Genomic DNA, 55,741 nt, shown 5'->3' on the forward strand with positions numbered 1-55,741 from the left:
GATGTGTCCTTGTTGTAGATGGCGTCCCACCCGTCGCCTCGGCCAAAGAGATACGTGTCAGAACCGGCACCGCCTTCGAGGCGGTCATCGCCCGAGCCGCCGGTCAGGATATCGTTGCCGTCGCCGCCGTAAAGCTTGTCATCGCCTTCGCCACCGTCGACCCGGTCGTTGCCGCCGTTTCCGTAGAGCACATCCTTGCCCAGCCCGCCGTCGATCGCATCGTCGCTGGCATACCCATAGAGGGTGTCGTCGCTGTCGCTGGATGCCAGGACCATGGCCTTGATCTGTTCGTACGACCAGGAGGTGCCGTCGGCGAAGCGGATGTCGTTGAGGCGGTGCCCTTCGTTGTAGAAGTAGTAGTCGATGGTGAGGCCGTCCTTAGTGCCGCGGATGTACAGGTAAAGCTGATAGCTGCTGCCACGTCGGGCGTAGACATCGCCCGGTGCGATCCCGTCGCTGAATTGCAAGACGTCCCACCGGTCGGCGGAGGTGTCCTTGTTGTAAATGACGTCCCATCCATCGCCCCGGCCAAAAACGTAGGTGTCGGATCCAGCACCGCCTTCCAGCCGGTCATCGCCCGAACCACCTCTCAGCACGTCATTACCATTGCCTCCGTAGAGCGAGTCACTACCGTCCTGACCCCACAGAAAATCGTCGCCACCTTGCCCATAAAGCTTGTCGTTACCTCCGAGGCCTAGAACGAGATCGCTTCCATCGCCCGTGCTTACAGACGAAGAGGACGAGGTGTCGAAAACGACCCGGCCATCACCCAGGAGCTCGTCATCGAGTTGGGCTCGTTGATCTGCAGAGAGCGCTCCGAGCCACGATTCGAGCAGAATGGAGAGCTTCCCTGCGTCAAAGGACTTCAGCGAACGTAGCAAATCCAATCCGTCCAGGATGCCTCTCACGGGATCCCCAATCGCGGCCTCCGTCAGCCGCTGGAACACCCGTTCAAGGTCGGGAGCTACGATATCGCCGTTCAAGTTGATATCTACCACGTCCGCATACTGCTTCAATCTCGTTTGCAGGAGCAGGCCAGGCTGAACCGACCCAAGCAATTCCCGATACGACGCATCTAGCAGAGACAGCGCATCGTTCGAAATGGGTAGATCGGCCTCGGTAAGCATGACTATGCCGTCCCGAATGGCGACGGTTCGGGTGGTCGTGTTGGCGCCCATGCGGATATTGACCCGTGCGGAGGTCGAGGACATCGATTCGATCGTAAACTCAAGGAACGGCTGCCCGTTGAACGATTCGAGCACGTTCAACCGGGCAAGGCGATCGCGGAAACGGGCTTGCGCCTCCGTTGGCTCCTTGCCCGAAGTTTCCCATGAGAAAGCAAAGCGAAAATCCACGCCGTTAGAATCCAGGCCGTCGATGCGCTGCTCGAACGGCAGATAACCTTCACCCGTGGCCGCCCATGCAGCGATCAGTCGGTCGAGCAGATCACGCTGTTCGCGATGACTTCCCGACGCAGCGTAGGCCTCCAAAAGCCCACGGAGTTCGGGGCTCAGCATGGCTGCCTCGCGAAGTTCCCGCACCATTCCGGAACCTTGCAGGTTCGGTAGCTGCCGGGCCGCATCGTCGAGCTCGACCGGATCGGTATGCTCGCTGTAGAAAGGATTGCTTTCCAGGTCGACGTCCGCGGCGAGGCTTTGGTTACCGTTGACCTCTCCCAGGCTGCCGTCCTCGCGGATGAAGTTTCCCGTGGCGCTGATGAGGTTGCCGTTGGAGTCTTCGTTCGCCTCTTTCGACTTGAGCACGATGGCGCTGATCCCATGTTCGGACAGCGTTTTCATCTCGTTGGCCTGGGCGATGCCGTCCTTGTTGAGGTCCTGCCACACGCGAACATGCGAGAACATCTCGTCATTAGCATCGAACAGGCCATCCTCGTTGCTGTCCAGGTCGGCCAGCGCATCGAAGCCATTGTGCGCCTTCGTTCCGTCACGCTTGACGGTATCCACGCCGAACAGTTCCGCACCACTGTCGATCTGTCCGTTGCCGTTGCGATCCAAGACGAGAAAGCCATCGTCGCCCTTGATCCAACCGGTGCCGGTTTTCACACCGTCGCCGTCGAAGTCGAAGAGCACGCCGGCATCGGTGCCCAAAGTCTCAATGCCGTCGCCATCGAGGTCGAGGACGAGGGGGTCGATGCGGCGGATGAGGTTGAGGGCGGATAGGAAGGAGTTGTTAACCGAATTCGAAATATCGCCACTAGCGCCGTCCACGAATCGAAGGAAGGCTTGCCATATATCAGACATGCTTTCTCGCACTTCCGCGATCGCTTCCTTGAAGGGCGCAGCGAGTGTTTCCCACTGTTCATCCTTGACAAACAGTTCCATGGTAATCGTGCCGATCACCGTAATGGCGAGAGCGGCAGCCCCCACGGGTGTGGCAGACATGCCCGCGACGACGACTCCTCTCGCAAGTGTCGCAACCGTAAATCCAAATGCGATGCCAGTAACGGCCTTTGCGACGTCGCCGTCGGTTCCGTTGATAAGCGCAAGAGTGAGATCGGCAGTATCACCCACAGGCCCGCCATACTTTCGCAAGAACTTTAGCGCATCGCTGGTTCCAACGAGGTTGGACCATTCGCTATTACGGCTTGTTGCGTAGCGTTCCAGCGCTTCTCTGGCGCCTTCCGCGCTCGCGCTTAGCAGGCTAGCTTCTGTCCGCGCGTGTAACGCAGAATCCGCGAGAAGGCTCGAAAGCTTAGGGTTTCCTTGCTGAGCGGCCTGGGCCGCCCGCTCTAGAAATAGGCGTTCTTGCGCTTCATGCATCGAAGTAAGCGCCTGTACTTGTGCTTCATGACGATCTAAGCCGGCGGTTGTGGCTCGCAGATAGGCCTTCTCGTACTCGTCAAGGCTGCTCAGTATCGCGGTCTTCGAGATTGAAGATAGTGCGGCAATGTTGGCTAGCGTTTCGTCGTTTCCGCTTTCGTCCCTATTTGTGACAGTCATTTGTGTTCCTTCTATGCTTGCAAGTAAACATTTCAAATATAGGTAGTGCAGCTAAGTAAGCGAGGCCGACCATAAGCCATGCACTTAAGCTAAACAGCAAAGAGATCAATGCATCGCTATTAGCAATGATCTTAAGTAGTGGTGATTTGAAGAAGGACTGGTCTCCTTTGAGTGCGTATTGATAATGGAAGAGAGCTGCTATCGGAAGAAGGTATGCGGAAAAAAATAGGCTATGCCATATGGAGGGCTTAGGCCGCCTCGGGCGAGCATCGACTGCGAAGTAATGCCATCCTGCAAAAGATAAGGGTGCTAGCAGAGCAGAGAACAATGCATGAGCGTCCAGAACTGACCGATTCAGCCCTTTCCATTCCATCCATCGAATCAGGCCGACGTAGTCCTCGACAAACGTCAGATCATTTTTTGAGAAATACAACGTATGTAGGGTGGAGAGAAGGTACGCCAGGCAAAAGTGAGCGCCCGATAAGATCCAGCCCATCTGTAGCGGAGTAAATTTAGTCATGCGCGAAGATCGTCCTTATTTTCTTCGATCATCTATTTTTCTCACTGCATTGTTGTTGGAGAGTTGCATCTTGGCGGGATGAGTTTTGCTCATTCGACATCGAATCTTGTTGATGATGCCGATGATCATCAGTTGCGATCCAAGCGTCATACCGTACACACTTAGCGCTACGCTCAGCGAGTAAGCAACGTTTGATTTAATGACAAGAGAGTGGATAACTCGGAGCCGATTTGTACCGGCATCTGCTTCGGTCGCAATCGGCGTATAGGTAATCCACGCCAAGGTAGAGAAGATGAAGAGTCCAGCGGCTATCTCCTTCCAGGTGATGCTGCCAAATTTTGCAATCGCTTTTGATATTGATGTCCTATTGAGGTATCCATATGCGGCGGCCATGACGGTTTGGGTAGTCAGATGCGTTGCGAATTGAATTTTCCTTTCCGCTGTTACGTCATATGCGGCGATCGCCGCAAACGAGTGCAATCTATTCATCCATTCGGGTTGAATGCCGACGCGAATTAGTATTTCGGCCATCAGATAGCCGGCTAACCACGCAGCGAAGTAGTGCCATCCTTGGTTCGTGGTATTCATATCCGCTTTTTAAGAAGTCTAATTGCCTGGGTGATAGGGACCTGTACTCCAAGTCCGATGAGAGTCACGCAAAAGCCTGTAGTTAAGGAGTACGCCAGGTTCGAATGCGTCACCAATTCGTGAAGTGCGTTGAACCTATGGAACTCCGGGCTGACTTGAGACTTTGCCGGCGAGTACAGAAGTGCGCTGAACGTAATTGCTAGGAATGGTCCTCCTATAGCTGCTTTTATGCCCATTTTTCTTCCTGCGAAGATGGCATTTCTAATCGCTTTGTAATTTGCAAAGAGATAGGCCGGTAGCGCCGCTGTCTGAGCAGCAAGATGAATGACCAGTTCTCGCCCTCTGTCCAAGGGGACTCCGTAACTTGCGATGCCGCCAAACACAATGAATCTGTCGATTCCGTCTGGTTGTACGTTTGCGAGGATGAGCGCCTCTGCAAAACATAGGCGCTGAAGGCGACGATCGCGTATCTTCGACCAATGGCCGTATCCGTCTCGGGTGACTGCATCATTCTCAGGGCGCCGATAGAAATCGATTTATCTCTCTCTTCCTGCTTCACTCACGTGCTCCTTCAACGGACTCAACAAGTAATCGATCAACCGCCGCCGCCCGGTGCGAATTTCCGCCGTTACATTCATGCCAGGCGTCAGCGATACATCCGTCCCATCGATACGCAGCGTCGTACGATCGAGTCGAATACGCGAAGGGAAAACGAGGCCCAGCTTCTCGTCCTGCGCCGCATCGTGCGACACGCTCTGTACCGTGCCTTCAAGAAAGCCGTAACGCGTATATGGAAAGCTTTCGATCTTCACCGTCACACGCTGCCCCGCATGCACGAAGCCGATGTCCTGGTTGATGATGGTGGCTTCGACTTCAAGCGGATCGTCGTCGGGTACGACTGCTAGCAGCGCCTGGCCGGGCGTGACCACGCCGCCGACGGTGTGGACGGCGAGTTGCTGCACCGTGCCGTCCACGGGAGCATGCAGGCTGAGTTGTGCCTTGCGGCGCTCGGCGCTGGCGAGGTCCTGCTCGTACTGGGCGGCGCTTTCGCGTGCCTCGCGCAGGTGGTCGGCGGCCAGCTGTCGCGTTGTGGCGATGTGGGTGTCGAGTTCCCGCGCCGCGGCGTCGATGGCAGAGCGCAGTTCGGCCATGCGCGTGCGCTGGCCCGTGACCGTGCGCCGGGCTTCCGTGCGCTCCTGTTCGCGGACGAGGTGTTCATGCCGGGCCACGTGGCCCGCGCTTACCAACTTCTTTGTATCGTCGGCGCGCTGGCTCGCAATGTCCGAACTCGACTGTAGATCGGGCATCTGGGCTTCTACCGTGGCGAGTTCGCGGCGGCGTTGGGCGAGCGATGCTTCCAGCGCCCGCTTGTGGGCCACGAATTGGGCGAAGTCGAGCGATGCCAGCCTGTCTGCGTTCGGATCGCCGGTGGCGGGCTCCGTTGGCTGCCCATTTTTCAGCGCAGTGGATAGCCAGTCATAACGAAGGATCGCCGTCTGGGCGGCGGCCAAGGCTTCGCTGGCCTTCATGCGGTCGGCTTCCGCTACCGTGTCGTCGAGGGCGATCAACAGGTCCCCGGCGCGCACGCTGTCACCGTCACGAACGGCGATGCGCCCCACGGTGGCAATCTCCATGGGTTGCACGATCTTCGTGCGGGACGTGGCGACGGTGCGGCCCGGCGCGCTGGCGACGATGTCGAGATGGCCGAAGATGGCCCAGGCCAGCGCGACGCAGAAGACGGCCATGATGCAGCGTTGGGTGGTCCGTGCCGTGGGTGACACCGGCGACTCGATGAGTTCCAGGTGGGCGGGGAGGAAGGCGATCTCTTCCGTCGTGCGAAAGGGTGGAGCGTGCTGATGGCGCGCCCGCCATGCGTCACGCCATGCCTGTGCATGGGAGGCGATCCCGCCAAGGATGCGGCCGGCTTTCATGCGGCGGTACCCGCCTGCAAGGCGTGAAGCCGTGCATAGCTTCCACCTTCGCGGAGCAAAAGGTCGTCGTGCCGGCCTTCCTCCACTACCTTGCCGCGGTCGAGGACCACGATCCGGTCCGCATGGCGCACGGTGGATAGCCGGTGCGCGATGATGAGCACGGTGCGCCCTTTGCAAATGGCCCGCATGTTGCCCATGACGGCGTGCTCGGACTCGTAGTCGAGCGCACTCGTGGCTTCGTCGAGGATGAGGATGCGCGGGTCGGTCATGAGCGCGCGGGCGATGGCGATGCGCTGCCGCTGGCCCCCGGAAAGCGTTCCGCCCCGTTCTCCGACGACGGTGTCGTACCCTTCCGGAAGTTCGAGTATGAAATCGTGTGCGCCGGCGAGCCGGGCGGCGTGGGTCACTTCATCGAGGGAGGCGCCGGGGTCGCCCAGCGCGATGTTCTCGCGCACGCTGCGGTTGAACAGGAAGTTCTCCTGCAACACCACGCCCACCTGCCTGCGCAGCCAGACCGGGTCGACCATGGCGAGGTCGTTGCCGTCCACGAGTACACGGCCACGTTCGGGTACGTACAGGCGCTGCACCAGTTTCGTGAGGGTGCTCTTGCCCGAACCGGAACGGCCCACGATGCCGATGACGTCGCCAGCCGCGATGTGGAGGTCGATGCCCGAAAGCACTTCGGCGCCGTCCGGACGATAGCGAAAGGTCGTCCGTTCGAACGCGATGTCTCCACGCATCGCCGGCGGTGCCACGCGGCTGCCCGCGCGTTCCGTCGGGGTGTTGAGGATGTCGCCTAACCGGCGAACGGAAAGGCCCACCTGCTGGAAGTCCTGCCACAGCTGGGCAAGCCGTACGACGGGTGCCGCGACCTGTCCCGACAGCATGTTGAAGGCGATCAACTGGCCCACCGAAAGGTCGCCCTCGATCACCAACCGTGCGCCCAGGTACAGGAGGAGCACGGCCACGGCTTTCTGGATCAGCTGCACGCCTTGCTGGCCGATGTTGGCCAGGCGGGTAACACGCAAGGCGGCACCCACGTAGCCGGCGAGCTGACGGTCCCAGATGTGCGTCATCCGTGGATCGACGGCGGAGGCCTTGATGGTGCCGATGCCGCTCACGGCTTCTACAAGGAAGGCCTGGTTCTCGGCCCCGCGCGCGAACTTCTCGTCGAGACGGCGACGCAAGGCGGGGGTGACGAAGGCCGACCAGAAGGCGTAGACGGGCAGGGAGGCCAGCACGACGAGGGTGAGCGTGCCGCTGTACATCGTCATGACTGCGAGGAACACCACGGTGAAGCACAGGTCGAGCACGGACGTGAGCGCCTGTCCCGTGAGGAATCCCCGTATCGTTTCGAGTTCGCGCACGCGGGCCACGGTCTCGCCGGTGCGGCGCGCTTCGAAATAGGCCAGGGGCAAGGCGATAAGGTGGCGAAACAACCCGGCGCCGAGCTCCACATCGATCTTGCTGGTGGTATGTGCAAAGACGTGGGCGCGCAGGCCGGCAAGCAGCACCTCGAACAGACCGACGGCGGCGATGCCGATCGCCACGACGTTGAGGGTAGAGATCGTGCGGTGCACGAGCACCTTGTCCATTACCACCTGGAACAGCAGCGGCGTGACCAGGGCGAAAGCCTGGACGAAGACCGACACCAGCACCACTTCGGCGAAGAGCCGGCGGTACTTCACCACGGCAGGAATGAACCAGCGCAGGTCGAAGGCGCCGCCCCGCGTTTGCGACTTCTGCCTGGTTGTCACGAGCAACAGGCGTCCTGCGTACATGGCGGCGAACGCCTCACGATCGATTCGGCGGACGCGCCGCTCGACGAGGTCGTGTACGAGGAATGCGTCACCGTCTACGCGAGCAAGAACCGCATGTGCATCGCCGTCGATTTGCGCGATGGCGGGAAGCGGCGCAGATGCGAGTCGGTCAAGCGGCTGGTCGACGAAACGAGCTTTCAGTGCCAGGGACTTGGCGGCAAGCAAGGTGGCTACTTCGTCGAACGGGCGTCCGTTGCCGAACTCATGGGCCAGCTGTGCCGGATCGGCCGCCACGCCATGGAAGCGCGCCAAGAGGACCAATCCTGCCAGGAGCGTATCGACGGCGTCTTCGGAGGCGCGTGGCGTCGGCGCCAGGGCTGCTTCTTGCATGCGGTGCTCCTGCCTTTGTCATCTCTCGGCTTGGATTGGAGTAAGCCGAAAGGTGCGGAAGGTTAGGTGCGCGTTGGCGCATGCACCATACGACCAGTCTCAAATCTCATGGCAATGCGCCGAAGTGTGGACTGCGTTGCAAAAACGAAAGTTGTGCCCGATTCTCATGACGTGGCGGAAAAAATGAGGTATAGGGCTGCGCTGCGCCGAAGGCAGGCATCAAGACGAGCGACTGTCCGAAAGGTGACGCTGTCGCTTGTGGACTTCGCGCCGTGATCACACGGGACGTGTTTTTCAGATTTATTCCATGGGCCGCACCGGCGAAGTCCCGCATCATTACGGGGTCGCCGCGGGTTGGCGGGGTTCGCTCAAGGATTTGAGCGCCACCTCAACCGGTGAACGGCAACGGCCGGGGCGTGGGACGCGCCCCGGCCGTTTTCTTTGTCAGGGCTGCTTCTGCGGCGAGGTGCCCCAGTCGTCGGGGCCGAACGACAGGTGCAGCACCGCGCGCGTGTCGTCTTCCAGCGGCGGATTGTATTCGAGGGTGGTGCACCCATTCGCCTGTTGCCGCTTCGCGGCCAGCGCGGCCGTCTTCGCCATGTCCGTGGCGTGGGCGGCGGTGCCGGGACGGCCCGGCTTCAGCAGCAGCCGGTAGCCGTCGGGGCTCACGCCATCCTTCAGGCCCGCCGGCGGCGGCTGCCCGGGCGCCGACACCAGGATGTCGAGCTTCTTGCCGCAGGTGCCCGTGCTGACGATGTCGATGCCGCCGAGCAGGTTGGCGATGAACGCGTCCGCGTTCTCCGCGAGCGAGTCCACCGCTTCCACGGCCGTACTCAGGCGGATCTTCACGAAGTACAGCTTTCGGTAGAACAGATAGGCGCGCGAGGTCAGCATGTCCTGCTGGGCGTCGAACACGATGGGCAGGAAACGGCCCTCCACCTTCTGCCCGCCGGGCAGGGTGGCCGTATAAGGGCTTTCATCGCCCCACCACACGTTGCGGTAGATCTGCTGGCGCTCGGCGAACGCCACGGATTCGCGGAAGTCTTCCATCGCCCGCTTCAGCATCGTGGCGTTGTCGCCTTCGCCCGCGGGGTAGATGAAAACGTCCGCGATGATCCAGTCGGCGTTGTCGATGCGATAACGCAGGGACACCCCGGCGGCGATGTCCCCTTCGTCGGCATAGTTCTTCACCGCCGCCAGGGTCGCGTCGCCGAGCCGCTTGGGCGCGACGATCCAGGTGTCGTCCACCACGCCGCGATGTTCCACGGGGCCGGGCAGCGCAAGGGGCGGCTCGGCCGCTGCCAGCTGCGCATGCGTGCCCGTGCCGGCAAGCAGGCACAGCACGACGGGAATTGCCTTCCAGCGCGACATCTTCACCACGGCCCCAACATCATTCGAAACGCAATCCCCCGGGCGCGCACTATAGCCGTCCAATCGTCTTAGCGGGAGCGCTTCGTCGCACGAAGCCGCCGTCGTAGAAAAGTCAGGGTCGCTGTTTCCAATTTCCGGGGAAAGCGAAGGCAGGTTTGCGGCACCCAGCGATGCAGGTGCCCGTCGGTCCAGCCCGAGAAGACTTCCGGGTGAATGTACGACGCGCGGCACACGGCGGGAGTATTCCCCAGCACCGCGGCCACCTCTTTCACCGCGCCGGCAAGCACGGATTTCACGGCACGCTCGCCGCCCTCCTCGGGCAGGGTCAGTGCCGCCAGTGTCGCCACTGCGTGCACGGTGCCGCCCCAGGTGCGGAAATCCTTCGCCGTGAACTCGCCGCCGGTGATCTCGCGCAGGTAGTCGTTCACCATGCCCGAGTCCACCGGTTGCGGTTGCCCGTCGTCGTCGATGTACTGGAACAACCGCTGCCCGGGCAACTCCTGCACGCGGCGCACGGCCTTCACCAGGCGGCGGTCGTCCAGGTCCACATCGCGCCACAGGCCGCTCTTGCCGCGGAAGTGGAAACTGATGCGCCCCTTGCGCACGGCGACATGGCGGGAGCGCAACGTGGTGAGCCCGTAGGAGTTGTTCTGCCTGGCATACACGTCGTTGCCTACCCGGATCATCGTTTCCTCGAGCAGGCTCACCACGAGCGCCAGCACCTTGTCCCTGGGCAGTCCCGGGAGGGCGAGGTCCTTGCGAAGGCGGCGGCGAAGTCGCGGCAACGCCTCGCCGAACTCGACGATCCGTTCGAACTTTCCGCGATCGCGCACGTCGCGCCAACGCGGGTGGTAGCGGTACTGCTTGCGCGACCGGGCGTCGCGCCCCGTCGCCTGCAGGTGGCCGCGCTCGTTCGCGCAGATCCATACGCCGGTGTACGCGGGCGGGATGGCGAGCGAACGGATGCGCTGGAGCACGGCCTCATCGGTGATTCGCCGGCCATCGGCGTCGAAGTACTGGAACGATTTCCCCCGTTTGCACCGCGTGATGCCCGGGTCGGTGTCGCAGACGTACACGAGGCCCGCCGCTTTCGCGTGGGCCTGTTCCGCACTGACCAGCGCGAGCGCTTCGGGTGGGGGATTCCGGGACATGACCGGGACTATGTCCCGGCCTGCGATCAAGGCACGGTGAACGCCGCGTCAGGCGACCCGGCAGAACACCGCCTTGAGGTACCGGTTTTCGGGCACGTTGCTCGCGACCGGATGATCGGGGCCCGCGCCGGCGACGTCCAGTACCTGGATGTCCCGTCCGGCGTTCAGTGCCACGCGCCGGATCATTTCCAGGAAATCGTCTTCGCCGACCAGGCCCGTGCACGAGCAGGTAAGCAGGATGCCGCCTGGGGCGAGTACGTCGAGCGCGGTGCGGTTCATCGCGAAGTACTTCTTCAGCGCGTTCATCACCTGGTTGCGGTCGCGCGTGAGCTTCGGTGGATCGAGCACCACGGCGTCCCAGGTTTCCCCGCGGTCGATGGCCGCGCGCAGCCACTCGAAGACGTCGCCCTGTTCGAAACGCGCCTCGACCCCGTTCATGCGCGCGTTCTCGCGCGCCACCTCGAGGATCGCCGCGTCGGCGTCGACGCCCGTGGCCTCCAGCGCGCCCGCTTTCATGGCATGGACGGCGAAACCGCCGGCGTTGCAGCAGAGGTCGAGCACGCGGCGTCCGCGCGCGAGCGCGGCGAAGCGGCGGCGGTTCTCGCGCTGGTCGGCGAAGAAGCCGGTCTTGTGGCCAAGGCCCGGCGCAGCGTGGAAGGCGAGCCCGTGCTCGTGCACGTCCACCGCGGCCGGTGCGTCGTTGGAGCGGACGTCGAACGATTCCTGCCGCTGCACGTGCTGCTCGGCGAACCAGTACAGCGACGCGCCGGGGAAGTGCCGCAGCAGCTCGGCGTGGATGGTGTCCCGGAAGCGCCACATGCCGGCGGCGAAGTACTCCACCACCAGGTGGTTCGCGTAACGGTCGACCACCAGGCCGGAGAGACCATCGCCCTCGCTGTGCACGACGCGCCAGGCGTCGCTGACTTCGTCGAGGCGCAGCAGTTCGCGCCTGAGTTCCACGGCACGTGCGAGACGGTCGGCGATCCAGCTGTCGTCGATGCGTTCGTCGGGATGGGTGGTCAGCAGCCGCAGGGCCACGCGGGCATGGCCGTTCCAGAAGCCGCGGCCGACGAAGCGGCCCTTGGCGTCCTCCACGTCCACCACGCTGCCTGGTGGCAGGCGGTCGGCGGGTTTCACGACCTGTGCGGACCAGATCCAGGGGTGGCCCGGCATGCGGTCGGACTTCAGGCGGATGACGGGGAGTGCGGGTGCGTTCATCGGTGAATGATACCGGCCCTCAGCGACCGAAGCGCAGGACGAGCCAGGACACCAGTGCAAGGAGGTTGATGCCGATGTGCGCGGCCGAGGGTCCGCCCATGGCGAGCAGCCAGCCGTGTTCGGCGATGGCCCAGTCGAAGCCGAGACGCGGCGAGTGCTGCAAGGTCAGCGAGAGGTTCGCATACGCGCCGCTGGAGAGGGCGTAGCTGAAGAACGGCGTGGCGACCAGCGGCGCCTGCAGGAACTGCGCCCAGATCGACATGCTGGTACCGCGCCCGTCGTTGCTGGCCAGCAGCACGCCCGCCACGAGGATGAAGGCGAACAGCAGCACGCCCAGGACCGCGACGATCGCATCCACCCCGCCGAAGCGTCCGCCGAGCAACCGGTCGAACTGGCGGACGAGGCCGAACAGGCCGCCGGCGATCTCGAAGACGGCGATGACGCGGGTGAAGAAGGAATGCATGGGTTCTCCCGGAGTGGCAGGTCGCGATTATGGCTTGCGGACGCCGGTTACAGGTCGTCGGCGATCTCGTGCAGGTCGGCGATGTGCTGATCCCACCAGCGTGCCTCGGCCGCGAACGGAAAGGCGGCGGGGAAGGCCGGATCGTGCCAGCGCTCGGCGATCCAGCCCGCGTAATGCACTTGCCGCATCGCCCGCAGGGCGGGAACGAGGGCGAGTTCCACCGGATCGAAATCGCGGAACTGGCCATAGCCTTCGAGCAGGGCGTCCATCATGGCGTCGTCGCCCGCAAGCATCCAGAGATCCTGCACGGCAGGGCCCATGCGCGCGTCGTCGAGGTCGACGAAGTGCGGACCCGCGTCCGTCCAGAGCACGTTGCCCGGATGGCAGTCGCCGTGCAGCCGGATGTGGCGGAGCGGGCCGACGGCTTCGAACCGGTGGGCCACGGCCAAGTCGACGCGCCCTGCGGCATGCCGGTACGCATCGAACAGATGCGCCGGAAGCAGGTCGGAGCCCAACGCTGCGCGCATCGGCGCCTCGATCATCGTGGCGCGGTCGAGCGTACCGCGTGCGTGGAAACGTTCGCGCGAGCCCAGCGCGTGCATGCGGCCCAGCAGGCGCCCCAGCCACTCGAGCTGATCGGCCGATTCCAGCGACGGCGCCCGTCCACCGCGGCGCGGATACACCGCGTAACGGAAGCCCTCGTGGCGCAACAGGGTGTGCCCTTCCACCACCAATGGGGCCACCACCGGCAGTTCGGCCTCGGCCAGTTCCAGCGCGAAGGCGTGTTCTTCCTCGATGGCGGCATCGGACCAGCGGCCGGGGCGATAGAACTTCACCACCACGAATCCGCCTTCGTCGAGGCCGACCTGGAACACACGGTTCTCGTAGCTGTTGAGCGTGAGCAGGCGGCCGTCGCTCCAGCGGCCGGCCGCATCGACGGCGGCCAGCACGAGGTCCGGCGACAGCGCGGCGTACGGGGCGGCGCCGCTCACCCGCGCAGGTTCCCCGGCGCGCCGCCCGGCGACGGAATCACCGCCATGGTGAGGCGGGAAAGGCAGACGAGCCGGCCCTGTTCGTCCTCGATGCGGATCTCCCACACCTGCGTGGTGCGACCGAGGTGGGCCGCCTTGGCCGTGCCGGTGACGATGCCGCCGCGGACGCCGCGGATATGGTTGGCGTTGATATCCAGGCCCACCGCCACCTCTTTCTCCACGTCCAGCGTCAGTAGCGAGGCCGAGCTGCCGAGGGTCTCGGCAAGCACCACCGAGGCGCCGCCGTGCAGCAGCCCGAACGGCTGCTGGGTGCGATGGTCAACCGGCATGGTGCCCTGCAGCCAGTCGTCGCCGAAGGCGGTGAAGTGGATATCGAGCGTTTCCATCATCGTGCCGCGGCTCCAGCCGTTGATCCGGGCGAGGTCGATGGGGTGTTTCCAGATGGCCATGGCCGGCGTGCTTCCTTTGGGGCAAGCCGCCATTGTCCTACAATGGGCGGGTGCCCACCGTAACCCTCACAGCGTCCGGCAAGCGCTTCGACGCCGCCGCCGGCGAGACCGTGCTCGAAGCCGCCCAGCGCGCGGGAATCGCCCTCCCGTATTCGTGCCGCGGCGGCGTGTGCGGCAGCTGCAAGGCCACGCTGGTGGCCGGCGAATGCGACTACCCGCGCAATCCGCCCGTGGCCCTCACCGGGGTACCCCCGTCGCGCCACGCCATCCTCCTGTGCCAGGCGGTGCCCCGTGGCGACATCGCCATCCAGGCGCGCGAGATCGCCTCGGTGGAAGACATTCCGCATCGCCGGGTCGAGACCGAGGTGGTGGAGCGCCGCCCACTCGCGCCCGACGTGGTCGGCGTCTGGCTTCGGCCCTCCGACGGCAGCCGCGTGAACTGGCTGCCGGGCCAGTACCTGGATGTGGTGCTGGACGGCGGCAAGCATCGGCCGTTCTCGATCGCCTGCTGCCCGCGGGAAGACGGCCTCATCGAACTGCACGTGCGACACGTGCCAGGCGGCGGCTTTACCAGTTGGGTGTACGACGCGCTGCGCGTGGGCGATCGCCTGACCATCGAAGTGCCGCTGGGCACGTTCGTGCCGCGGGAAGACTCCGAGCGGCCGATGCTGTTCATGGCCGGCGGCACGGGCTTCGCCCCGGTAAAGGCCATCGTGGAGCATTTCATCGCGCTTGGCACCCGTCGGCCGATGCACGTGTACTGGGGCGCGCGCAACAGGGCGGACCTCTACCTGCTCGACCTCGCCACGCGATGGACCGAGCAATCGCCCGTCATCCGTTTCACACCGGTGCTATCGGACCCCGAGGCGGCGCGCGCGGCGGGCATGCGCGAAGGCCTGGTCCACGAGGCGCTGCTGGAAGACCATCCGGACCTGTCCGGCTTCGACTTCTACATGAGCGGCCCGCCAGCGATGATCGCCGCGGGCCGTCAGTTCCTCATCGATGCGAAGCTGCCGGAAGACCGGCTGTACTTCGACTCGTTCGATGTGGCGCCCGATGTACTGACCGAAATCCTGCGAGGCAGGCCAGGCATCCACGGCCTGTAGAAGCCGCTGTGGCGGCGAAGTACTCTGCGACAACGTCGCATCTTTCCCTGTGGGAGCCGCTTCAGCGGCGATACGTGCTCGCGAGTGTGCCCGCTGCCGCGGGATCGCCGGCGAAGCCGGCTCCCACAGGCCAGCGAAAGCCTTACTTCTTGCCCTTCGCCAAGGGCAGCTGCGCGGTTTGCCAGGCGTAGGTGCCGCCGTCCAGTACGAACACGCGCGCGAACCCGGCCTTGACCAGCCGGTTGGCGGCCTTGCCCACGCCGCGGCCGTCCTTGTCGACGAGCACCACGGGCAGCTCCCTCGCCTTCGAGAGATCCTTCTGCGTTTCCGGGTCGAACTGGCTCATGGCAACGTTCTTCGCGCCGGGGATGTGGGCCTTCTCGAAATCCGCGCTCGCGGAGAGGTCGATGATCAGCGGCGTGTCGCGATTGATCAGCTGCGTGAGGCCCGCGGGCGTCAGCGACTTCCACTTGCGGAACAGGCGACCCGCCTCGCCCGCGACCAGCGCGATCAGGATCACCACGAACGCCGCCACCAGCAGGGCGTGGTTCGTCACGAAAGCGGGCAGCTTCTGCATTACGTCGTTCATCGGGTCTTTCCGCGTCCCGGGATGGGATCAAACCGCCGATTGTATCGCAAGGGCGGTGGCCGCTCAGTGCGGCGAGAAATCCGGCAGGCCCGTCTTCAGCGCCCACTTGTTCTTTTCGCGGTCGTAATGCCAGCGCTGCCGGTCGACGATGCCGCGCTCGGCCTGGGTGTTGATGTTCACCACATTGATCTGCACCACCTGAACGACGTCGTCGTCGCCGTCCGGACGCGGACCCGAGCCTTCGTCGTAGCCTGTGACGCGCAACTGCTGCAGCCGTCCCTGCTCGATGGAACTCATCGGGTGCTCGGCGGCATAGTCCTTGTCGACGAAACTCTGCGCGCCCGCGAAATCGCCCCAGCGGATCGCCGCGGCGTAGTTCATCAGGGTTTTGTTCAGAGCCTGGTTGCGCTTGTCGGTGGCGCAGCCGGAGAGGGCCAGGAGGGCAAGTGCTAGGGCGGGCAGGGCGAGCGGGCGCATGGCGGCTTCCATCGTGGCGTCGGCGGGCATTATGCCCGGCGCTTGGCGACGAAGCGCGCGTCGAGGCTGGCCGCCGGCTTGCCCACCGTGCCGGGAACGACACACGCGAAGTCGGCACGGGCACGGCCGCGGGCTTCGAGCGTGGCGAAAAACGGCTCCCAGGTGGCACCCGGGGCGAGCGTGGCTTCCGCCCGCAGGTCATCCCAGACCGGATCGAGGTAGCGGACGGTGGAATCGGCCACGAACACGTCGCAATCGAGGCCTCGTTCGCGCAGGCGCGCCTCCACGAGGGCCCAGCAGGCAACCGTCATCAGGCTGGAGAGGCTGCCTCCGAAGGCGCAGCCCTTGTCGTTGATGTTCGGCGCCAGCGGCGCGGTCATGACGAGACAATCGCCATCGAAGGCCGCGATGTGCAGGTCCATGGCGCGGGCGAGAGGAATGCCGTCGCGGATGAAATGCTCGAGCTCGGGGAGAGGGGACGGGGGCGGGGACGTGGTCATAAGCGGCGAAGTCTAAGCGGCCGGGTGAACAGTTCGCACGCGTATGTGAAGACCCAACCTTCGGCATTGGCGATGCCGCCCCAACGTTCCTAAGCTGACCCTCAAGTCGCAGGATGCCAGACAGGACTCTGAAGTAGTGAGTCGCTCCCTCCCCCTTCGTAACGTTACGGTTGTCATCACCCGTCCCGCAGGTACCGCCGGCCCCCTTGCGCGGCGCGTTCGCAAGCTTGGCGGCATTCCGGTCAGTGTGCCGGGCCTTTCCCTGCGCGCGACCGAAGACGCTTCCACCGTCGATGCGGCCCTGCGCCGCGCGCTGGAAGGCGACGTGCTGGTCTTCACCAGCCCCGCCGCCGTGCGCTTCGCCGCCGATGTGCTGCCCCTGGCCACCAGGGCCACCGTCATCGCGGTAGGACGGGGTACCGCGCGCGCGCTGAAGACCGCCAATGTGCCCGATGCCCGTTTCCCCGAGAAATCGCAGGACAGCGAAGGCGTGCTCGGCATGCCTGAACTGGCCGAACTGGCGGGCCGGCGGGTAGCGCTCGTCGGCGCGCCAGGAGGCCGGGGCCTGTTGCGCGAGCAACTCGCCCAGCGCGGAGCGCGGCTCGAAGAGATCCATGTCTATCACCGCGTGGCGCCGCGGATCGACCGCCGCCACATCGACCCCCTGCTCAAGCTCGGCCGGCGTTCCGCCGTGCTGTTGTCCAGCGCCGAGGCCCTCGACCACCTGCGCCGGGCGCTGATCGCGCCCGCCTGGCGCAAGCTGGTCCAGGCGGTCGCCGTGGTGAGCAGCGAGCGAATGAGGGAAATCGCCATGGAAGCCGGTTTCGAGCGCGTGACCGTGGCGCGCTCGGCGTTGCCGGGCGACCTGCTCAAGGCCGCCACCGAGGTCTCGTTCACCGGGCGCTGAAGGTCCGGCGCGTCTCCGTGCCGCCCGTGCACCGTGCGTTGCCGTATGGCCTGCTAGCATGGCGCCCATGACGAACGAGACTCCTCCGACCGATACCGCGCCGGCAACGCCGGCCCCGGCCGCCGCGCCCTCGCCCGCCACGTCGCGACCGCCCGTCGCGGCCGCGCCCCGGCGTGGCGGAGGCGCGCTCGCCCTGGCCATCCTCCTGTCCCTGGCGGCCCTGGGTGCCGCGGGTTACACCGCATGGACAGTCTGGGAGATGCGTGCCGACCTGGGCGCGGCAAATGGCCTTCGCGGCCAGGTCGACACCTTGCAGGCCGGCGTGGACGGCATGCGCGAGGAAAACGCCAACCTGCGCCGCAGGCTCAGCGACGCGGACGCGGTCAATCGATCGGCGCGTGAGGAGATGCTTGGCGTGTCGGAGCGCACGCGCAACCTCGAAGATGCCGTGGCGAACCTTTCCGAGCGCAGCCTGAGCGGCCATGACGCCATGCTGCTCGACGAAGCGGAGTCGCTGCTGCGCATGGCGAAGGAGCGCTTCGCGTTGTTCGGCGATGCCGCCGGTGCCCTGTCCGCATACGACCTTGCCGACAAGACGCTCGCTGCCGTTAACGACAGCGCGTTCGCCGCGGTACGCCAGGATCTGGCGGCCGAGCGCGAGGCCCTCGCCGCCGTGGCGCTTGCCGCGCGCGGCAACGACCTCGCCACGCTGGCCGACCTGCGCGCGCAGCTGCCGTCGCTGCCGTTGAAGCGGGAAGACGCCGCCGCGCCCGCGGATGGCACGCCGCCGGGATTCTGGCAGCGGGCCGGCAATGCGCTGGGCAGCATCGTGCGCGTCAGCCACGATGAAGGCTCGCCGGTCGCCCTCGCCGACGGACGGATCGCCCGTGAACTGGCGGCGCTCGATGTGGCGCATGCGGAAGCGGCCGTGCTCGCGTACGACGACACCGGCCGCGCCGCGGCGCTGAAGCGCGCGGATGGGGCGCTCGCCACCTATTTCGACGCGACCGCGCCGGCGGTGAAGACGGCACGTTCGCGCGTCGCCGCGCTCCTGGCCAGCCAGGCCCGCGGCAATGAACCGAAGCTGGGCGCCGCGCTAGCGGAACTGCGCAACCTGCGCTCGGTGCACGCGTTGCAGGGCACGCATCCCGCTGCCGCGGCGTCGGCAGCCACGCCGGCGCACGCCGGCAGCGTCGGCGCACCGGGCGAGGGCAAGCCATGAAACCGTGGCGCTGGATCGTCGGTCTCATCCTGGTCGCGGTCATAGCCGCCTTCGCGTGGCACTGGGTCGCGGAAGATCCCGGCTACGTGCTCATCCGCCTCCGCGGCACCAGCGTGCAGATGACCGTGGTGACGGCGCTGGCGCTGCTCTTGCTGGCATGGGCAGTCATCGCCCTGATCGTCGCCATCCTCCGCTGGCCGTTCGGCGCCATGACGCGGCGTCATCGCCGCCTCAGCCGCCGTCGTCTGGCCGACGGCCTCGTCTCGCTGATCGAAGGTCGGCATAGCGAGGCCGAGCGCGATCTCAACCGCGCCGCGCGTTATCCCTCGGTGCGCGGTCCCGCGCTGCTCGCGGCGGCCGAAGCCGCGGAGCGTCACGGCGAATCCGCGCGTGCACTGGAAACGCTGGACCAGGCGGCACAGGAAACACCACGGGCAGCACGCGTGCTGCGTGCCCGCTTCCTGCGCATGAGTGGCCGGCCCGCGGACGCCGTCGCGTTGCTGGCACCGGAAGCCGGTGCCGGCACGCTCACGCCAGCGGGCTGGATGGAATACGCCGAGGCATCGCTCGCCACCGGCGAAGCGCGTAATGCAATGCGCGCGCTCGACCCGTTGCAGAAGAGCAGCGAACTAGGCGCGCGCCGCTACGCTGAAGTCGAGGCGCGCGTGGTGGCGGCGTATATCCTGAGCGCCGGCGATGGCGCGACGCTGGCCACCCTGTGGTCGCAGTTGCCGAAGGGGCAGCGTCGTCTGCCTGCCGCCGTGGACGCCTATGCGCGACAGGCCGCGCGTTACGGCCAGACCATGGCAGCCATGGACGAGATCGAAACCGCGTTGCGCCGCGAATGGTCGCCGATGCTCGCCGCCACGTACGGCGGCATGGGTTCCGAAGACATCGAGCAGCGGTTGCGTCGCGCCGAAGGGTGGGTGGACACGCACCCCAACGATGCCGCGCTGCTCACGGCCGTCGGCAGGATGTGCGTGCGCGTGCGCCTGTGGGGCAAGGCCCGCCCTTATCTCGAGCGTGCATTGGCCATCGAGCCCAATGCCACGGCGTGGGAAGCGCTCGGCGACGTCTACACCGGCGAAGGGCAGCCCGAGCTGGCCCAACGGTGCTACCGCAACGCGCTGGCACTGGCGCGCGGCGAAAGCGCCGAGGCATTGCCCGAGGAACTGCGCGCACGGCGCATCGATACGCGCGTCACCGCCGTGGAAGAGCGCGACCAGCACGGCGTGCCGCGGCTGTCGCCGTGACGGTCAGGGCGTCGGCGGGTGCCAGTCGCCCTGCCGCGCACATCGTTCGCCGCGCGTCTTGATGGTCTCCACCTCGTCCGCCGTCATGTCGGCGAACGCGTCGGGTTTGTCCATGCGTGCATAGAGTTCCATGCACTGGCGCGGGGTATCCGCCGGTATCGACGACGGTAGCGGCGGGAACGACAGGTCCAGTCCAGAATGCGTGCCATTGAAGGCAACGTTGGCGAGGCCGCCGAGCAGCATCAGCGCGAAGCCACCCATGACCCGCCAGGTGGATCGTTCCTTCGTGCGCCGGCGCGCGGCGACGACCGATGCCGGGAGGTAAGCCGCGTCTGGCGGAGCCATGCGAGTGAACGCCTCGCGCGCGGCCGGCGATTGCGCCTCGAAGGCCTCCTTCCAGGCCTGCAAGGTCTCGCCGGAGACATGCAGGCTGAGCCATGCGGGAAACCGTTCCTGCAGCTTCGCCATCTCGGGCCAATGGCGGAGCAGCGAACTGTCGAGGCGAGCTTCGGCACGCGCGAAAAGCTCCAGCCATGCCGAGCGGCGGTCCGCCGCGAGCGCAAGCCAGTCCTCGCGCTGCGCGAGCACGAGCTCGATCCACTGTCCCCGCTGGCCGAGCGCGGCGAGGTGGCCCACCTCCCGCCAGTGGAACTGCTCTTCCGCGGCGGCGAAGACGGCCGCGCGGTGACCGATACGTTGCAGGCCGAGCAGGTCGATGAGGTATTCCTCGAAGCGGCCGGGCGCATCGATGTACTGCGTGCGCAGGTAGACCAGCGCCTCCTCCAGCAGTTGTGGGATCGCTTCGATCCGTCGCGCGCCGACATCGGCAGCGAAACGCCAGGCGAGGGTGACCGTCGGGTCGGCGTGGGTCTGAGCTTTATGTTGTTGCGGCCGCTCCGGCGGTGCATCGTCTTCGCCAGGCTCTTCGTCAACGGGTGCGGACGCTTCCGCCGGGGCGGCTTCGCGCGCCGCGGCGTCTGCCTGTTCGCACCATGCACGTGCCGCCTCGTAGGCCTCGCGCAAACGAGCGAAACCGGCGGGGTCCGCCGCCTGGTCGATACCGCGCAGGGCGGCGGCATAGGCGCGGCGCACGGCCACCAGGTCGGCATGCGCGGGAAGGCCGAGGGCTTCGAGGTACCAGTGCATGGTCAATCCACCGGATCGGAAGCGAAGCGGCTGTCGCGCTCGATCGTATCCAGCGCCTCGCGAAATGCGGCGGCGTCACGGGCGATCAGGCGTGCGTCCTGGGTGGCCAGTACCTGCTCGAAGCGCAGGATGAACTGGCCCAGCTGGTCGCGCGTGGCGCCGAGCAATTGTTCGTACAGCCGCTCCGCGCGCGCGAGCAACGTGCGGTTTTCCAGCGTGTCGCGCGGATGGATCTTCAGCGCCGACAACGCCGCGAGGCGCTGCGCGATGTCCGCCGGCGAAAGGTGGTTGCCGCCGCTTTCGATCACGAGCCGTTCCTTCGCGCCGGTGGCGACGACCGTCACTTCCACCTCGAGCAGTCCGTTCACGTCGTAGGTAAAGCGCACGTCCGTACCGTCCGCGTGACCCGGGCCGGGCACGATGGGAACCACGAGTTCGCCGAGGGGAATGTTGTCGCGCACGAGGCGCGATTCCCCCTGGTAGACGCCGATGCGGATCTGCGTCTGCTGTGGCGACACCGGCGAGAAACGCTGCACCCGGCTTACCGGCACGACGGTGTTGCGCTCGATGACAGGCGCGTAGAAACCACCGGCTTGTGCACCGTTGTCGAGCAGGCGGACCACCTCGGTGCCGAGCGTGTACGGACATACGTCCGTCATCACCATCTCGTCGAGCGCCTTGTCCTTCATTTTCAGGCCCGCCTGCACGGCGGCACCGAGCGCCACGACCTCGTCGGGATGGTGCCCCACGGCAGGGAATCGCCCGAACATACGCGTCGCCAGGGCGCGGATCATCGGCATGCGCGTGGCGCCGCCAGCCAGTACGACGTTGTCGAGATCGGCAGCGCGGATGCGGGCGTCGCGAAGCGCTCGCTCGATCGGCCGCCACAGGCGGTTGAGCAACGGTTGCGCGAGTTCTTCGAAGGCCTCGGGATCGATCGTCACGGTGGCGGCGATGTCCTGGTAACGCACATCGAAGCGTGCAGTGCCGCCGTTGCCGAGGTCGCGCTTGGCGGCTTCCGCCTTGGCCGCCAGGCGTTGCATGAAAAGGGCGTCGTTGCGCGCGGAGGGGGGAATGCCCTGAGTGAAAGCGAGTTCAGTGATGAGGCCGGTGAAATCCTCGCCGCCGAGCATGTTGTCGCCGGCGCTCGCCCGCACTTCCATCACGCCTTCGAACATTTCCAGGATCGATACGTCGAAGGTGCCGCCGCCGAGGTCGAACACGAGGAACTGCGTTTCCCCCTTCGCATCGTGCAGGCCATAGGCCAGCGCGGCGGCGGTCGGTTCATTGAGCAGGCGCTCCACTTTCAGGCCCGTCAGCTCGCCCGCGACGCGCGTCGCCTTGCGCTGCGCATCCGAGAAATAGGCCGGCACGGTCACGATGGCTTCGGTGACCGGGCGTCCGAGGAACGCTTCGGCGTCGGCCTTCAGGGAGCGCAGCACGAGCGCGGAGAGTTCCTCCGGCCGGTAATCCCGACCGCCCAGCCGAACGCTACGGGCGCTGCCCATGTGGCGCTTGAACAGCGCCGCGGTGTCGTCCGGATGGGTCTGCAAACGCTCGCGTGCGGCCTGGCCCACGAGCACGCTGCCGTCGGCATCGATGCTGACGCACGAGGGCGTGATCGTGCTGCCCAGCACGTTCGGGATGAGCCGCGGCCCACCGTCCAGCCACGCCGCGACCAGGCTGTTGGTCGTGCCGAGGTCGATACCTACGATCATGCTCTCCCCCTGTCAGTCCCTTACCCCGACGCCGTCCTGTAGGAGCCGCTACAGCGGCGAGGAAACCTCGCGACATGGCCGCAGGATTCCCCTCGCCGCTATAGCGGCACATACACAAGAAACTACAGCGCCGTGAGGTTCGCGTAAGCGTAAACCAGCCATTTGCTTCCGGCATCCTCGAAGTTCACCTGCACGCGCATGTGGGCGCCCGCGCCCTCGGCGCTCACGATGGTGCCTTCGCCGAACTTCGGATGGGTTACCCGCTGGCCGAGGCGGATCGGCGAGGATGCCTCGAACGAGGGCGCCGCGGCGAAGCGATCGGCATAGACGGGACGGGACACCTGCACACGGGGACGCAGTTCGTCGATCAGTTCGGGCGGGATCTCGCCCAGGAAGCGGGACGGCCGGGCGAGCATCTCCGTGCCGTGCATGCGGCGCGACTCCGCGTGGGTGAGGAACAGCCGTTCGCGCGCCCGCGTGATGCCGACATAGGCAAGCCGGCGCTCTTCCTCCAGACGGTTCTCTTCCTCGGTGGAACGCTGGCTGGGGAACAGGCCTTCTTCCATGCCGACGAGGAAGACCACGGGGAATTCGAGGCCCTTGGCGGAGTGCAGCGTCATGAGCTGCACGCAGTCGTCCCAGGCCTCGCCTTGCCCCTCGCCGGCTTCCAGCGCGGCGTGCGACAGGAACGCAGAGAGTTCGTTCAAGCCCGCATCGAGGTCTTCGGGCGTCATCTCGAAGCGGCTGGCGACGTTCACAAGTTCGTCCAGGTTTTCCACGCGGGCCTCGCCGTTACCGCGCTTATCGTTCTCGTAGAAGTCGCGCAGCCCGGTATGGATGATGGCGTGCTCGATCTGCTCGGCCAGGTCGAGGGCCGAGGAACCTTCGCCGTTGTCGCCGTCGCCATGGCCCGCGAAGGTGCGTGCGAGGTTGTCGATGAGGCCGATGAAGGCCTTCACAGCGTTCTTCGCCCGACCGGCCATCGATCCGATGGATACCTCGGTGAGCGACGCTTCCCACATGGAGCTGGCATCGGCGCGTGCGCGACGCCGCAGTTCGTCGAGCGTGCGATCGCCGATGCCGCGTGGCGGCGTGTTCACCGCGCGCTCGAAAGCGGCGTCGTCGTGGCGGTTGGAGGCAAGGCGCAGGTAGGCGAGGGCATCCTTGATTTCGGCGCGCTCGAAGAAGCGGAGGCCGCCGTACACGCGGTAAGGCAGGTCGCGCTGGATCAGCTGTTCCTCGAAGTTGCGGGACTGCGCGTTCGACCGGTAGAGGATGGCGCAGTCGCGCGCGTTGCCGTGTTCGGCAATGTGCTCACGGATGCGCTCGATGACGAAGCGGGCCTCGTCCTGTTCGTTGTACGCCGCGTAGAGGGCGATGCGCTCGCCTTCGCCGCCATCCGTCCACAACTGCTTGCCGAGACGGCCGCCGTTGCGGGCGATCACCGCGTTCGCGGCGTTGAGGATCGTGGAGGTGGAGCGGTAGTTCTGCTCGAGGCGGATCGTCTTCGCGCCGGGGAAATCGCGCAGGAACTGTTGCACGTTCTCCACCTTCGCGCCGCGCCAGCCATAAATGGCCTGGTCGTCGTCGCCGACCACGAAGGCCTGGCCAGTGTCGCCCGCCAGTACCCGGATCCAGGCGTACTGCAAGGTGTTCGTGTCCTGGAACTCGTCGATCAGCAGGTAGCGCCAACGTTCCTGGTAGTGCTTCAGGACCTGCGGGTCCTTCAGCCACAACTCGTGCGCCCGCAACAGCAATTCCGCGAAATCCACCAGGCCGGCACGCTGGCACTGCTGCTCGTAGGCTTTGTAGATCTCGATGAAGGTGCGGGTGACGGGGTGGTCGCGGTGCTCGATGCCGTCCGGCCGCTTGCCTTCGTCCTTCCAGTTGTTGATCTGCCAGGCCGCCTGCCGCGGCGGGAAGCGGGCCTCGTCGAGGCCCATGCCGGCGACCACGCGCTTGATGAGGCGCTGCTGGTCGTCGGAATCGAGGATCTGGAATCCTTCGACGAGCCCCGCCTCGCGCCAATGCCGGCGCAGGAGCCGGTGGGCGATGCCGTGGAAGGTGCCCACGGTGAGCCCCTGGGTGCCGCCGGGGATGATGCCGTCCAGTCGGGAGCGCATCTCGCCCGCCGCCTTGTTGGTGAAGGTGACGGCGAGGATCGCCCAGGGCGGCACGCGTTCGACCTGCGTGAGCCAGCCGATGCGGTTGGTCAGCACGCGGGTCTTGCCGGAGCCGGCACCGGCGAGGATCAGGTAATGGCCGGGCGGGGCGCTGACCGCTTCGCGCTGGGCGTCGTTGAGGGAATCGAGCAGGTGGGAAACATCCATCCGCCCATTGTAGCGAGTGGGAGCGGAGCGGGCCGCGAAGGCCGCCCGGCCCGCTCCCCGTGACGATCAGCGCTTGCGGGCGATGCCCGCCACGGCCACGATGCCGCCGATCACGATGCCCGCGATGCCCACCCACTGGGGGATGGCCTTGTCGTGGGTGGCTTCGATCTTGGCGGGACCGATGGAGGCCACGGTATCGGTCTTGCGATAGCTGCCGTTGCCCAGCGTGATCCAGAGCCCAAGCCCGATAAGGATGACGCCTACGACGATGAGACCTGCACGCATGTGGATTTCCTCCCGGTTCGATGTGGCGCCGAGGATGGGATCACGGATGTGCACGATTCGTGTGCGGGCGCACCGATTGCCGCACCGCGCCTTGGCCCCCTTGCCATGCGCGCTAGAATTGTCCGACTCCGTGGGGGTGCAGCCAGCCCATGAAGATGCCCAGCGCCACCATGGCGATGAGCAGCAGGGACAAGCCGATGCGGCGGGTGAGGGCCCAGACCGTGCGCTTGCTCTGACCTTTATCGGTCATCATGAAGAACAGTGCCTGGCCGAGGTTGAACAACACCACCAGCAGCAGGATCACCAGCGCGTACTTATAGATGGTTTCCACGTGACCGTTCCGCCCCATTGCGACAATCCGAGTATAGCGGCGGCCACGCGGGGTCTTGCATGACCTTTCTGCGCCGTCCGACGTGGTTCGCTGTCGCACTCACCATCGCCGGCATCCTGCTGTTCGTGCGGCTGGGGGTGTGGCAGCTGGATCGTGCCTCCGAAAAGGATGAACTGCTGCGGCGCTTCGCCGCAGGGGCGGCAGCCGGCGTCGAGGACTTCGGCAAGGTGGCCGACACGCCGCCGCTCGACCGCTACCCGCGCCTCGACGTGCGCGGCAGCTTCGTGCCCGGCCGTTACTACCTGCTCGACGACCAGACCCATGCGGGCCAGGTGGGCGTGCACGTGTATGTGCCTTTCTCGCCGCTCGGCTCCAGTCCCTACCTGCTCGTGGACCTCGGTTTCCTTCCCAAGGAACGTGGCGCGAACCCGCGGCTGCCGCCGTTGCCGGCGGGCGAAACCCATGTCCGGGGGCTCTACGTCCCGCCGCCAGGCGTGGGGATACGCATGGGAGGCGACAGCCTGCCCGGCCAGCACGGCGCCGAGAAAACCATGGTGTACGTGGACCTCGGCGAGATTGGCGCCGACCTGGGCCACTCCCTGTATCCTCGCGTGCTGTTGCTGGACGGGGATCCCGCGAGCATCTACGCGCGTGACTGGACGCCGGGCTTCATGCCGCCGGCGCGGCACCGTGCCTACGCCTTCCAATGGTTCACCTTCGCCCTGGCGGCGGTGGTGATCTTCGTCCTCCTGCATCGCAAGCGTCGCTAGCTGTCCGAGAATCCATGACCGATCCGAACGCCAAACCTCCGACGACCCGCAGCGGCCGCCTCAAGCTGGTGCTGATCATGCTCGTGTTCCTCGCGCCGATCGTCGCCGCCGGGCTGCTCACGCTGTCCGGATGGCAGCCGGAAGGGAAGGGCAACGGCCAGCCGATCGTGCCGCAGCGAAGCCTCGCCGACGTCCGCGTCGAGGTCGACGGCAAGCCCTGGGCCTGGCGCGACAGCGAGCCCCGCCTCACACTCGTGGCGCTGCCGGGCCCGGATTGCGCCGCGCGTTGCGTGCACACCCTCACGCTCATGCGCAATGCACGCATCGTGCTCAATCGCAACGCCGATCGCCTGCGCCTGCTCTACATCGGTGCTGCGCCGACGGGGGCGGATGCCGACGCCACGATGCGCGATTACAAGACCGGCAGCGATCCCGCCGACGCCTTCGCGCCGTTCCGCCCCGCCGAGCCCGACACCGTCGCCGCCGTGCTCGTCGAATCCAACGCCACGGCGCTGGCCTGGTATCCGGCCGGCTTCGATCCGAACGGACTTCGTAAAGACCTGCAGAAGGTGATCCGCTGATGTCGCCGCGTGCCGTGAAATTCCTTCGCACCCTGGCCCTGCTGGCGGCGCTGTTCGCCTTCTGCGTGGTGATGTTCGGTGCGTTCGTGCGTCTTTCCAACGCCGGCCTCTCGTGCCCCGACTGGCCCACCTGCTACGGCAAGGCCACCTGGCCAGGCCACGCGCAGGACATCGCGCGGGCGAACGAAGCCTTCCCCGATCGTCCCTACGAAACGCACAAAGCCTGGCGCGAGCAGGTGCATCGCTTCCTCGCCGGCAGCCTGGGCGTGATGGTCCTGGCGATTGCGCTGGTAGCCGCGTGGCGTCGCCGCTTCGCCGTGGCGGCCGTGCTGCTCGCCGCCGTGTTCGCCGCCGTTGGCGTGGTCATGTACATGCGCGGCGAACATGTCGTTTCGTCCTGTCTTTCGGCGCTGGCCATCGCCTTGCCGCTGGTGGCCGCGGCAAGGCTCGATCGTCCCGGCGCGTGGAAGGTCGGCGTTGCCGTGCTGGCCGTGATCATTTTCCAGGCCATGCTGGGCATGTGGACGGTGACGCTGCTGCTGAAGCCCATCGTCGTCATGGGCCACCTGCTCGGCGGCCTTGCCACTTTCGCCCTGCTGGCGTGGGCCGCCTTGCGCTGGTGGCGCGTGGGCACGCCGGACGATCGCTTCGCGGCCTTGCGCGCCCCCGTGGCGATCGGCATCGCCGTGCTGGTGGGCCAGATCGCCTTGGGCGGCTGGACCAGTTCGAATTACGCGGCGCTCGCCTGCGGCACGGATTTCCCCAAGTGCCTGGGTCAGTGGTGGCCGCAGACCGATTTCGAGCAGGCCTTCGTGCTCTGGCGTGGCATCGGTGTGAATTACGAAGGCGGGGTGCTCGACATGGCCGCGCGCAGCGCCATCCAGATCGCCCACCGCATCGGCGCGCTGGTGACATTCTGCTACCTCGCGTGGCTGTCGCATCGCCTCGCCCGGGCGGGGCTGCGCAAGGTCGGCATTGCCGTTGGCGTGGTGCTCGTGGCGCAGGTGTTGCTGGGCATCGGTAACGTGCACCTGGGCCTGCCGTTGCCCGTGGCGACGGCGCACAATGGCGTTGCCGCGTTGTTGTTGTTCACCCTGCTGGCGGCACTGGCGAGCACGCAGCGCCTGCCGGCCGTGGAGTCGCCGTGAGCGTCCTGGGCCAATATCTCGAACTGACCAAGCCGCGCGTCGTCGCGCTGCTGGTGTTCTGCGCCGTCATCGGCATGTTCCTGGCGGTGGATGCGAACGGACAGCGGATGCTGCCCACCTGGCACGCCGTCGTCTTCGGCACGCTCGGCATCTGGCTGGCCTCGGCGTCGGCGGCCGCGTTCAACCACCTCATCGACCAGCGCATCGACAAGCTGATGGCGCGCACCTCGCACCGTCCGTTGGCCACGGGGCAGCTCACGCCGATGCAGGTGTTCGTCTTCGCCATGACGCTGGGCATCATCTCGATGCTGGTGCTGGTGTTCCTGGTGAACATGCTCACCGCGGTGCTCACCTTCTTCTCGCTCATCGGCTACGCGGTGATCTACACCGCCTACCTGAAGCGCGCGACGCCACAGAACATCGTGATCGGCGGCATCGCCGGCGCCGCGCCGCCCATGCTGGGCTGGACGGCCGTCACCGGTTCGCTGCATCCGTATGCGTTGCAGTTGCTGCTGATCATCTTCGTGTGGACGCCGCCGCACTTCTGGGCGCTGGCGATCTTCCGCGTGGACGATTACTCGCGGGCGCAGGTGCCGATGCTGCCGGTGACCCACGGCGTCACCTATACGCGCTGGCACATCCTGTTCTACACGATCCTGCTTTTCGTGGTGACCCTGCTTCCGTTCTTCACGGGCATGAGCGGCCTCATCTACCTGTTCGGCGCCGTGGTGCTCGGCGCGGGCTTCCTCTGGTATGCGATTCGCCTGTTGAATCCGCCGGACGAATTGTTCGCCATGAAGACGTTCAACTACTCCATCGTGTACCTGATGGTGCTGTTCGCCTTCCTGCTGGCCGACCACTGGCTGGTCGACCCGGTGATCCAGACCGGTTTCCGCTTCGAACCGGTGGCCTGAAGCTTCTTGTGGGAGCCGCTTCAGCGGCGATGGGTGCTCGACTCGACGTGGCCCGCTGCCGCGGGATCGCCGGCATAGCCGGCTCCCACAAATGCTTATGTGCTTTCGTTCACCCACGTGGCGACGTCAGCCGGGTGTTCCAGATGAAGATGGTGTCCACCGTCCATGTGCGTGACGCGGATGTCCGCCACGCAGTCGATGCGTACCTGTAGCGCTTCGGGTTCCAGATACGGCGGATGGGGCCGTGCCAGCAACAGCGACGTGGGCGCGGCCAGGCCGAGCAGCAGCGCCATCACCTGGGTTTCGGCGAGGCGGATGGCCGTGGGGCGCGACAGCCGCGGATCGCTGCGCCAGCTGTAGCCGCCGTCCACCGTACGCAAGCCGCGCTCCACGATGGGACGCGCCAGATCGGCATCGAGACCGCCGACCAGGGCGCGTGCCGCCGCCGCGTCGTCGATGGTCGGGAACACGCGTAGCGGCCGGTTGCCCCCGGCCTTGGACGCCATGGCCTCGCGGAAGCGGTCCAACGTGCGCGAGCCGTCGTCGCCGAGCGGGCCCAGGCCTTCGATGAGGGCGAGACGGCGCACCCGCTCGGGGGCCGCGATCGCCACCAGCGTGGCGATGCCTGCACCCAACGAATGCCCCAACAAATGAAAGCGAGGCAATGCGAGGGCATCAGCCGCGGCCAGTACGGCGCGCGCGTAATCCACGTGCTGGTAGACCGTGCCTTCCGGCAGGTGCTGCGAGTGGCCGTGGCCGGGCAGGTCGAGCGCGATTACGTGAAAACGGCTGGCAAGCAGCGGCGCGAGCAGCGCGAAGCTCGCCGCGTTGTCGAGCCATCCGTGCAACATCAGCACGGGCGGCGCGTCGGGTTCGCCCCAACTCAGGCCCCCCAGTTCGAGTCCGGGGATGGAAACGTTCAACTCACGCATCGCGACGCGCCGTGCCTGGGGAGAACTCGGGCCATCCCTGGACGTGTCTCAATACAAGGTCAGTCAGCGCGTCCACATGCGCCGCCGTGGCGTTGAGGCAGGGAATGTAACGGAGGGCCTCGCCCCCCGCCTCGCGGAAAAACTCCGCGTTCTGCATGGCGATTTCCTCGAGGGTTTCCAGACAGTCCACGGCGAAGCCCGGGCTGATGGCGTCGATGCGCTTCACACCCTGCGCGCCGAGCGCCTTCACGGTCTCGTCGGTGTAGGGCTGCAGCCAGCGTTCGCGGCCCACCCGAGACTGGAAGCTGAGGGGCGCCTCGGCTTCCGAAAGCCCCAGGGCTTCGCGAAGCAACCGCGCGGTCGCCTGCGCTTGCTCGAAGTACGGATCGCCCTCCCGGACATAGCGTTCGGGAATGCCATGGAAGCTCATGAGCAACTTCTCGCCACGGCCGTTGGCGGCCCAATGGGCGCGCACGCTGTCCGCCAGCGCGGCGATGTAGGCCGGCTCGTCGTGGTAGTCATTGATCTGGCGCAGTTCCGGCGGCCAGCGCAGGCCCTTGATCGTGTCCGCCACCGCGTCGAAGACGCTGCCGGTGGACGTGGCCGAATACTGCGGATACAGCGGCAGCACGAGGAGGCGGCGCACGCCGTCGCGTTGCAACGCGGCGACGGTGGACGCCACGTCGGGACGGCCGTAGCGCATCGCGAGCGCGACCCGCACGGGGGCGCCTGCCCGCATGGACAGTTCGGACTCCAGCGCCTTGGCCAGTGCTTCGCTGTAGACGCGCAGCGGTGAACCTTCCGGCGTCCAGATGCGCGCATACGCGTGCGCGGAGCGCTTCGGCCGCACCCGTAGGATCACGCCGTACAGGATCGCCTTCCAGAGCAGCGGCGGATAATCGATGACGCGGCGGTCACCGAGGAACTGGGCGAGGTAGGGCCTGACGGCGGCGGCGGTGGGGGCTTCAGGTGTACCGAGGTTAACCAGCAGGACGCCTGCCTTCGCTGTCGTGTCGTGGGATTGACCGGCAGGGCCGGTATAGTCTGGATTACCTGGCATCGGCGTTAGGCGCTCGCGGGGATCGCTGCAGTCTGCCATACGGCGGCGTAGCGAAGCTCGTAACGCATGGCCGCAGCCGATGCCCACCTGCGCCAGAAAGGAGCCACCGATGTCCCCACGCCTCGTCACCCTGCTTGCCCTGGGATTGCTCACCCTGCTGCCTTCGCTGGCGGCACAGGCGGCGGATCCGCCGCAGAAGCAGGCCAGGGAGGCCGTGCGCGTGCTGAGGGACATGGTCGACGACGCGCCGGACAAGTCTCTCCCCACCGACATGCTGCGGAATGCCCATGCGATCGCCGTCATTCCCAAAATGGTGAAAGGAGGCTTCGTCTTCTCCGGCACCAAGGGCGAGGGCCTCATCTCCATCAAGCACGACGGCGTGTGGTCGAATCCCAACTTCATTTCCCTCGCCGGTGCCGGCTTCGGCTTCCAGGCGGGCATCCAGTCGGCCGACGTGATCCTCGTCTTCATGACCGATCGCGGCGTCAACGAGATCATCGACGGCAAGTGGACCATGGGCGCCAACGCCGGGGCCGCTGCCGGCCCGGTCGGCCGCTCGGCCACCGCCGCCACCGACGGACGGATGAATGCCGAGATCTACACCTATGCCCGCGCCAAGGGCCTGTACGCCGGCATCGCGCTGGACGGCGCCCATTTCAGCATCGACGACGACTCGAACGAGGCCATCTACGGCCCGGGAATCACCCCGCGCCGCATTTTCGAAGGCGGTGTGACGAACGTTCCAAGCGAGGTGGTCGAATTCAGGGATAAACTTGAGGAGTACACTAACCGCTGACCCCCCGTCCCACCGGTCGCCCGAGGCGGCCCGAGAGGTTTCCATGAGCATTACCCATATCGTCCTCCTGCTGCTCGTCGTCGTACTCATCTTCGGTACGAAGAAGCTGCGCAATATCGGCTCGGACCTGGGCGGTGCCATGCGGGACTTCAAGAAGGGCCTGGACGGCGACGAAGAGGCCCGCCAGCAGCGCGAGCGCGAGGAAAAGCTGCGGGCCGACCCGCCGGCGTCCACCCAGGTCCCGCCGGTCCATAGCGAGACGACGAGCGAGCCGCGCGACCGCGCGCCCTGATCCGGCGGCGCCATGATCGACATCAGCCTCACCAAACTGCTGCTGCTCGCGGTGGTGGCGCTCATCGTCCTCGGACCCGAGCGCCTGCCGCATGCCGCCCGCACCGCGGGTGCCCTCCTGCGGCGGATGCGCAGCGGCTGGGACAGCGTGCGGGCCGAGGTGGAGCGGGAGATCCAGGCCGAGGAAATCAAGCGCACCCTTCGTGAGACGGCGGAAAACGCCCGCGCCACCCACGACAGCGTGCGCGAGGATATCCGCGCCGCCGGTGCTGGCCTCCGTGAGACCGGCGAGCAGGTGCGCGACACGTTCACCGAAACGCAGACGGCGCACGCGGAGCCCCGCGAACCCGATCCGGCCCTCGACATGCTTCCGCTGAAGAACGATTCGCATGACCGCACGTGAGCCCGATCCGTCGCCCGACGACGTGGTCGAAGAGGGCCTGTTCTCGCACCTGATCGAACTGCGCTCGCGCCTTATGCGTGCCATCGTGGTACTGCTGCTGGTGCTGCTGGCGCTGGTGCCCATTGCGAACCACCTTTATGCCGAGCTTGCCAAGCCGCTGGTGGAGCGCATGCCGCAGGGCGCGCACCTGATCGCCACCGAGGTCGCCAGCCCGTTCGTCACGCCGTTGAAGCTCTCCTTCTTCGTGGCGCTGTTCATCAGCATGCCGATGATCCTCTACCAGCTTTGGGCCTTCGTCAGCCCGGGGCTGTACCGGCACGAGAAGCGCCTTGCCCGGCCCCTGCTGGTGGCCTCGCTGGTGCTGTTCTATTCCGGTTGCGCATTCGCCTATTTCATCGTGCTGCCGGCGGCGTTCAAGTTCCTCAACGCCGTCACGCCCGAGGGCGTGGCGATGATGACCGACATCACGCATTACCTCGATTTCGTGATGCTGATGTTCTTCGCCTTCGGGCTCTGCTTCGAGGTCCCGGTGGCCGTGGTGATCCTTGCCGCCATCGGTGTCGTGGACGCCGAGAAGCTGAGCAAGGGGCGCGGTTACGCCATCGTGGGCGCCTTCGCCATCGCGGCCTTCATCACGCCACCCGATCTCCTCTCCATGATCATGCTCGCGGTGCCGATGTGCCTGCTCTATGAACTGGGCCTGCTCGCGGTGCGCTTCCTGTTGAAGCCGGCCGCGCCGGAGTAAGGACATGGCTGCCTCGATCGGCTGGCTCGCAGTCAAGGGAAAAGGCGGCGACGAGGTCCTCGCCGCACTCGATCTGGTGCGCAACGAGCAGACGGCGAGCCATCCCCGCAGGGGTTTCGCGCTGGCCCTGCCGAACGGCTGGTACGCGGTGGTCACCCGCTTCGCCGCGCCGCTGATCGCAGACGACGCGATGCGCCGCCTGTCGCGCGGCTGCGTGGTCGTGACCTGCGAATACGACGACCAGGTGATGGTCAGTTCGTCCACGTGCTACGTGAACGGCCTGCGCAACTGGCGCGCGGAGCACGACGGCCAGCAGGACGACACGCGCGACCTGTCCACCAGCGGCAGCCTCCCCGCCGCGTTCGACGCGATCCATGCGCGCATCGAATCCATGCAGGACGCGGCGGACGCCGAGGGCGACGACGTCGACCATTACTATTCGCTGCCGATCGAACTGGCGCAAAGCGTCACGACGTTCCATGCCGACCTGCCAGCGTCGGCATTCGGTGCGGCGTCCTATGAAGGCTGGACCCCGGCGGAAGTCGTGGCACCGCCGCCGGCCGATCCCGATTTGCCACGCAAGGTACGCAAGGCGGTGGCGAAGGCCACGCGCCCGTGGTGGCGCTTCTGGTGACAGCCGCGCTCAGCGCGGCTTGTTCAGCGCCAGCCCCTTCAGAACGTTGAGCGCCTGCGAGAGCGCGTAGTCCTCGATGGCGAGCTTGCCGTCGTCGTCGCTCGAGTTCTTGTCATCGGTGGCGGCTTTCTCGTTCACCAGGTGGTTGGGAAGGTCGGCTTCCGATCCGATGAGCTGCGGCGGCGTATCGGCCTTGTTGACCGAAAGATCGGCGAGGGCGATGTCCGGTTTGATGCCTTCGGCCTGGATGGAGGTGCCGTTCGGCGTGTAATAACGCGCGGTGGTGATCTTCACCGCATGCGTCTCGTCGAGCGGCAGCACGGTCTGCACCACGCCCTTTCCGAATGTGCGGCGCCCCATGATCAACGCGCGGTGGTTGTCCTTCAGGGCGCCCGAGACGATCTCGGCCGCCGAGGCCGTGCCGTTGTCCGCGAGGATGACGATAGGCGCGCCGTGCAACATGTCCCCCGGGTGGGCGTCGAAATGCAGGTTGGCGTCGGGCAGCCGGCCCTTGGTGGTGACGATGGTACCGCTGTCGAGGAAGGTGTCCGCGACGCCCACGGCCGTGGTCAGCAAGCCACCCGGATTCGAGCGTAGGTCGAGTACGGCACCGCGGGGAGCGCCGTTCTTCGCGATGTAATCGCCGAGCTTCTTGTCGAGGTCGCTGGCCGTGTCTTCCTGGAACTGGCTCAGGCGGATGTACACGTAGCCCGGTTCCAGCGGGCGCACCTTCACGCTGGTGACGTTGATGCGCTCGCGCACCATCGGCAGGTCGATCGGCTTGTCCGACTTCTCGTGGAGGATCGTGAGGGTGATCTTGCTGCCCGGATCGCCGCGCAGCTTCTTGAATGCTTCGTCGATGTTCTGGCTGTCGACCACCATGCCGTCCACCTTGAGGATGGTGTCGCCCGGCTTGACGCCGGCGCGCGAGGCCGGCGTGTCATCGATGGGGGCGACGATCTTCAGCATGCCGTCGACCTGCAGCACTTCGATGCCCAGGCCGCCGTACTGACCCGTGGTGTCCTCGTCGAGTTCGTCCAGGCCTTCCTTGTCCAGGTATTCGCTGTGCGGGTCCAGGTTCTGCAGCATGCCGCTGATCGCGGCGTTCATGATGGTCTTGTTGTCGAGTTTCTCTACGTAGGCCTGCTGCACGATGTGGTACACCCGCGTGAAATTGCGAATGTCTTCGAGGCTTACCGCGTCGTCGGCGCCCTTGGCCACCGCGGCGGCGGTGGTCGAGGACGCGGCCGGCGCATCGGGTTGCTTCAGCGGTTTCTGCTGGGCCTGGGCGGTGGAAATCGCCAGCGCGCCGAGGGCGACGACGAGGGCTAGGCGAAGGGGGTGCTGGCGCATACCTGAGTCCTTAATTCTTCTTGCTCAGCCAGCCGCGCGCATCGATGGGCTTGCCGCCCTGGCGCAGCTCGAAATAGGCGCCGTTGTCGCCGGCGGGCGCCGCCGCGGTGCCGACGGCTTCGCCGGCCTCCACCGTGTCGCCCACGCCGTGCAGCAGCGTTTCGTTGTTGCCGTACATGCTCATGAAACCGTTGCCGTGGTTCACGATGATCATCATGCCGTAGCCGCGCAGGAAGCTGGCGAACACCACGCGGCCACGCGCCACCGCCTTCACCTCGCTGCCGCGGGGCGCGACGATGATGACGCCGTTGCCATATGCATGCACCGGGCCGTTGGCCGGCCAGGGCAGGTTGCCGCGCAGGTTGGACATCGGCGACGCGGCCGGCGCGCCCTTCGGGGCAGGCGCCGGCTCGGCCGCCTTGGCGGCCTCGTCGATCACCTTCTGCAGCCGGGCCACGAGGGCATTCATGTCCTGCTCGTTCTGTTTCAGGGCGGCCATGCGCTGGGCCTGGTCCTTGTACCTGGCGTCCGCGTCGGCGACCAGCTTCTGCTGGGCACCGCGCTGCTTCTCCAGTTCGGCGGCGCGTTTTTCGCGTTCGGAGCGGGTGGCTTCCAGCTTCTGCTGTTCGGCCGTGATGGCGGCTTCGACCTCCTGCAGGCGGGAAAGATCCGCGAGCAGGCCGCGAATGCGCTCGACGCGGTTCTCCTGGAAATACCGGGAGTAGGCGAGGGCGCGCGAGATCCGGTTGACGTCCTCGTCGCCGAGGAGCAGCTGCAGGTCCGAGCCGCGGCCCAGGGTATAGGTGGCCCGGAGCAGGTCGCCGAGGGCGCCCTTCTGCTTGTCGAGGCCGGCCTGCATGTCCGCCCGCTGGGCGTTCAGCTGGTCGAGGTCGTGCCGCCGCTGTTCCAGCTCGGCCTCCGTCTCGCGAACCGCCTTCGCCGCCGCGGACACCTGTTCGGCCTGCTTCGCCAGGGCGGCGTTGGCGCTGTCGCGCGCATTGGCGGTTTCGCGCTGCTCCCGGGTAAGGGATTCGATGTCCTTGCGCACCCCCTCGAGCTTCTGCCGGGCGTCCTGCTGCTCCGCGCGGGCCTTGGCGTCCTGGGCAGCCCGGGCCGGCGGGAAGGTGGCGAGGCTGAGGAGGGCGACGGTGAGGGTGCAGGCAAGGGCGAGTGGGCGCATGGTCCGGATTATCGCCCATCCCGGACGCCTGGCGGTGGCCCGGCGGGGCCGCCATTGGAGGCCTCTTGTGGGAGCCGCTTCAGCGGCGATACCCGTTCGCGGGAATACCTGCTGGCGCGGGATCGCCGGCATAGCCGGCTCCCACAAGGGGCAGTCGTCTCCAGGAAATGGAAACTGGTATGCGCCGACGGGGCTCGCAGGCCCCGATTCCTTTCCACTGGTCTTTTCCTAGGCCTCGTAAGAATTCCGTTTAGACGTCCAAATGTTTTGACGCAACGCGTCAATTGTGTCAAGAATGGGTCCGTATGCTCCTTCGTGCACGTGAAGGTCGGCCGGTCCAGGCCGCGGGGCCACGTGCGCGCTATCCCAGCGAAACCAATGCCACGAGGAGGCGGATGGTGAAGCAAGGCACTCCGCGCCTCTATGACGAGGCGTTCGAACACGACAGCTGCGGCTTCGGCCTCGTTGCGCAGATAGACGGCCACGCCAGCGCGGCGCTGGTCGATACCGCGTTCGCCGCGCTGGCGAAGCTTTCGCATCGTGGCGGCGTCAACGCCGACGGCATCAGCGGCGACGGTTGCGGCGTGCTGCTGCGGCGTCCGGTGGAATGGCTGCGCGCGCTGGCCGGCGAATCCGGCATCAAGCTCGCCACGCATTTCGCCAGCGGCGTGGTGTTCCTCGATCCACAAGGCGACGACAGGGCGGAACATGTGCTGGAGGCCGAGCTTTCCCGCGTGGGCCTTTCGGTGGCGGGTTGGCGCGACGTTGCGGTGGACGCTTCCGCCTGTGGCCCGCTGGCCGCCTCGTCGATGCCGCGCGTTCGCCAGGTGTTCGTCGACGCGCCGGGCGATTTACCCTCGGCTGCGTTCGAAGCGAAGCTGTTTCGGGCACGCCGCCGCGCCGAACTCGCCCTGGCGGACGACCGACACTTCTATGTGGTGTCGCTCTCGGGCGAAGTGGTGGGGTACAAGGCCATGGCCGCACCCGGGCGCCTTCGCGACGTTTATCCGGACCTGGCGCATCCGGCCCTCGTCGCCGATGCCGTGGTCTTCCACCAGCGTTTCTCCACGAACACGTCGCCGCAGTGGCGCCTTGCCCAGCCATTCCGCCTCCTTGCGCACAACGGCGAGATCAACACGATTCGCGCCAACCGGCGCTGGATGCAGGCGCGCACGTCGGTACTGCGTTCGGAACGCGTCGAGCTTTCCGACATCGGCCCGCTGGTTCGCCAGAGCGGATCGGATTCCGAAAGCCTCGACAACGCGCTGGAAGTGCTGCTCATGGGCGGCATGGACCTGCTCACGGCCATGCGCGTACTGGTGCCGCCGGCTTATGCCGCACGCGAGGACATCGACGAAGACCTTGCCGCGTTCTATGAGTACTACGCGCTGCACAGCGAACCCTGGGACGGCCCCGCCGGCCTCGTGATGTGCGACGGCCGTTATGCCGCCTGCACGCTCGACCGTAACGGCCTGCGGCCCGCTCGCTGGTCGCTGTCCGACGACAACCATCTCATCGTGGCCTCGGAAACCGGCCTGTGGGACGTGCCGTCGTCGCGCATCGTCGCCAAGGGGCGCCTCGCTCCCGGCGAGATGATCGCCGTGGACTTCCAGGAGCACCGCTTCCTGCGCGACGCCGACATCGACGCGATCAACCGCGCCCGCGCTCCCTTCCGTGACTGGTTGAGGAAGGGTGTGACGTACCTCGAGTCCGACCTCATCGACCCGAGCCTCGCCGCCGAGCCGCTGCCCGCGGACGAACTGCGTCGATACCAGAAGCTCTATGGGCTATCGCGCGAAGAGTGCGAATCGGTGCTGAAGGTGCTCGCGGAAACCGAAGCCGAAGCCACCGGCTCGATGGGCGACGACACGCCGATGGCCGTGCTGTCGCGGCAGATCCGTCCGCTGTTCGACCGTTTCCGCCAGGGCTTCGCGCAAGTCACGAATCCGCCCATCGATCCGCTGCGCGAGCGGCTGGTCATGTCGCTGGTCACGCAGATCGGCCAGGAGCGGAACATCTTCGACCTGGGGCCGGAGAACGCACGGCAGATCCTGCTCAACTCACCGATCCTCTCGCAGCGGAAGCTTCGCCAGATCCTCGCCAACCCGGCGTATGCCGACACGCCGCGCTTCGACTTGATGTACGGCGCGGACGAAACGCTGGAGCAGGCGCTCCGGCGCATCTGCGACGACGTGGAAGCCGCCGTCCGGCGTGGCGTGCAGATGGTGTTCCTCAGCGACCGCTATCCGCGGCGCGAACTCCTGCCCATCCACGCGCTGCTCGCCACGGGCGCCGTGCACGCGCGCCTGGTCGATACCGGTTTGCGCTGCCAGTGCAACATCATGGTCGAGACGGCGACACCCCGCGATCCGCACCACTTCGCGTGCCTGCTCGGTTTCGGCGCCACCGCGATCTACCCGTGGCTCGCCTACCAGAGCCTGTTCGACATGGGTCGGAGCGGACACATCCGCAACGGCGAAGGTGCGCCGCGCGAGATCGGCCGCAATTATCGTCGCGGCATCCGCAAGGGGCTGTTGAAGATCCTTTCGAAGATGGGCATCTCCACCGTCGCCGGTTACCGTGGCGCGCAGCTCTTCGAGATCGTGGGCCTGTCACCCGAGGTGGTGGCGCTGTGCTTCCCCGGTACGCCGTCGCGTATCGGCGGCTCCGGCTTTGCCGATCTCGAGCAGGAGCAACGGCTGCTGGCCGCCGAAGCATGGGACGAGGCGCAGGCATTGCGTGCCGGCGGTCTTTTCAAATACGTGCATGGCGGCGAGTTCCACATGTACAACCCGGACGTCATCGCCAGCCTCCAGGTGGCCGTGCGCACGGGCGACTGGGCGGACTACGAGAAGTACGCCCATTACGTCGACACGAGGCCGCCTTCCGCGCTGCGCGACCTGCTTGTGCCCCGCGAGGCGACGCCGATTCCGTTGGACGAGGTCGAGCCGGTCGAGGCCATCCTGAAGCGCTTCGATTCCGCCGGCATGTCGCTGGGTGCGTTGTCGCCGGAAGCGCACGAAGCCTTAGCCATTGCCATGAACCGCCTGGGCGCGCGCAGCAACTCGGGCGAAGGCGGCGAAGACCCCGCGCGCTATGGCACCGACCGCGCGTCGAAGATCAAACAGGTGGCGTCGGGCCGCTTCGGCGTCACGCCCGCGTACCTCGTCAACGCCGAGGTGCTGCAGATCAAGATCGCCCAGGGCGCCAAGCCCGGCGAGGGCGGCCAGTTGCCCGGCCACAAGGTGGACGCCACGATCGCGCGCCTGCGTTATGCAAAGCCGGGCATCGGCCTCATCTCGCCACCGCCGCACCACGACATCTATTCGATCGAAGACCTGGCGCAGTTGATCCATGACCTCAAGGAAGTGAATCCGCAAGCGCTGGTGTCGGTGAAGCTCGTATCGCACGCGGGCGTCGGCACCGTCGCCGCCGGCGTGGTCAAGGCGGGTGCGGACCTCATCACCGTGTCCGGCCACGATGGCGGTACCGGCGCGAGCCCGCTCACGTCCATCAAGTACGCCGGCACGCCGTGGGAGCTGGGCCTTGCCGAAACACAGCAGACGCTCCGCCTCAACGACCTGCGCGGCCGCGTGCGCCTGCAGACCGACGGTGGACTGAAGACGGGCCTGGACGTCATCAAGGCGGCGATGCTCGGCGCGGAAAGCTTCGGCTTCGGCACCGGCCCCATGGTGGCGCTCGGCTGCAAGTACCTGCGCATCTGCCACCTCAACAACTGCGCCACCGGCGTCGCCACGCAGCACCCCGTGCTGCGCGAGAAGCACTTCCTCGGGCTTCCCGACATGGTGATGAACTACTTCCGCTTCGTGGCGGAAGACGTGCGCCGCCACCTCGCGCGATTGGGCGTGCGCTCGCTGGAAGAACTCATCGGGCAGGGCGACAGGCTCGAGCAGCGGGACGGTGTCACTCCGGTACAGGAGCGTCTCGATCTTTCGCCCCTCATCGGCACGGACGGCCTGGGCACGCAAGTGGATTTCGCCTGTACGCTCGCACGCAATCCCATGCGGGACCCGGCCGCTCTCGCCAACCGCATCGCGGCGGATACGCGCCTTGCGGTGTCCGAAGGCTCCGGCGGTACATTCCATTACCCCATCGTCAATACGGACCGCGCCATCGGCGCCCGTTTGTCCGGCGATGTAGCGAGGCGTTGGGGCGATGCAGGTATGGCCGAACGGCCGGTGCACCTGCACCTGACCGGTGCGGCGGGGCAGAGCCTCGGCGCGTGGAATGCTGCGGGCGTGCATATCGATCTCACCGGCGAAGCCAACGACGGCGTCGGTAAAGGCATGGCCGGTGGCCGTCTCGTCATCCGCCCGCCCGCCGATTCCCCGTTCGCGACCCAGGACGCGTCCATCATCGGCAACACCTGTCTCTACGGCGCCACCGGCGGGGAACTCTACGCGGCGGGCCAGGCAGGCGAGCGCTTCGCGGTTCGCAATTCCGGCGCGCTGGCGGTGGTGGAAGGTGCGGGCGACCATTGCTGTGAATACATGACCGGCGGCGTCGTCGCGGTGCTCGGCCGTACCGGCCTCAATTTCGGCGCGGGCATGACGGGCGGGTTCGCCTATGTGCTCGACACCGATCGCAACTTCGTCGATTGCTACAACCACGAACTCGTCGACATCGTGCGCATCTCGCCCGAAGGCATGGAGCACTACATGCAGCACCTGCGCCAGCTCATCGCCCGCCACGCGGAACTCACGGGAAGCGCCTGGGGCGCCCAGTTGCTCGGCGACTTCCGCGGCCTGTTGCAGCGCTTCTGGCTGGTGAAGCCGAAGGCCGCCAGTCTCGATGCGCTGGCGGAAGAACTGCGGAGTGCCGCATGAGTGCCAAGGACTTCCGCTTCCTCGACATTCCCCGGCAGACACCGCGCACGGTGCCCGTGGCGGTGCGCGTGCTCGGGTACGGCGAGATCTCGGGCGACTTCGCGCCGTCCGAGGCCAGTTCGCAATCGGGACGCTGCATCGACTGCGGCAATCCTTATTGCGAGCACGCCTGTCCGGTGCACAACTACATTCCGAACTGGCTGAAGCTGGTGCAGGACGGGCGCCTTTTCGAAGCCGCCACGCTGATGCACGAAACCAATCCGCTTCCGGAAATCTGCGGCCGCGTGTGTCCGCAGGACCGGCTCTGCGAAGGTGCGTGCACGCTGGAACAGGGCGATTTCGGTGCGGTGACGATCGGCAGCGTGGAGCGTTGGGTCACCGACGAGGCCATTCGCCAGGGCTGGCGCCCCGACCTCTCGCGCGTGCGCGACACCGGTGCACGCGTCGCCATCGTCGGCGCGGGGCCCGCGGGCCTTGCCTGCGCCGATCGTCTGCGCCGTGCCGGCATTGCCGCCGATGTGTTCGACCGGCAACACGAGATCGGTGGACTGCTCACCTTCGGCATTCCACCGTTCAAGCTCGACAAGACCGTCGTGCGTACGCGGCGCATGGTGCTGGAAGGCATGGGCGTGCGTTTCCACCTCGGTGTGGAGATCGGCCGCGACATCGCCTTCGACGAACTGCTGGCGGACTATGACGCTGTGTTCGTCGGTACCGGCGCCTATACCTACGTGGACGGACAACTGGACGGCCGCGACCTGCACGGCGTGCACGATGCCCTGCCGTTCCTTATCGCCAACACCGGACGTCTCCTCCGCGAAGAATCTCCTTCACCCGAATACGACCTGGCCGGCAAGCATGTCGTGGTGCTCGGCGGCGGCGACACCGGCATGGACTGCAATCGTACGGCGATCCGCCTCGGTGCGGCGTCCGTCACTTGCGTGTACCGCCGCGACGAACCGAGCATGCCCGGTTCACGCCGCGAAGTCGGTTACAGTCGCGAAGAAGGCGTTCGTTTCCTGTTCCAGCGGCAGCCCGTCACTCTCGTGGGTGGCGACGATGGCCGCGTGAAGGCTGTCCGCGTGGTGGAGACGCAACTCGTGGAGGACGGCAACGGCCGGCCGTATCCGCAGAATGTGGCGGGAAGCGAAACCGACCTTCGCGCCGATGTCGTGATCCAGGCCTTCGGCTTCCAGCCGAGCCCTCCCGACTGGTGCGATGCCTTCGGTATCGAGCGCGATCGTCACGGTCGCATCGTCGCCGGCGGCGAAGGCCGGTTGCCGTTGCAGACCAGCAACCCGCGCGTATTCGCCGGCGGCGACAATGTGCGTGGCGCGGATCTCGTCGTGCGTGCGGTGTATGACGGCCGGGAGGCTGCAACATCGATCGCAAGACTTCTCGCGACGAAGGAAACAAGAAGCATCGTCGCCGCCTGAGCCGTCGCCCCTGCGACTGCAGGGGCCCAGCGACTCGGCTCCTGCCCTTGGCATCGGGCCCACACGTACCCACAATGGCCCCATGCTCCCGCGGGCCACCATCCCATGTGCCTGATCGCCTTCGCCTGGCAAGCGCACCCGCGCTGGCGCCTGGCGCTCGTCGGCAATCGCGACGAATTCCATGCTCGCCCCACTGCGCCGCTCGCGCCATGGGACGAGGCGCCGCAGATCGTCGCCGGTCGCGATCTTGAAGCCGGTGGTACCTGGGCCGGCGTCGGCGCACGCGGCCGTGCCAGCGTCATCACCAACGTCCGCGACCTCACCGCCGACCACAGCGGTATGTCGCGAGGCCTGCTGGTGGCCGATTACCTGGGTTCCACCGTGGCCTCCCGCACGCATGCCATCGAACTCATGGGCAGCGCCGCGCAGTATCGCCCCTTCAACCTGCTCACCTTCGACAGCGAAGACGCCTACTATCTTGGCAACCATCCGCACGCGCGGGCGCAGCCCGTGTCGCCCGGCGTGCACGGGCTGAGCAACGCCGACTTCAATGCGCCCTGGCCCAAGACACGGGCGCTGGTGCATCGGCTGGAGGATTGGCTCAAGGCGGGCGGGGACGATGACGTCGACGCGCTCTTCGCCATGCTTTCCGACCAGGGTCGTTGGCCGGACGACGTGCTGCCCGATACGGGCATCGGCATCGAGCGGGAGCGCTTTCTCTCCAGCGCCTTCATCGTCGGCGAGCACTACGGCACCCGGGCAAGCACCGTGATCCTCGTGGACAGGGACGACCGTGCCACCATCGTGGAACGCCGCTTCGGCCCGAACGGCGTGCCCGAAGGCCAGACCCGCTTCGACGTCTGACGGACTCCGCTGCGATCTGGATTCCCGCCGCCGTGGGTGACCTGTCCTCGCCCATATAGCAGCAAAGACCGGGGGCAACACGCCGGATTACCCCGCCCCCGGTCCAAAGCATTTTGCGCCCAGGACAATTGAACCGGCGCCCCACCGCCCCGACGCTTTGGGAATCATCTTTCCTACCTTCCGGAGCCACCCCATGCACATCGATCTAAGCAAGCGCACCGCCATCGTCACCGGCTCCACGGCCGGCATCGGCCTCGCCATCGCCACGGGGCTGGCCAAGGCGGGTGCCTCGGTCGTCATTACCGGCCGCACCCAGGCCCGCGTCGACGAAGGCATCGCTGCCGTGAAGAAGGAGGCCCCGAACGCCAAGGTCTCGGGCGTCGCCGCCGACCTCGGCACGAAGGAGGGTGCGGACGCACTGATCAAGGCTGTGCCCCAGGCCGATATCCTCGTGAACAATCTCGGCATCTTCGAGCCGCGCGACTTCTTCGAGATCGACGACGCGGAGTGGAGCCGCTTCTTCGACGTCAATGTCATCTCCGGCGTTCGACTTTCCCGCCACTATGCCAAGGGCATGGCCGAGCGTGGCTGGGGACGCGTGCAGTTCATCTCCAGCGAATCGAGCATCCAGACGCCGCCCGAGATGGTGCATTACGGTGTGACCAAGACCGCGCAGCTCGCGGTGTCGCGTGGCCTCGCGGAAGTGCTGGCCGGCACCGGCGTCACGGTGAACGCGGTGCTGCCGGGCCCCACGTTGTCCGAAGGCGTTAGCGAGTTCTTCGGCAAGATCGCGAAGAACGACGGCAAGACGCAGGAGCAGGTCGAAGCCGAATTCATCCAGACGCACCGCCCCACGTCGCTGATCAAGCGCCTCTTGAGCGTCGAGGAAGTCGCGAACGTCTCGGTGTTCCTCGCTTCGGAAGAAGCCTCCGGTACTACCGGCGCGTCGTTCCGCGTCGATGGCGGCGTGGCGCGCCTGATCCTCTGATGCGGTGACAGGAACCGGCTCCCACCTGGCGAAAAACTCGTACACCGCGAGGCTCGGTGGGAGCCGACCCTGTCGGCGACGCGTCACCCGTTCACTTGGCAGATGATCCGCGAAAACGCCCCGTCATTCCGCTGAAACTCCGGCCTGGCCGAATGAAAGCGACGCTCGCTCAAGGTGACCGACGTTACTTTCTCCATGCGAAAGAACTTCCATCCCGCTGACGCACCCGACGCGCTTGCGCCCGCGACCTGATAGGCGCTGAGCAGACGGTCCCCCGCGTGATCGTCACCGTAGACATGGGGCTGCACCAGCCGCTCTTCGCCGCCGTATTCGACCACCAGCAAATGCATCGAGCGGATGCCTTCGCAGATCACCGCCTCGAACCGGTTCACGACAGATCTCCATCCACATAGAACCATCGCCCGTCTTCGCGCACGAAGCGACTGACCTCGTGCATGCGCTCGGCCTTGCCGCCGCCAATGCGAAGACGTGCGACGAACTCGACGATGGCCGTATCCGGCGTGGGAGTCTCGTGACGCTTCACGGAAAGGCCAAGCCACGTTGGCTTCGGCGACTGCATCGCGAGGCCTAAGGAAGACGGTCTCGTACTCGAATGCCAGGTGGCGAGAAGGTAAGCGTCGAGTAAGAGCACGTAGGCGCTGTAGCGGGATCGCATGAGCGCTTCGGCGCTGGGTGCCGCCTCACCGCTGTGCCAGCGGCCGCAGCACGCCGCATACATCGAACCGCTTCCGCACGGGCACGTCTGGACTGGCGTTGCGGTCATGGTCGTCATTCCTGCCTTTGCGAGTGCTTATTGTGGCGCGAAGGTCAGCCGACCTCACCTGAGATGACCAGCGACGCGAGGTCGTAACCCATGGACATCGCGCGCGAACACAGGTCTTCGAAAACAGGCTTCTCCATTACCGGCCGAGTGCCAGGACCCAGTAGTCGGCCCATACGAGGGGTAGCCACGACAGCCAGGCGGGTGCGAACCGTACCTCCAGCTTGCCTTGGGAGAAGGGTTCCGGCCGTCTCGCCACGCCATCGCTTGCGATGGTCTTCCCCTCGGCGGTCACGCATTCGTTGTGCACCGCAACGGTTCCGTCGGCGCGCGGTGTGTAGGTCGCGGTGACGCCGGTCTCGCACTTCCGCTGGAAATACATCGGCAGGCGGGCGATCTCGTGCCATGTACCAGCGTAGCGCTCCAAGTCGAGGTGGCTGACGGCGGTGACGGGGGCCGTTGCGATGGGCGGCATGGCTGGATTCCTTTGGGGCGACCCCCTACGATGCGCATCGGGGGTGAACCCCGTTTGAACCACGCCGTTGCGGAAGGGGGCCGCTACCGCATGGAAAAGCCTTCGCATCACACTCGGCCGCCTCTTTGGAAGCGGCTACGGGAACGCCTGGCAGCGCACGCCTCGGTGCGGTACGACGCGGAAACCCGATGCATCGTCCATCATCCGGATCGCTTCCACTTCCGTGAAGTGTTCGTGGATCGCATCGCCAGGGTGGAGGCGGGAAACCGCGACGGTGTGCCAGGCGTTGCCTGGGAGACGGTGTTCCTGTTTTTCCACACGATCGATGGCGAGATGCTCGCCGTCTCGGAACACGATCACGGGTTCGCCGCACTGGTGACCGACCTCCGCCAGGTGTTCCCGCGGATCGTCGAGTGGCAGCTCGCGGTGCCCTCGGTGCGGTTCCAGCTTACGTCGGTGAACCTGTGGGCGCGATCAGTCGCGAACGCGGACGATCCTGACGAGTAGCGCGATGGCGCCGGGATCGAGTTCGACCGAACGCGGCGCGACGATGGTGTCGCCGGTTGCGCAGGCGACGTCTCCGGCGAACGCTGTACCCCGGGCGAGATGAAGTAATGCAGTGTCCTGGGCATCGACATGGCCAGGCCCGTGCACGACATCGATCGTGCCGCGCACCGCACCGCGGCGAACCATCAGGTTGAAATCGCGTGTCGCTCCGCCGGCCAGCGCCACTCCGACCTGCGCTTCGCCCGGAAAGGCGAACGGATGGCAAGGTGTCGTCAATGCGTGCTCAGACTCACCGTCGAGCGTCATCGTGAAACCGTCGCCCTGGAGCAGCACGATGGTCCGGTCGATGCCCGGAAACCGCGAGAACGGCGATGCGGTATCCACATCGGCGATGCTCACCCGCCAGAGGAAGTCGTCCATGGAAGCACCGGACGGTTCGACGGTGATCTCGCGTGTGATACCGAGGCCGTTCTTCCACGGCACCGCTTTCAATGCGTCGAAGCGGACGACCTTCACGCGACGCGCTCGATGTCGCGCGCGAAGGGCGGCAAGGCACGCAGCATGCCCGTGCCGTAGCGCTTGGTGATGACGCGGCGATCGAGCAGCACGATGCGCCCCGTGTCGGTTTCTGTACGGATGAGGCGTCCGCAGTACTGCGTCAGCAAACGCGTGGCATCCGGCACGCTCACTTCGATGAAGGGATTGCGGCCACGCGATTCGAGCCATTCCGCATACGTGGCACCCACCGGATCGGTCGGCACCGCGAATGGGAGTTGCGTGACGACCACGGTCTCGCAGAGCTTGCCGGGAAGATCCAGGCCCTCGCCGAACGAGGCAAGGCCGAACAGCGTGCTGCCCTTGCCGGCCTCGATGTCCTGGCAGTGCTCCGCGATCAGCTGCGCCTTCGACAGGGAGCCCTGCGCGCGCACCTTGCGCACGAATTCGATGGGCAGGATCTGCAGCACGCGGTCGAGCTTCGCGCGCGATGTGAACAGCACCAGGTTGCCCGCGTTCCAGTCCAGGTGCTTCGCCAGCCACTCGGACACTTCGCGCGCGTGGCCTTCGCGATCATCCGGCAGCGCTTTCAAGGCGGGCACGGCGAGCGTGGCTTGCCGTTCCAGGTCGAAGGGCGAGGGCAGGCTGACCGTGACGGCTTCGTTGGGCAGCCCCACCGAATCGGCGAAGCCGCGGAAGTTGCCGCCGGCGCTTAGCGTGGCCGAGGTCATGACCACGGCGGCCGCGTTGTCCCAGAGCACGCTGCGCAGCAGCCCGCCGGCCGACACGGCCGACGCATGGCATACCAGCTGCTGCTCCGGCGTCATGCTGACCCAGCGCGCGAGCGGCGGGCCGTTCTCGCGGTCGTCGGTGGACCATGCGTACCAGGTGCGCACCTGACGGTCGAGGCGCTCCAGCGCCACGCCGAGTTCGCGTGACAGCGCTTCCTGCGTGGGCCCGCCCGCCTCCATCTCCACCACGGTGCGGCGCACCGTGCGCAGCCAGCGCTGGATGTCCTTCGTGACGAGGTGCAGGTACTCGGCATGCGACTTCCAGTTTTCCGGAAGCTGGCCGAGCGAGGCGCGGAACACGGGTTCGGTCTCGCTCGACGAAGGCGTCCACGACAGGCGGATCTCGCGCTCCATTTCTTCCAACGCGTTGGACATCTCGAGCATCTTCTCGTCGCCCTGTTCGAGCGTGAGGTTGCCGATGCTTTCCTTGTCCGTGAGCGAGTACGCCGCGTGGATCTGGTTCTGCAGGCGGCCGATGCGGCGCACGGCCGTGGCGAGGTGCACATCGGCGGCGCCGCGGTCGATGGCCTTGGCGGGCACGTGGTGCGCCTCGTCGAAGATGTAGAGGGTCTCTTCCGGCTTTGGCAGGATCACGCCGCCGAAGGTGTCCTCGTCGCGCGGCATGGTGAGGTCGGCCAGCACCAGGTCCTGGTTCGCCACGACGATGTCGGCATCGCCGATCGCCCTGCGGGCGACGAAGAACGGGCACACGGCGAAGACGCCGCACTTTCGGCCGGTGCAGCCGCCGGCGCTGGTCGTGATCATGCCGCGCACGAGGTCGGACAGCGGCTCGGGACTGATGTCGATGTCGCCGTTCCACTCGCGCGACTCGAACGCCTTGCCGAGCTTTTCGATGGCCTTGGTGTCGCGTTCGGCGGGCGGTCGCGACCACAGTGCGAGTTCGGCATCGAAGTCGAAGCCGCCTTGCGCGGATGGCTCCGCGCCGGCCATGCGCAGATTCCTGGGGCACAGATAGCGGGCACGGCCCTTGGCCAGTGCGACCTTGGCCTCGACGCCGCACAGGCTCAAGTACTGCGGAATGTCGCGCTGCACGAGCTGTTCCTGGAGGGCCACGGTGGCGGTCGCGATGACCAGCTTCTTCTTCTGCGCCCGGGCCACTTCCAGTCCGGCGATGAGGTACGCCATGGATTTACCGGTGCCCGTCGGCGCCTCGATCACGGCCGCGCCGGCCGGTTCGGCCAGCGCCTTGGCCACCTCGGCGATCATCTTCAACTGCGACGAACGCCCACGGAAACCCGCAAGGCCGTCCTTCAGGCGCGCATAGGCGGCGCGGATCGCGGCTTTGGTGTCGTCGGTGAGCATCGATGGGCGCGTGGAGGGGTGGGGCAACCTTGCAAGGTTACCCTATCGCCGTCTCAGCCCACGAACCTCAGGCGTGGCGGCGGGTCATCCCGGCCGGCGGCGTGCCGGCACCGGCGACAAGGCCGGCCACCACGTAGTTGTGTTCCAGCCAGGTGCCGTCGGCCTGCTGCACGTGGATTTCCACGGGGCGGCCCAATTCGGCGGAAAGGCTGGGGGCGATCTCCTCGGCGGCGGCAAGCGCGGCGGCCTGCGAGACATACGGGCCGAGGAGGAGGGATGCCGCACGGCGCACGATCCACGGTCCCTGTGTCGATTCGCTGTACGGAATGAACAGTTGGGCGGAACTCGAAGCCATGGAACCCTCGCGAAGGCAGGTGAACCAGACGATCGAGGCCGCTGGTGCGGCCTCGTGCCCGAAGCTACGCCCGCCGAGCTAAAAAACCCGTTAAGTCTTGTGGGACAAGGGTTTAGGGCCCCAGTTGGTGCCGCCGGAAGCAATCCGGGGCGTGGCTGTTGATGAGGCCCGTGGCCTCCATCCAGGCGAACACGATGGTCGGCCCGACGAAGGTGAAGCCGCGCTTCCGCAGGGCCTTGGATACCTGCTCGGAGAGGGGGCTGTTCGGCGGGACAGGGCCTTGCCATTCGATCGGCCGGCCCTCCACGAACTGCCAGGCGAAGGCCGCGAAATCCTCGCCTGCCTCGCGCATCGCGAGGAAGGCCCGGGCATTGCGGATGCTCGCCTCGATCTTGCTGCGCGAGCGGATGATGCCGGTATCGGCCAGCAGGCGCTCCACGTCTTTCTCGCCGTACCGGGCCACCGTCTCCGGATCGAAGCCCTCGAAGGCGCGCCGGAATCCGTCGCGCCGGGCGAGGATCGTGCGCCACGAGAGACCCGCCTGGAAGCCGTCCAGTACGAGCTTCTCCCACAGCTTGCGGCCGTCGCGCTCGGGAACGCCCCACTCGCGGTCGTGGTAGTCGCGCATCAGGTCATCGGTTTCACCCCACGGGCAACGAACCAGCGATTGGATGTCGGGCATGCTCATCCGCCAAGCCTCGCACCCATACCCTTTCGGGTCTACCATCGCCCGCTTACCCACCGCATCCGGGTTCCCATGCCACCACTCGACGCAACCCCCTCCATGCCCGACGCCATCGTCGCGGTGCGTGGACTCTCCAAGACCTACAAGACAGGTTTCCAGGCGCTCAAGCGCGTGGACCTGGAGATCCGCCGTGGCGAGATCTTCGCGCTGCTCGGGCCGAATGGCGCGGGCAAGACGACGCTGATCAGCATCGTCTGCGGCATCGTCAACGGAAGCGAAGGAACTGTCACCGTCGACGGCCACGACATCGTGCGCGACTACCGCGCCGCACGCGGCCTCATCGGTCTCGTGCCGCAGGAACTCTCCACCGACGCTTTCGAAAGCGTCTGGGCCACGGTGAAGTTCAGTCGCGGACTCTTCGGCAAGCCGGCGGACCCGGCGTACCTGGAGAAGATCCTGCGCGAACTCTCGCTGTGGGAGAAGAAAGATTCGAAGATCATGACACTCTCAGGCGGCATGAAGCGCCGCGTGCTGATCGCGAAAGCCCTTGCCCACGAGCCGCGCGTGCTCTTCCTCGACGAACCCACCGCGGGCGTGGACGTGGAACTTCGCCACGACATGTGGCAGATGGTGCATCGCCTGCGCGAATCGGGTGTCACCATCATCCTCACCACGCATTACATCGAGGAAGCCGAAGAGATGGCCGACCGCATCGGCGTCATCAATCGCGGCGAACTCGTATTGGTGGAAGACAAGCACACGCTGATGCGGAAACTCGGGAAGAAGCAGCTGTCGCTGCAATTGCAGACGCCGCTCGGGGCGATTCCGGAAGGCCTCGCCGAATGGCCGCTGGAACTCTCGGCCGATGGCGGCTGCCTCACCTATACCTTCGACGCACAGGGCGAACGCACCGGCATTGCCGAACTGCTGCGCAAGCTCAATGCCCTGGGCATCGACTTCAAGGATCTGCACTCGAGCGAGAGTTCGCTCGAGGACATCTTCGTCAGCCTGGTGAGGAGCCGCGCATGAACCTCTACGCGATCCGCGCCATCTACCGTTTCGAGATGGCCCGTACCTTCCGCACGCTGATGCAGAGCATCGCCTCGCCCGTGCTGTCCACGTCGCTTTATTTCGTGGTGTTCGGCGCGGCCATCGGTTCGCGCATGGGCGAGGTGGGCGGCGTGAGCTACGGTGCCTTCATCATCCCCGGCCTCATCATGCTGTCTCTGCTGAACGAGAGCATCTCGAACGCCTCGTTCGGCATCTACATGCCCAAGTGGGCTGGCACGATCTACGAACTGCTTTCGGCGCCGGTGTCCTACGTGGAAGTGGTGCTCGGCTACGTCGGCGCGGCAGCCACGAAGTCGGTGATCCTGGGCCTGCTGATCCTGGTCACGGCACGCCTGTTCGTGGCCTACGAAATCCAGCATCCCTTCTGGATGGTGGCCTTCCTGCTGCTCACGGCGGTCACCTTCAGCCTGTTCGGTTTCATCATCGGCCTGTGGGCCGACGACTTCCAGAAGCTGCAGGTAGTGCCGCTGATGGTGATCACGCCGCTGACCTTCCTCGGCGGAAGTTTCTATTCCATCTCGATGCTGCCGCCCGTGTGGCAGAAGATCACGCTGTTCAACCCGGTGGTGTACCTGGTGAACGGCTTCCGCTGGAGCTTCTACGGCACCGCGGACGTGAACGTGGTGGTCAGCGCGTCAGCCACGATCGGCTTCCTGCTGCTGTGCCTCGGCATCGTGTGGTGGATCTTCCGCACCGGGTGGAAGTTGAAGTCGTAGCGTTTACTCTGATCTTTGTAGCCGCCGTGGCGTCGAGGCACACGGGTGACGATGCTTCATGGCGTCCTGTGGGAGCCGCTTCAGCGGCGATGCATGGTCGCGAGAGCGCCCGCTATCACGGGTATCGCCGGCATAGCCGGCTCCCACAAAGGGCTCAGGTCAGAGCCTTACGGCTTGCCGATGAAATCCATCTTGCCCAGCGCCACGCCCGCGCCGCGCAGGATCGCGTATGCCGTCGTGGTGTGGAAGTACACGTTGGGCAGCACGAAGCCCAGCAGGTAGTCCTGGCCGCGGAAACGCATTTCGTTCGTGCGCGTCTGCAACACCACTTCGCGCTCCTCGCTGCCGTCGATCTCTTCCGGCTTGAAGCCCTTCAGCAGGTCGATGACGTACGCGATGCGCTTCTGCAGGTCGTCGAAGGTGGCCTCGTTGTCTTCCATCTTCGGCACGTCCTTGCCGGCGAGACGGAAGGCGGCGCCCTTCGCCATGTCGGTGGCGATCTGCACCTGGCGAACCAGCGGGAACATGTCGGGAGTGATGCGCGTGTGCAGCAGCACTTCCGGTGCGATGTTCTTTTCGGCGGCATGCGCCGCGCCCTTGGCGAGCACGCCGGAGAGGTTGGTCAGCGCGCGGACGAGGACGGGCACGCAGGCCTGGTACATGGTGATGGACATGGGGTAGTGGGCTCTTCTGGTGATGGGCGGCCGGCCGGCCGCGGCGGCATATTGTGCGGCGTCGTTGGCGGCGCGTCGACGCCGGGCCCGGGTAGGATGGCGCCATGAGTCCCGAGGACGCGCCGCCCGAACATGCCGAGACCGTCCGGCGCGCCAGCCGGCTGCGTCGCGCCCAGCGTATGCTCGACCGCCTGTTCCGCAGCATGCCGCTGGGACGGCGGCTGCGCGTCGGTGTGTTCATGGCCTTCAAGGCGACGTTATCGGCCAGCGTCGCCTATGCAATCGGTCAGGCGCTGCATACGGAACAGGCCTTCTGGGCGGCGATCAGCGCCGTGGCCGTCACGCAACCACATTACGGCGACACCCGCGGCGCTGGCCGCGACCGCTGCCTCGGCACGGCGCTTGGCGGCATCGCCGGCCTCCTCGGTCTCTGGATCGGCGGCAGTGGCAATATGCTGGCCTTTGCTCTGGGGTTGGGACTGGTCACGATCGTATGCTGGGCCGCCAACGCGGCCGCCGCGGCGCGCATCGCCGGGATCACCACCGCCATCGTGCTGCTGGTGCCGAGCACGGGGCCACGCTGGGAGGTGCCCTTGATCCGCCTTGGCGAGGTCGTGCTCGGCACGCTGTGCGCCCTTGTCATAGGATGGGCGGTATCGCGGCTGGAAGAGCGCGTGGAGCGCAAGGAAGAGGAGGACGGGGCATGAACTTGCGAACGCGGCATCGCGAAAAGCATCGGCTCGGCCGCATCGGCTGGCTGCGCGCCGCCGTGCTTGGCGCCAACGACGGCATCTTGTCCACGGCCAGCCTCGTCGTCGGCGTGGCGTCGGCGCCCCAGGCCCGGCCGTCCGACATCATGATTGCCGGCGTGGCCGGACTCGTTGCAGGCGCCATGTCGATGGCGGCCGGCGAATATGTCTCGGTGAGTTCGCAGGCGGACAGCGAAAGCGCCGAACTGGCGAAGGAATCGCGCGAGTTGCGCGATGACCCGAAAGGTGAGCACAAGGAGCTGACCGAGATCTACGTCCAGCGCGGACTCGACCGCGCGTTGGCGCAACAGGTGGCGGAGCAACTGATGGCGCACGATGCGCTGGAAGCGCACGCACGCGACGAACTCGGGCTTTCCACCACCACGGCCGCTCGCCCCCTGCAGGCCGCCATCGCCTCGGCCATCAGTTTCGCCAGCGGCGCGATCCTTCCGATCCTGGCGGTCTTACTGTCGACGCGCCAGCTGGCGGCGGCGGTGACGGTGATCGTGTCGCTGCTCGGCTTGGCCATCCTCGGCGGCGTGTCGGCCGCGATGGCGGGCTCTCCCGTGGTTCGCGGCGTGGTTCGCGTGCTGTTCTGGGGCGCGGCCGCCATGGCGCTCACAGCGGCAGTGGGACGCATCTTCGGCGTCGCGGCGTAATAGCCGCCGGGCGCCGAGATCCTGCCGCTAGCCGGCGACGCAGCGGTTCCGTCCGCCGTTCTTTGCCGTGTAGAGGGCGAGATCCGCGCGGTCGAAGACCGACTGCGGCGTGTCGCCGGGCTGGAACTGCGCGAGGCCGATGGAGGCCGTGACGCGTACCGGTTGCCGGCTGGCGTGGAAGGCCAGGTGCTGGATCTTGCCGCGCAGCCGTTCGCACACCTGCAACGACTCGGCCTCGTCCGCGCCGTCGAAAATGACGATGAATTCCTCACCGCCGTAGCGCGCGACGAAGTCGCAGGGGCGCACGTGCTTCAGCAAGGCCTGGCCGATGATGCGCAGCACGGCGTCGCCAGCGGTATGCCCGTAGGTATCGTTGATGCTTTTGAAGTGGTCGATGTCGATGGCTGCGATGCACATGGGCCGCGACGTGGCCTGCCAGCTTTCATAGGCCGCCTCGATCCGCTTCTCGTACGCCAGACGGTTGGGCATGCCGATCATGGTGTCGGTCTGCGCCAGTTCGTGTTCGCGTTCGAGCGAGCGCTGCAACGTGGTGCGCTCGGTTTCCAGCTGTTCGATCCGCTGGCGCATCTTCTCTGCGCGTTCGCGATACGCGGTGAGCCGCGCACCCTCGCGTTCGCGGAAATCGCGGAAGCAGAGGGCGATGGTCTCGAGGCTGCGGTTCACGCGTTCGCGCAGTTCGTGCGCGTCGTCGATCTCCAGGGCGGCTTCGCCGAGCAGGCGCATCTCGTGCGCCACCGATGCGTCCAACGCCTGTCCGTTGGACTCGCCGGTGGACTGGTCGGCCAGTTCGCGCGACATGTACTGGCTCATCTCGTCGAGACGGCCGGTGACATGGCGAAGCACTACCTGCAAGGCGTCGATCTCGCGCTGCAGGCCGATGCGCTGTTCGTTGATCAGGTCGGCCAGGCGGTCGCCGCATGCGGCCAGGGCCACGAGGTCGCCCGCGTCGGCCACCTGGTGGCGCAGATCGTTCGCCCGGTCAGCCAGCCGGGGAAGGACGACGATGCGGTCCACCAGCCGGCTGAGCGACGATTGCACCGACGATCCGTGCTCCGTCCGCTGGGGGCGTCCGATGGAGATCGAGCGTTCCTGGTACCCGGCGACGGGTTGCTCGCCGAGCGCCTGGATCGCGTCGGCCAGGCCGTTCACCAGCGGCTCGAGGTCGATCGGTTCCATCGGCTCGGAGAGAGCCGCGGAAAGTCGTTCGATGTGGGGATCGACCTGGTCGTGCGCGCCGTGCGCCACGCGGCCCAGGCAACCTACCAATTGGCGAAGAAGCGATTCCGCGGTGCGCCATTGCGCCTCTTCACGGGTCAACCGCTCCACGGCTTCGTGATACTTGCTTTCCCAGAGCTGGTTGTCCAAACGCACGCTCCGACCGTGTCGTAAGTTGCCGATTAGCGTCATCATACGATGAAGTTTGCGAATTAGCTCACGTTTTCCGGGCTCATTGCGGGGTCCCGCTCACCCCGGGTGGCCCGCGCCGCGACCACGCCGCCCACCGCCACGAGGGTGGCGGCGAGCAGGAACGGCATGCCCGCGACATGGAACGTGCGGGCTGGATCGATCCAGTACGCGAAGATCTGCGCGAACAGGTATGGACCGAAGATACCGGCGAAGCTGCCGAGGCTGGTCACGCCACCCTGGAGCCGGCCTTGCTCGTCCGGCGCCACGTGGCGGGTCATGATCGACTGGATGGGCGGTCCGGCCAGTCCCCACAGCGACATGAGCGGAATGCCGATCAGGAAGGCCCAGCCCACGGACGCCAGCCCCATGACCGCGAAGGCCGTGGCGCCGAAGAACAGCCCGGCCAGCATCACCCGCCGTTCGCCGAAGCGGG

54 protein-coding genes and 1 pseudogene (1 of these 55 cut by a window edge) are annotated in these 55,741 nt (G+C 66.2%); 22 read left to right on the plus strand and 33 right to left on the minus strand.

From position 1 onward, the window contains the following. From ACPYOD_RS09855 to ACPYOD_RS09905, 11 genes are all read right to left on the minus strand, one after another. A partial coding sequence (locus ACPYOD_RS09855; protein ID WP_481301565.1) for a calcium-binding protein occupies positions 1 to 2,960 on the minus strand: 2,960 nt, incomplete at its 3' end. Positions 2,961 to 3,495: 535 nt separating this feature from the next. Continuing rightward, entirely contained in the window at positions 3,496 to 4,068 is a 573-nt protein-coding gene (locus tag ACPYOD_RS09860; RefSeq protein WP_481301566.1) for a hypothetical protein, read from the minus strand. Between the two features lie 226 nt (positions 4,069 to 4,294). Next, complete coding sequence (locus tag ACPYOD_RS09865; protein WP_481301567.1) at positions 4,295 to 4,627, minus strand: hypothetical protein; 333 nt, start codon at positions 4,625 to 4,627, stop codon at positions 4,295 to 4,297. After that, on the minus strand, positions 4,605 to 5,999 hold the full coding sequence (locus ACPYOD_RS09870; protein WP_481301568.1) for an HlyD family type I secretion periplasmic adaptor subunit: 1,395 nt from the start codon (positions 5,997 to 5,999) through the stop codon (positions 4,605 to 4,607). The genes ACPYOD_RS09865 and ACPYOD_RS09870 overlap by 23 nt, the downstream gene beginning before the upstream one ends. After that, the gene (locus ACPYOD_RS09875; protein WP_481301569.1) at positions 5,996 to 8,149 is read right to left on the minus strand and encodes a type I secretion system permease/ATPase; all 2,154 of its coding nucleotides are present in this window, start codon (positions 8,147 to 8,149) and stop codon (positions 5,996 to 5,998) included. The genes ACPYOD_RS09870 and ACPYOD_RS09875 overlap by 4 nt, the downstream gene beginning before the upstream one ends. Positions 8,150 to 8,593: 444 nt before the next feature. Continuing rightward, positions 8,594 to 9,529, minus strand: coding sequence for a hypothetical protein (locus tag ACPYOD_RS09880; RefSeq protein WP_481301570.1), 936 nt, complete (start codon positions 9,527 to 9,529; stop codon positions 8,594 to 8,596). Positions 9,530 to 9,588: 59 nt separating this feature from the next. After that, the gene (locus ACPYOD_RS09885; protein WP_481301571.1) at positions 9,589 to 10,671 is read right to left on the minus strand and encodes a DNA topoisomerase IB; all 1,083 of its coding nucleotides are present in this window, start codon (positions 10,669 to 10,671) and stop codon (positions 9,589 to 9,591) included. Positions 10,672 to 10,719: 48 nt separating this feature from the next. Further along, the gene (locus ACPYOD_RS09890) at positions 10,720 to 11,889 is read right to left on the minus strand and encodes a class I SAM-dependent rRNA methyltransferase (protein ID WP_481301572.1); all 1,170 of its coding nucleotides are present in this window, start codon (positions 11,887 to 11,889) and stop codon (positions 10,720 to 10,722) included. Positions 11,890 to 11,908: 19 nt separating this feature from the next. Then, the gene (locus ACPYOD_RS09895; RefSeq protein ID WP_481301573.1) at positions 11,909 to 12,352 is read right to left on the minus strand and encodes a hypothetical protein; all 444 of its coding nucleotides are present in this window, start codon (positions 12,350 to 12,352) and stop codon (positions 11,909 to 11,911) included. Between the two features lie 47 nt (positions 12,353 to 12,399). Continuing rightward, entirely contained in the window at positions 12,400 to 13,344 is a 945-nt protein-coding gene (locus ACPYOD_RS09900) for a serine/threonine protein kinase (RefSeq protein WP_481301574.1), read from the minus strand. After that, positions 13,341 to 13,793, minus strand: coding sequence for a hotdog fold thioesterase (locus ACPYOD_RS09905; protein WP_481301575.1), 453 nt, complete (start codon positions 13,791 to 13,793; stop codon positions 13,341 to 13,343). The genes ACPYOD_RS09900 and ACPYOD_RS09905 overlap by 4 nt, the downstream gene beginning before the upstream one ends. Positions 13,794 to 13,843: 50 nt before the next feature. Between ACPYOD_RS09905 and ACPYOD_RS09910 the strand changes: the two genes are divergently transcribed. Then, entirely contained in the window at positions 13,844 to 14,899 is a 1,056-nt protein-coding gene (locus ACPYOD_RS09910) for a 2Fe-2S iron-sulfur cluster-binding protein (protein WP_481301576.1), read from the plus strand. A 142-nt stretch (positions 14,900 to 15,041) separates the two neighbouring features. Here ACPYOD_RS09910 and ACPYOD_RS09915 read toward each other — a convergent pair whose 3' ends face one another. The 3 genes from ACPYOD_RS09915 to ACPYOD_RS09925 form a co-directional block, all read right to left on the minus strand. Then, positions 15,042 to 15,488 carry a rhodanese-like domain-containing protein gene (locus ACPYOD_RS09915; protein ID WP_481301577.1) on the minus strand — a complete coding sequence of 149 codons (447 nt, stop codon included), beginning with the start codon at positions 15,486 to 15,488 and terminating at the stop codon, positions 15,042 to 15,044. Between the two features lie 63 nt (positions 15,489 to 15,551). Beyond that, positions 15,552 to 15,965, minus strand: coding sequence for a hypothetical protein (locus tag ACPYOD_RS09920; RefSeq protein ID WP_481301578.1), 414 nt, complete (start codon positions 15,963 to 15,965; stop codon positions 15,552 to 15,554). 29 nt (positions 15,966 to 15,994) lie between these two features. Next, on the minus strand, positions 15,995 to 16,465 hold the full coding sequence (locus tag ACPYOD_RS09925; RefSeq protein WP_481301579.1) for a YiiD C-terminal domain-containing protein: 471 nt from the start codon (positions 16,463 to 16,465) through the stop codon (positions 15,995 to 15,997). Between the two features lie 136 nt (positions 16,466 to 16,601). Between ACPYOD_RS09925 and ACPYOD_RS09930 the strand changes: the two genes are divergently transcribed. The 3 genes from ACPYOD_RS09930 (at position 16,602) to ACPYOD_RS09940 (ending at position 19,847) form a co-directional block, all read left to right on the plus strand. Next, positions 16,602 to 17,372 (plus strand): uroporphyrinogen-III synthase, encoded by a 771-nt coding sequence (locus tag ACPYOD_RS09930; RefSeq protein ID WP_481301580.1) that lies wholly within the window; start codon positions 16,602 to 16,604, stop codon positions 17,370 to 17,372. Positions 17,373 to 17,439: 67 nt separating this feature from the next. Beyond that, positions 17,440 to 18,594, plus strand: a complete 1,155-nt coding sequence (locus ACPYOD_RS09935) for a uroporphyrinogen-III C-methyltransferase (protein WP_481301581.1) — start codon at positions 17,440 to 17,442, stop codon at positions 18,592 to 18,594. Next, positions 18,591 to 19,847 carry a heme biosynthesis HemY N-terminal domain-containing protein gene (locus ACPYOD_RS09940; protein WP_481301582.1) on the plus strand — a complete coding sequence of 419 codons (1,257 nt, stop codon included), beginning with the start codon at positions 18,591 to 18,593 and terminating at the stop codon, positions 19,845 to 19,847. The genes ACPYOD_RS09935 and ACPYOD_RS09940 overlap by 4 nt, the downstream gene beginning before the upstream one ends. Before the next feature lie 3 nt (positions 19,848 to 19,850). Here ACPYOD_RS09940 and ACPYOD_RS09945 read toward each other — a convergent pair whose 3' ends face one another. The 5 genes from ACPYOD_RS09945 to ACPYOD_RS09965 all read right to left on the minus strand — a co-directional run bounded on the left by ACPYOD_RS09945 (position 19,851) and on the right by ACPYOD_RS09965 (position 25,675). Then, on the minus strand, positions 19,851 to 20,993 hold the full coding sequence (locus ACPYOD_RS09945; protein WP_481301583.1) for a hypothetical protein: 1,143 nt from the start codon (positions 20,991 to 20,993) through the stop codon (positions 19,851 to 19,853). A gap of 2 nt (positions 20,994 to 20,995) precedes the next feature. Next, positions 20,996 to 22,711 carry an Hsp70 family protein gene (locus ACPYOD_RS09950; RefSeq protein ID WP_481301584.1) on the minus strand — a complete coding sequence of 572 codons (1,716 nt, stop codon included), beginning with the start codon at positions 22,709 to 22,711 and terminating at the stop codon, positions 20,996 to 20,998. A gap of 122 nt (positions 22,712 to 22,833) precedes the next feature. Next, positions 22,834 to 25,041: a DNA helicase II gene (gene uvrD, locus ACPYOD_RS09955; protein ID WP_481301585.1), complete on the minus strand. Its 2,208-nt coding sequence runs from the start codon at positions 25,039 to 25,041 to the stop codon at positions 22,834 to 22,836. Positions 25,042 to 25,107: 66 nt separating this feature from the next. Next, a complete protein-coding gene (locus ACPYOD_RS09960) occupies positions 25,108 to 25,326 on the minus strand; it encodes a hypothetical protein (protein ID WP_481301586.1) in 219 nt (72 codons plus the stop codon). 112 nt (positions 25,327 to 25,438) lie between these two features. Continuing rightward, the gene (locus tag ACPYOD_RS09965) at positions 25,439 to 25,675 is read right to left on the minus strand and encodes a twin transmembrane helix small protein (RefSeq protein WP_072322441.1); all 237 of its coding nucleotides are present in this window, start codon (positions 25,673 to 25,675) and stop codon (positions 25,439 to 25,441) included. A 41-nt stretch (positions 25,676 to 25,716) separates the two neighbouring features. Between ACPYOD_RS09965 and ACPYOD_RS09970 the strand changes: the two genes are divergently transcribed. Genes ACPYOD_RS09970 through cyoE form a run of 4 tightly spaced genes read left to right on the plus strand, consistent with a single transcriptional unit; the run spans position 25,717 to position 29,070 of the window. Beyond that, complete coding sequence (locus ACPYOD_RS09970; protein ID WP_481301587.1) at positions 25,717 to 26,427, plus strand: SURF1 family protein; 711 nt, start codon at positions 25,717 to 25,719, stop codon at positions 26,425 to 26,427. A 14-nt stretch (positions 26,428 to 26,441) separates the two neighbouring features. Next, on the plus strand, positions 26,442 to 27,008 hold the full coding sequence (locus ACPYOD_RS09975; protein ID WP_481301588.1) for a hypothetical protein: 567 nt from the start codon (positions 26,442 to 26,444) through the stop codon (positions 27,006 to 27,008). Continuing rightward, the gene (locus tag ACPYOD_RS09980; protein WP_481301589.1) at positions 27,008 to 28,156 is read left to right on the plus strand and encodes a COX15/CtaA family protein; all 1,149 of its coding nucleotides are present in this window, start codon (positions 27,008 to 27,010) and stop codon (positions 28,154 to 28,156) included. Before ACPYOD_RS09975 ends, ACPYOD_RS09980 begins: the two co-directional genes overlap by 1 nt. Continuing rightward, positions 28,153 to 29,070: a heme o synthase gene (gene cyoE / locus ACPYOD_RS09985; protein ID WP_481301590.1), complete on the plus strand. Its 918-nt coding sequence runs from the start codon at positions 28,153 to 28,155 to the stop codon at positions 29,068 to 29,070. The genes ACPYOD_RS09980 and cyoE overlap by 4 nt, the downstream gene beginning before the upstream one ends. Positions 29,071 to 29,165: 95 nt before the next feature. On the opposite strand, the gene ACPYOD_RS09990 is transcribed toward cyoE, so the two are convergent. Together ACPYOD_RS09990 and hemH are read right to left on the minus strand one after the other, a co-directional pair. Next, a complete protein-coding gene (locus tag ACPYOD_RS09990; protein ID WP_481301591.1) occupies positions 29,166 to 30,002 on the minus strand; it encodes an alpha/beta fold hydrolase in 837 nt (278 codons plus the stop codon). Beyond that, positions 29,995 to 31,062: a ferrochelatase gene (hemH, locus tag ACPYOD_RS09995; RefSeq protein ID WP_481301592.1), complete on the minus strand. Its 1,068-nt coding sequence runs from the start codon at positions 31,060 to 31,062 to the stop codon at positions 29,995 to 29,997. The genes ACPYOD_RS09990 and hemH overlap by 8 nt, the downstream gene beginning before the upstream one ends. Before the next feature lie 109 nt (positions 31,063 to 31,171). On the opposite strand from hemH, the gene ACPYOD_RS10000 reads away from it, so the two are divergent. From ACPYOD_RS10000 to ACPYOD_RS10020, 5 genes are read left to right on the plus strand one after another with little or no spacing between them, the layout of a single operon-like run. Beyond that, a complete protein-coding gene (locus ACPYOD_RS10000) occupies positions 31,172 to 31,858 on the plus strand; it encodes a lipid-binding SYLF domain-containing protein (protein ID WP_481301593.1) in 687 nt (228 codons plus the stop codon). A gap of 43 nt (positions 31,859 to 31,901) precedes the next feature. Then, complete coding sequence (tatA, locus tag ACPYOD_RS10005; RefSeq protein ID WP_481301594.1) at positions 31,902 to 32,150, plus strand: twin-arginine translocase TatA/TatE family subunit; 249 nt, start codon at positions 31,902 to 31,904, stop codon at positions 32,148 to 32,150. 12 nt (positions 32,151 to 32,162) lie between these two features. Then, positions 32,163 to 32,552: a Sec-independent protein translocase protein TatB gene (gene tatB / locus ACPYOD_RS10010; RefSeq protein ID WP_481301595.1), complete on the plus strand. Its 390-nt coding sequence runs from the start codon at positions 32,163 to 32,165 to the stop codon at positions 32,550 to 32,552. Then, a complete protein-coding gene (tatC, locus tag ACPYOD_RS10015) occupies positions 32,539 to 33,297 on the plus strand; it encodes a twin-arginine translocase subunit TatC (protein WP_481301596.1) in 759 nt (252 codons plus the stop codon). The genes tatB and tatC overlap by 14 nt, the downstream gene beginning before the upstream one ends. Positions 33,298 to 33,301: 4 nt before the next feature. Beyond that, a complete protein-coding gene (locus ACPYOD_RS10020) occupies positions 33,302 to 33,931 on the plus strand; it encodes a hypothetical protein (protein WP_481301597.1) in 630 nt (209 codons plus the stop codon). Between the two features lie 9 nt (positions 33,932 to 33,940). Here the strand turns inward: ACPYOD_RS10020 and ACPYOD_RS10025 are convergent, their stop codons facing one another. Together ACPYOD_RS10025 and ACPYOD_RS10030 are read right to left on the minus strand one after the other, a co-directional pair. Next, entirely contained in the window at positions 33,941 to 35,284 is a 1,344-nt protein-coding gene (locus tag ACPYOD_RS10025) for a S41 family peptidase (RefSeq protein WP_481301598.1), read from the minus strand. A 10-nt stretch (positions 35,285 to 35,294) separates the two neighbouring features. After that, complete coding sequence (locus ACPYOD_RS10030; RefSeq protein WP_481301599.1) at positions 35,295 to 36,464, minus strand: murein hydrolase activator EnvC family protein; 1,170 nt, start codon at positions 36,462 to 36,464, stop codon at positions 35,295 to 35,297. A gap of 395 nt (positions 36,465 to 36,859) precedes the next feature. On the opposite strand from ACPYOD_RS10030, the gene gltB reads away from it, so the two are divergent. The 4 genes from gltB (at position 36,860) to ACPYOD_RS10050 (ending at position 44,599) form a co-directional block, all read left to right on the plus strand. After that, the gene (gene gltB / locus ACPYOD_RS10035) at positions 36,860 to 41,311 is read left to right on the plus strand and encodes a glutamate synthase large subunit (protein ID WP_481301600.1); all 4,452 of its coding nucleotides are present in this window, start codon (positions 36,860 to 36,862) and stop codon (positions 41,309 to 41,311) included. Continuing rightward, positions 41,308 to 42,747: an FAD-dependent oxidoreductase gene (locus ACPYOD_RS10040; protein WP_481301601.1), complete on the plus strand. Its 1,440-nt coding sequence runs from the start codon at positions 41,308 to 41,310 to the stop codon at positions 42,745 to 42,747. The genes gltB and ACPYOD_RS10040 overlap by 4 nt, the downstream gene beginning before the upstream one ends. A 105-nt stretch (positions 42,748 to 42,852) precedes the next feature. Then, on the plus strand, positions 42,853 to 43,611 hold the full coding sequence (locus ACPYOD_RS10045; protein ID WP_481301602.1) for an NRDE family protein: 759 nt from the start codon (positions 42,853 to 42,855) through the stop codon (positions 43,609 to 43,611). A 193-nt stretch (positions 43,612 to 43,804) separates the two neighbouring features. Beyond that, entirely contained in the window at positions 43,805 to 44,599 is a 795-nt protein-coding gene (locus ACPYOD_RS10050) for an SDR family NAD(P)-dependent oxidoreductase (protein WP_481301603.1), read from the plus strand. A gap of 83 nt (positions 44,600 to 44,682) precedes the next feature. On the opposite strand, the gene ACPYOD_RS10055 is transcribed toward ACPYOD_RS10050, so the two are convergent. The 3 genes and pseudogenes from ACPYOD_RS10055 to ACPYOD_RS10065 all read right to left on the minus strand — a co-directional run bounded on the left by ACPYOD_RS10055 (position 44,683) and on the right by ACPYOD_RS10065 (position 45,855). Further along, on the minus strand, positions 44,683 to 44,991 hold the full coding sequence (locus ACPYOD_RS10055) for a nucleotidyl cyclase domain-containing protein (protein ID WP_481301604.1): 309 nt from the start codon (positions 44,989 to 44,991) through the stop codon (positions 44,683 to 44,685). Further along, complete coding sequence (locus tag ACPYOD_RS10060) at positions 44,988 to 45,383, minus strand: YchJ family protein (protein ID WP_481301605.1); 396 nt, start codon at positions 45,381 to 45,383, stop codon at positions 44,988 to 44,990. Before ACPYOD_RS10060 ends, ACPYOD_RS10055 begins: the two co-directional genes overlap by 4 nt. Before the next feature lie 44 nt (positions 45,384 to 45,427). Then, positions 45,428 to 45,855: pseudogene (locus ACPYOD_RS10065) on the minus strand (lipocalin family protein). 90 nt (positions 45,856 to 45,945) lie between these two features. Between ACPYOD_RS10065 and ACPYOD_RS10070 the strand changes: the two are divergent. Further along, positions 45,946 to 46,362, plus strand: coding sequence for a hypothetical protein (locus ACPYOD_RS10070; RefSeq protein WP_481301606.1), 417 nt, complete (start codon positions 45,946 to 45,948; stop codon positions 46,360 to 46,362). On the opposite strand, the gene ACPYOD_RS10075 is transcribed toward ACPYOD_RS10070, so the two are convergent. The 4 genes from ACPYOD_RS10075 to ACPYOD_RS10090 all read right to left on the minus strand — a co-directional run bounded on the left by ACPYOD_RS10075 (position 46,330) and on the right by ACPYOD_RS10090 (position 50,008). Further along, complete coding sequence (locus ACPYOD_RS10075) at positions 46,330 to 46,878, minus strand: HutD/Ves family protein (protein ID WP_481301607.1); 549 nt, start codon at positions 46,876 to 46,878, stop codon at positions 46,330 to 46,332. The genes ACPYOD_RS10070 and ACPYOD_RS10075 overlap by 33 nt on opposite strands. Further along, positions 46,875 to 48,971, minus strand: a complete 2,097-nt coding sequence (gene dinG / locus ACPYOD_RS10080) for an ATP-dependent DNA helicase DinG (protein WP_481301608.1) — start codon at positions 48,969 to 48,971, stop codon at positions 46,875 to 46,877. Before dinG ends, ACPYOD_RS10075 begins: the two co-directional genes overlap by 4 nt. Positions 48,972 to 49,038: 67 nt before the next feature. Further along, positions 49,039 to 49,326, minus strand: coding sequence for a DUF2188 domain-containing protein (locus tag ACPYOD_RS10085; protein ID WP_481301609.1), 288 nt, complete (start codon positions 49,324 to 49,326; stop codon positions 49,039 to 49,041). A gap of 112 nt (positions 49,327 to 49,438) precedes the next feature. Then, the gene (locus tag ACPYOD_RS10090) at positions 49,439 to 50,008 is read right to left on the minus strand and encodes a DNA-3-methyladenine glycosylase I (protein ID WP_481301610.1); all 570 of its coding nucleotides are present in this window, start codon (positions 50,006 to 50,008) and stop codon (positions 49,439 to 49,441) included. A gap of 102 nt (positions 50,009 to 50,110) precedes the next feature. Here ACPYOD_RS10090 and ACPYOD_RS10095 point away from each other — a divergent pair, with 102 nt between their 5' ends. Both ACPYOD_RS10095 and ACPYOD_RS10100 read left to right on the plus strand, forming a co-directional pair. Further along, positions 50,111 to 51,040 (plus strand): ABC transporter ATP-binding protein, encoded by a 930-nt coding sequence (locus ACPYOD_RS10095; RefSeq protein ID WP_481301611.1) that lies wholly within the window; start codon positions 50,111 to 50,113, stop codon positions 51,038 to 51,040. Continuing rightward, positions 51,037 to 51,798 (plus strand): ABC transporter permease, encoded by a 762-nt coding sequence (locus ACPYOD_RS10100; protein WP_481301612.1) that lies wholly within the window; start codon positions 51,037 to 51,039, stop codon positions 51,796 to 51,798. Before ACPYOD_RS10095 ends, ACPYOD_RS10100 begins: the two co-directional genes overlap by 4 nt. Before the next feature lie 167 nt (positions 51,799 to 51,965). Here ACPYOD_RS10100 and ACPYOD_RS10105 read toward each other — a convergent pair whose 3' ends face one another. Next, positions 51,966 to 52,472, minus strand: coding sequence for a DUF1993 domain-containing protein (locus ACPYOD_RS10105; RefSeq protein WP_481301613.1), 507 nt, complete (start codon positions 52,470 to 52,472; stop codon positions 51,966 to 51,968). Positions 52,473 to 52,576: 104 nt separating this feature from the next. Between ACPYOD_RS10105 and ACPYOD_RS10110 the strand changes: the two genes are divergently transcribed. Continuing rightward, positions 52,577 to 53,179, plus strand: coding sequence for an FUSC family protein (locus ACPYOD_RS10110; protein ID WP_481301614.1), 603 nt, complete (start codon positions 52,577 to 52,579; stop codon positions 53,177 to 53,179). Between the two features lie 2 nt (positions 53,180 to 53,181). Then, positions 53,182 to 53,880, plus strand: coding sequence for a VIT1/CCC1 transporter family protein (locus ACPYOD_RS10115; RefSeq protein WP_481301626.1), 699 nt, complete (start codon positions 53,182 to 53,184; stop codon positions 53,878 to 53,880). A 27-nt stretch (positions 53,881 to 53,907) separates the two neighbouring features. Here ACPYOD_RS10115 and ACPYOD_RS10120 read toward each other — a convergent pair whose 3' ends face one another. Next, positions 53,908 to 55,272 (minus strand): GGDEF domain-containing protein, encoded by a 1,365-nt coding sequence (locus tag ACPYOD_RS10120; protein WP_481301615.1) that lies wholly within the window; start codon positions 55,270 to 55,272, stop codon positions 53,908 to 53,910. A 56-nt stretch (positions 55,273 to 55,328) separates the two neighbouring features. Then, positions 55,329 to 55,741, minus strand: the final stretch of a protein-coding gene (locus tag ACPYOD_RS10125; protein WP_481301616.1) for a TCR/Tet family MFS transporter. Its footprint extends 847 nt past the window's final position; 413 of the gene's 1,260 nt are visible here — the last part of the coding sequence; the start codon falls outside the window, past its right edge; the stop codon is at positions 55,329 to 55,331.

This window comes from Luteibacter sp. HAY1-4A (assembly GCF_056755355.1).

Bases quoted from the DNA above. Each gene is read 5' to 3' on its own strand.
- ACPYOD_RS09895 (WP_481301573.1), bottom strand. From the start codon at position 12,352: ATGCATTCCTTCTTCACCCGCGTCATCGCCGTCTTCGAGATCGCCGGC.
- ACPYOD_RS09915 (WP_481301577.1), bottom strand. From the start codon at position 15,488: ATGAACGACGTAATGCAGAAGCTGCCCGCTTTCGTGACGAACCACGCC.
- ACPYOD_RS09870 (WP_481301568.1), bottom strand. From the start codon at position 5,999: ATGAAAGCCGGCCGCATCCTTGGCGGGATCGCCTCCCATGCACAGGCA.
- ACPYOD_RS10030 (WP_481301599.1), bottom strand. From the start codon at position 36,464: ATGCGCCCACTCGCCCTTGCCTGCACCCTCACCGTCGCCCTCCTCAGC.
- ACPYOD_RS09860 (WP_481301566.1), bottom strand. From the start codon at position 4,068: ATGAATACCACGAACCAAGGATGGCACTACTTCGCTGCGTGGTTAGCC.
- ACPYOD_RS09940 (WP_481301582.1), top strand. From the start codon at position 18,591: ATGAAACCGTGGCGCTGGATCGTCGGTCTCATCCTGGTCGCGGTCATA.
- ACPYOD_RS09980 (WP_481301589.1), top strand. From the start codon at position 27,008: ATGTCGCCGCGTGCCGTGAAATTCCTTCGCACCCTGGCCCTGCTGGCG.
- ACPYOD_RS10045 (WP_481301602.1), top strand. From the start codon at position 42,853: ATGTGCCTGATCGCCTTCGCCTGGCAAGCGCACCCGCGCTGGCGCCTG.
- ACPYOD_RS10095 (WP_481301611.1), top strand. From the start codon at position 50,111: ATGCCCGACGCCATCGTCGCGGTGCGTGGACTCTCCAAGACCTACAAG.
- hemH (WP_481301592.1), bottom strand. From the start codon at position 31,062: ATGCCAGGTAATCCAGACTATACCGGCCCTGCCGGTCAATCCCACGAC.
- ACPYOD_RS10060 (WP_481301605.1), bottom strand. From the start codon at position 45,383: ATGACCGCAACGCCAGTCCAGACGTGCCCGTGCGGAAGCGGTTCGATG.
- ACPYOD_RS09890 (WP_481301572.1), bottom strand. From the start codon at position 11,889: ATGAACGCACCCGCACTCCCCGTCATCCGCCTGAAGTCCGACCGCATG.
- ACPYOD_RS10105 (WP_481301613.1), bottom strand. From the start codon at position 52,472: ATGTCCATCACCATGTACCAGGCCTGCGTGCCCGTCCTCGTCCGCGCG.
- dinG (WP_481301608.1), bottom strand. From the start codon at position 48,971: ATGCTCACCGACGACACCAAAGCCGCGATCCGCGCCGCCTATGCGCGC.
- ACPYOD_RS10070 (WP_481301606.1), top strand. From the start codon at position 45,946: ATGGAAAAGCCTTCGCATCACACTCGGCCGCCTCTTTGGAAGCGGCTA.
- ACPYOD_RS09970 (WP_481301587.1), top strand. From the start codon at position 25,717: ATGACCTTTCTGCGCCGTCCGACGTGGTTCGCTGTCGCACTCACCATC.
- ACPYOD_RS10110 (WP_481301614.1), top strand. From the start codon at position 52,577: ATGAGTCCCGAGGACGCGCCGCCCGAACATGCCGAGACCGTCCGGCGC.
- ACPYOD_RS09885 (WP_481301571.1), bottom strand. From the start codon at position 10,671: ATGTCCCGGAATCCCCCACCCGAAGCGCTCGCGCTGGTCAGTGCGGAA.
- ACPYOD_RS09925 (WP_481301579.1), bottom strand. From the start codon at position 16,465: ATGACCACGTCCCCGCCCCCGTCCCCTCTCCCCGAGCTCGAGCATTTC.
- ACPYOD_RS09920 (WP_481301578.1), bottom strand. From the start codon at position 15,965: ATGCGCCCGCTCGCCCTGCCCGCCCTAGCACTTGCCCTCCTGGCCCTC.
- ACPYOD_RS09950 (WP_481301584.1), bottom strand. From the start codon at position 22,711: ATGATCGTAGGTATCGACCTCGGCACGACCAACAGCCTGGTCGCGGCG.
- gltB (WP_481301600.1), top strand. From the start codon at position 36,860: ATGGTGAAGCAAGGCACTCCGCGCCTCTATGACGAGGCGTTCGAACAC.
- tatA (WP_481301594.1), top strand. From the start codon at position 31,902: ATGAGCATTACCCATATCGTCCTCCTGCTGCTCGTCGTCGTACTCATC.
- ACPYOD_RS09935 (WP_481301581.1), top strand. From the start codon at position 17,440: ATGACGAACGAGACTCCTCCGACCGATACCGCGCCGGCAACGCCGGCC.
- ACPYOD_RS10100 (WP_481301612.1), top strand. From the start codon at position 51,037: ATGAACCTCTACGCGATCCGCGCCATCTACCGTTTCGAGATGGCCCGT.
- ACPYOD_RS09990 (WP_481301591.1), bottom strand. From the start codon at position 30,002: ATGCGTGAGTTGAACGTTTCCATCCCCGGACTCGAACTGGGGGGCCTG.
- ACPYOD_RS10020 (WP_481301597.1), top strand. From the start codon at position 33,302: ATGGCTGCCTCGATCGGCTGGCTCGCAGTCAAGGGAAAAGGCGGCGAC.
- tatB (WP_481301595.1), top strand. From the start codon at position 32,163: ATGATCGACATCAGCCTCACCAAACTGCTGCTGCTCGCGGTGGTGGCG.
- ACPYOD_RS09960 (WP_481301586.1), bottom strand. From the start codon at position 25,326: ATGCGTGCAGGTCTCATCGTCGTAGGCGTCATCCTTATCGGGCTTGGG.
- ACPYOD_RS09875 (WP_481301569.1), bottom strand. From the start codon at position 8,149: ATGCAAGAAGCAGCCCTGGCGCCGACGCCACGCGCCTCCGAAGACGCC.
- ACPYOD_RS10050 (WP_481301603.1), top strand. From the start codon at position 43,805: ATGCACATCGATCTAAGCAAGCGCACCGCCATCGTCACCGGCTCCACG.
- ACPYOD_RS09945 (WP_481301583.1), bottom strand. From the start codon at position 20,993: ATGCACTGGTACCTCGAAGCCCTCGGCCTTCCCGCGCATGCCGACCTG.
- ACPYOD_RS09905 (WP_481301575.1), bottom strand. From the start codon at position 13,793: ATGGCCATCTGGAAACACCCCATCGACCTCGCCCGGATCAACGGCTGG.
- ACPYOD_RS10025 (WP_481301598.1), bottom strand. From the start codon at position 35,284: ATGCGCCAGCACCCCCTTCGCCTAGCCCTCGTCGTCGCCCTCGGCGCG.
- ACPYOD_RS10040 (WP_481301601.1), top strand. From the start codon at position 41,308: ATGAGTGCCAAGGACTTCCGCTTCCTCGACATTCCCCGGCAGACACCG.
- uvrD (WP_481301585.1), bottom strand. From the start codon at position 25,041: ATGGATGTTTCCCACCTGCTCGATTCCCTCAACGACGCCCAGCGCGAA.
- ACPYOD_RS09975 (WP_481301588.1), top strand. From the start codon at position 26,442: ATGACCGATCCGAACGCCAAACCTCCGACGACCCGCAGCGGCCGCCTC.
- ACPYOD_RS10085 (WP_481301609.1), bottom strand. From the start codon at position 49,326: ATGGCTTCGAGTTCCGCCCAACTGTTCATTCCGTACAGCGAATCGACA.
- ACPYOD_RS10000 (WP_481301593.1), top strand. From the start codon at position 31,172: ATGTCCCCACGCCTCGTCACCCTGCTTGCCCTGGGATTGCTCACCCTG.
- ACPYOD_RS09965 (WP_072322441.1), bottom strand. From the start codon at position 25,675: ATGGGGCGGAACGGTCACGTGGAAACCATCTATAAGTACGCGCTGGTG.
- ACPYOD_RS10090 (WP_481301610.1), bottom strand. From the start codon at position 50,008: ATGCCCGACATCCAATCGCTGGTTCGTTGCCCGTGGGGTGAAACCGAT.
- tatC (WP_481301596.1), top strand. From the start codon at position 32,539: ATGACCGCACGTGAGCCCGATCCGTCGCCCGACGACGTGGTCGAAGAG.